The sequence below is a fragment of the Ruegeria sp. YKSF57 genome, assembly GCF_059612585.1.
The window spans coordinates 1-47,193 of sequence record NZ_JBXWQW010000034.1; the positions used below are offsets into that span (position 1 = coordinate 1).

General features: G+C 58.4%; 44 protein-coding genes and 8 pseudogenes. 24 read left to right on the top strand and 28 right to left on the bottom strand.

The window, feature by feature from the left end; all coding sequences use genetic code 11:
• Positions 1 to 283: 283 nt before the first annotated feature.
• A pseudogene (locus AC2FLX_RS14915) lies at positions 284 to 496 on the bottom strand (IS6 family transposase); the annotation flags it as partial.
• A 120-nt stretch (positions 497 to 616) separates the two neighbouring features.
• Between AC2FLX_RS14915 and AC2FLX_RS14920 the strand changes: the two are divergent.
• Together AC2FLX_RS14920 and AC2FLX_RS14925 are read left to right on the top strand one after the other, a co-directional pair.
• Positions 617 to 1,726 (top strand): helix-turn-helix domain-containing protein, encoded by a 1,110-nt coding sequence (locus tag AC2FLX_RS14920; protein WP_496811144.1) that lies wholly within the window; start codon positions 617 to 619, stop codon positions 1,724 to 1,726.
• Positions 1,727 to 1,913: 187 nt separating this feature from the next.
• Positions 1,914 to 2,593, top strand: a pseudogene (locus AC2FLX_RS14925) (IS6 family transposase).
• A gap of 56 nt (positions 2,594 to 2,649) precedes the next feature.
• Here AC2FLX_RS14925 and AC2FLX_RS14930 read toward each other — a convergent pair.
• Positions 2,650 to 3,228, bottom strand: coding sequence for a VOC family protein (locus AC2FLX_RS14930; RefSeq protein WP_496811143.1), 579 nt, complete (start codon positions 3,226 to 3,228; stop codon positions 2,650 to 2,652).
• Positions 3,229 to 3,486: 258 nt separating this feature from the next.
• Here AC2FLX_RS14930 and AC2FLX_RS14935 point away from each other — a divergent pair, with 258 nt between their 5' ends.
• From AC2FLX_RS14935 to AC2FLX_RS14960, 6 genes are read left to right on the top strand one after another with little or no spacing between them, the layout of a single operon-like run.
• Positions 3,487 to 4,173: a DUF1989 domain-containing protein gene (locus AC2FLX_RS14935; RefSeq protein WP_496811142.1), complete on the top strand. Its 687-nt coding sequence runs from the start codon at positions 3,487 to 3,489 to the stop codon at positions 4,171 to 4,173.
• Between the two features lie 6 nt (positions 4,174 to 4,179).
• Complete coding sequence (locus AC2FLX_RS14940; RefSeq protein WP_496811141.1) at positions 4,180 to 5,766, top strand: amidohydrolase family protein; 1,587 nt, start codon at positions 4,180 to 4,182, stop codon at positions 5,764 to 5,766.
• Entirely contained in the window at positions 5,763 to 6,650 is an 888-nt protein-coding gene (locus tag AC2FLX_RS14945) for a polysaccharide deacetylase family protein (protein WP_496748470.1), read from the top strand. Before AC2FLX_RS14940 ends, AC2FLX_RS14945 begins: the two co-directional genes overlap by 4 nt.
• Positions 6,650 to 7,933: an amidase gene (locus AC2FLX_RS14950; protein WP_496811140.1), complete on the top strand. Its 1,284-nt coding sequence runs from the start codon at positions 6,650 to 6,652 to the stop codon at positions 7,931 to 7,933. The genes AC2FLX_RS14945 and AC2FLX_RS14950 overlap by 1 nt, the downstream gene beginning before the upstream one ends.
• Complete coding sequence (locus AC2FLX_RS14955; protein WP_496748468.1) at positions 7,930 to 8,397, top strand: hypothetical protein; 468 nt, start codon at positions 7,930 to 7,932, stop codon at positions 8,395 to 8,397. The genes AC2FLX_RS14950 and AC2FLX_RS14955 overlap by 4 nt, the downstream gene beginning before the upstream one ends.
• 30 nt (positions 8,398 to 8,427) lie before the next feature.
• Positions 8,428 to 9,075, top strand: a complete 648-nt coding sequence (locus AC2FLX_RS14960; RefSeq protein WP_496811139.1) for an FMN-dependent NADH-azoreductase — start codon at positions 8,428 to 8,430, stop codon at positions 9,073 to 9,075.
• 526 nt (positions 9,076 to 9,601) lie between these two features.
• Here AC2FLX_RS14960 and AC2FLX_RS14965 read toward each other — a convergent pair.
• The 6 genes from AC2FLX_RS14965 to AC2FLX_RS14990 all read right to left on the bottom strand — a co-directional run bounded on the left by AC2FLX_RS14965 (position 9,602) and on the right by AC2FLX_RS14990 (position 14,932).
• On the bottom strand, positions 9,602 to 10,279 hold the full coding sequence (locus AC2FLX_RS14965) for an aspartate/glutamate racemase family protein (protein WP_496811138.1): 678 nt from the start codon (positions 10,277 to 10,279) through the stop codon (positions 9,602 to 9,604).
• 7 nt (positions 10,280 to 10,286) lie between these two features.
• Positions 10,287 to 11,009, bottom strand: a complete 723-nt coding sequence (locus AC2FLX_RS14970; RefSeq protein ID WP_496811137.1) for an ABC transporter ATP-binding protein — start codon at positions 11,007 to 11,009, stop codon at positions 10,287 to 10,289.
• Positions 11,010 to 11,012: 3 nt separating this feature from the next.
• Positions 11,013 to 11,795 (bottom strand): ABC transporter ATP-binding protein, encoded by a 783-nt coding sequence (locus AC2FLX_RS14975; RefSeq protein ID WP_480752151.1) that lies wholly within the window; start codon positions 11,793 to 11,795, stop codon positions 11,013 to 11,015.
• Positions 11,792 to 12,754, bottom strand: coding sequence for a branched-chain amino acid ABC transporter permease (locus tag AC2FLX_RS14980; RefSeq protein ID WP_496811148.1), 963 nt, complete (start codon positions 12,752 to 12,754; stop codon positions 11,792 to 11,794). The genes AC2FLX_RS14975 and AC2FLX_RS14980 overlap by 4 nt, the downstream gene beginning before the upstream one ends.
• A gap of 28 nt (positions 12,755 to 12,782) precedes the next feature.
• Positions 12,783 to 13,652, bottom strand: coding sequence for a branched-chain amino acid ABC transporter permease (locus tag AC2FLX_RS14985; protein ID WP_480752153.1), 870 nt, complete (start codon positions 13,650 to 13,652; stop codon positions 12,783 to 12,785).
• Between the two features lie 92 nt (positions 13,653 to 13,744).
• On the bottom strand, positions 13,745 to 14,932 hold the full coding sequence (locus tag AC2FLX_RS14990; protein WP_480752154.1) for an ABC transporter substrate-binding protein: 1,188 nt from the start codon (positions 14,930 to 14,932) through the stop codon (positions 13,745 to 13,747).
• A 230-nt stretch (positions 14,933 to 15,162) separates the two neighbouring features.
• On the opposite strand from AC2FLX_RS14990, the gene AC2FLX_RS14995 reads away from it, so the two are divergent.
• Positions 15,163 to 15,876 carry a GntR family transcriptional regulator gene (locus tag AC2FLX_RS14995; RefSeq protein WP_496811136.1) on the top strand — a complete coding sequence of 238 codons (714 nt, stop codon included), beginning with the start codon at positions 15,163 to 15,165 and terminating at the stop codon, positions 15,874 to 15,876.
• A gap of 92 nt (positions 15,877 to 15,968) precedes the next feature.
• Here AC2FLX_RS14995 and AC2FLX_RS15000 read toward each other — a convergent pair whose 3' ends face one another.
• Positions 15,969 to 16,820, bottom strand: coding sequence for a LysR family transcriptional regulator (locus tag AC2FLX_RS15000; protein WP_496811135.1), 852 nt, complete (start codon positions 16,818 to 16,820; stop codon positions 15,969 to 15,971).
• Positions 16,821 to 16,925: 105 nt separating this feature from the next.
• Between AC2FLX_RS15000 and AC2FLX_RS15005 the strand changes: the two genes are divergently transcribed.
• A complete protein-coding gene (locus tag AC2FLX_RS15005) occupies positions 16,926 to 17,345 on the top strand; it encodes a cupin domain-containing protein (protein ID WP_496747942.1) in 420 nt (139 codons plus the stop codon).
• Positions 17,346 to 17,425: 80 nt separating this feature from the next.
• Here the strand turns inward: AC2FLX_RS15005 and AC2FLX_RS15010 are convergent, their stop codons facing one another.
• The 3 genes from AC2FLX_RS15010 to AC2FLX_RS15020 are packed head-to-tail and all read right to left on the bottom strand — an operon-like array spanning position 17,426 to position 19,119.
• Positions 17,426 to 17,995, bottom strand: coding sequence for an invasion associated locus B family protein (locus AC2FLX_RS15010; protein WP_496747941.1), 570 nt, complete (start codon positions 17,993 to 17,995; stop codon positions 17,426 to 17,428).
• Positions 17,995 to 18,393 carry a hypothetical protein gene (locus tag AC2FLX_RS15015; RefSeq protein WP_496811134.1) on the bottom strand — a complete coding sequence of 133 codons (399 nt, stop codon included), beginning with the start codon at positions 18,391 to 18,393 and terminating at the stop codon, positions 17,995 to 17,997. The genes AC2FLX_RS15010 and AC2FLX_RS15015 overlap by 1 nt, the downstream gene beginning before the upstream one ends.
• Before the next feature lie 27 nt (positions 18,394 to 18,420).
• A complete protein-coding gene (locus AC2FLX_RS15020) occupies positions 18,421 to 19,119 on the bottom strand; it encodes a GDSL-type esterase/lipase family protein (RefSeq protein ID WP_496811133.1) in 699 nt (232 codons plus the stop codon).
• An 82-nt stretch (positions 19,120 to 19,201) separates the two neighbouring features.
• On the opposite strand from AC2FLX_RS15020, the gene AC2FLX_RS15025 reads away from it, so the two are divergent.
• Positions 19,202 to 19,489, top strand: coding sequence for a nuclear transport factor 2 family protein (locus AC2FLX_RS15025; protein WP_496811132.1), 288 nt, complete (start codon positions 19,202 to 19,204; stop codon positions 19,487 to 19,489).
• Between the two features lie 300 nt (positions 19,490 to 19,789).
• Here AC2FLX_RS15025 and AC2FLX_RS15030 read toward each other — a convergent pair whose 3' ends face one another.
• From AC2FLX_RS15030 to AC2FLX_RS15065, 8 genes are all read right to left on the bottom strand, one after another.
• Complete coding sequence (locus tag AC2FLX_RS15030; protein WP_496747935.1) at positions 19,790 to 20,686, bottom strand: LysR substrate-binding domain-containing protein; 897 nt, start codon at positions 20,684 to 20,686, stop codon at positions 19,790 to 19,792.
• Between the two features lie 117 nt (positions 20,687 to 20,803).
• The gene (locus AC2FLX_RS15035) at positions 20,804 to 21,196 is read right to left on the bottom strand and encodes a hypothetical protein (RefSeq protein ID WP_496747933.1); all 393 of its coding nucleotides are present in this window, start codon (positions 21,194 to 21,196) and stop codon (positions 20,804 to 20,806) included.
• Between the two features lie 56 nt (positions 21,197 to 21,252).
• On the bottom strand, positions 21,253 to 21,924 hold the full coding sequence (locus AC2FLX_RS15040; RefSeq protein ID WP_496747931.1) for a GDSL-type esterase/lipase family protein: 672 nt from the start codon (positions 21,922 to 21,924) through the stop codon (positions 21,253 to 21,255).
• Between the two features lie 20 nt (positions 21,925 to 21,944).
• Positions 21,945 to 23,030, bottom strand: coding sequence for an ABC transporter ATP-binding protein (locus AC2FLX_RS15045; protein WP_496747946.1), 1,086 nt, complete (start codon positions 23,028 to 23,030; stop codon positions 21,945 to 21,947).
• 59 nt (positions 23,031 to 23,089) lie between these two features.
• Positions 23,090 to 23,887, bottom strand: a complete 798-nt coding sequence (locus AC2FLX_RS15050; RefSeq protein ID WP_496811178.1) for an ABC transporter permease — start codon at positions 23,885 to 23,887, stop codon at positions 23,090 to 23,092.
• A gap of 3 nt (positions 23,888 to 23,890) precedes the next feature.
• On the bottom strand, positions 23,891 to 24,751 hold the full coding sequence (locus AC2FLX_RS15055) for an ABC transporter permease (protein WP_496811179.1): 861 nt from the start codon (positions 24,749 to 24,751) through the stop codon (positions 23,891 to 23,893).
• Positions 24,752 to 24,872: 121 nt separating this feature from the next.
• Positions 24,873 to 25,985, bottom strand: a complete 1,113-nt coding sequence (locus tag AC2FLX_RS15060) for an ABC transporter substrate-binding protein (RefSeq protein WP_496747928.1) — start codon at positions 25,983 to 25,985, stop codon at positions 24,873 to 24,875.
• A 148-nt stretch (positions 25,986 to 26,133) separates the two neighbouring features.
• Complete coding sequence (locus tag AC2FLX_RS15065; RefSeq protein WP_496811180.1) at positions 26,134 to 27,102, bottom strand: LysR substrate-binding domain-containing protein; 969 nt, start codon at positions 27,100 to 27,102, stop codon at positions 26,134 to 26,136.
• A gap of 343 nt (positions 27,103 to 27,445) precedes the next feature.
• Here AC2FLX_RS15065 and AC2FLX_RS15070 point away from each other — a divergent pair.
• The 4 genes and pseudogenes from AC2FLX_RS15070 to AC2FLX_RS15085 all read left to right on the top strand — a co-directional run.
• A pseudogene (locus AC2FLX_RS15070) lies at positions 27,446 to 27,675 on the top strand (DDE-type integrase/transposase/recombinase); the annotation flags it as partial.
• A gap of 48 nt (positions 27,676 to 27,723) precedes the next feature.
• Positions 27,724 to 27,981, top strand: coding sequence for a type II toxin-antitoxin system ParD family antitoxin (locus AC2FLX_RS15075; protein WP_496811181.1), 258 nt, complete (start codon positions 27,724 to 27,726; stop codon positions 27,979 to 27,981).
• Entirely contained in the window at positions 27,978 to 28,322 is a 345-nt protein-coding gene (locus tag AC2FLX_RS15080; RefSeq protein WP_496747924.1) for a type II toxin-antitoxin system RelE/ParE family toxin, read from the top strand. Before AC2FLX_RS15075 ends, AC2FLX_RS15080 begins: the two co-directional genes overlap by 4 nt.
• A 136-nt stretch (positions 28,323 to 28,458) precedes the next feature.
• Positions 28,459 to 28,539: pseudogene (locus AC2FLX_RS15085) on the top strand (IS6 family transposase); the annotation flags it as partial.
• Here AC2FLX_RS15085 and AC2FLX_RS15090 read toward each other — a convergent pair.
• Both AC2FLX_RS15090 and AC2FLX_RS15095 read right to left on the bottom strand, forming a co-directional pair.
• Positions 28,540 to 28,887 (bottom strand): annotated as a pseudogene (locus tag AC2FLX_RS15090) (IS6 family transposase); the annotation flags it as partial. It abuts the pseudogene before it with no gap.
• A gap of 236 nt (positions 28,888 to 29,123) precedes the next feature.
• The gene (locus tag AC2FLX_RS15095) at positions 29,124 to 29,771 is read right to left on the bottom strand and encodes a TetR family transcriptional regulator C-terminal domain-containing protein (protein WP_480750849.1); all 648 of its coding nucleotides are present in this window, start codon (positions 29,769 to 29,771) and stop codon (positions 29,124 to 29,126) included.
• A gap of 144 nt (positions 29,772 to 29,915) precedes the next feature.
• On the opposite strand from AC2FLX_RS15095, the gene AC2FLX_RS15100 reads away from it, so the two are divergent.
• From AC2FLX_RS15100 to AC2FLX_RS15120, 5 genes are all read left to right on the top strand, one after another.
• A complete protein-coding gene (locus AC2FLX_RS15100) occupies positions 29,916 to 31,553 on the top strand; it encodes a phytoene desaturase family protein (protein ID WP_496811182.1) in 1,638 nt (545 codons plus the stop codon).
• An 11-nt stretch (positions 31,554 to 31,564) separates the two neighbouring features.
• The gene (locus AC2FLX_RS15105) at positions 31,565 to 33,103 is read left to right on the top strand and encodes a phytoene desaturase family protein (protein WP_496811183.1); all 1,539 of its coding nucleotides are present in this window, start codon (positions 31,565 to 31,567) and stop codon (positions 33,101 to 33,103) included.
• A complete protein-coding gene (locus AC2FLX_RS15110; protein ID WP_496811184.1) occupies positions 33,100 to 34,299 on the top strand; it encodes an aminomethyl transferase family protein in 1,200 nt (399 codons plus the stop codon). The genes AC2FLX_RS15105 and AC2FLX_RS15110 overlap by 4 nt, the downstream gene beginning before the upstream one ends.
• A gap of 20 nt (positions 34,300 to 34,319) precedes the next feature.
• Complete coding sequence (locus AC2FLX_RS15115; RefSeq protein WP_496811185.1) at positions 34,320 to 35,714, top strand: aminotransferase; 1,395 nt, start codon at positions 34,320 to 34,322, stop codon at positions 35,712 to 35,714.
• A 162-nt stretch (positions 35,715 to 35,876) separates the two neighbouring features.
• Positions 35,877 to 36,932 (top strand): extracellular solute-binding protein, encoded by a 1,056-nt coding sequence (locus AC2FLX_RS15120; RefSeq protein WP_480750844.1) that lies wholly within the window; start codon positions 35,877 to 35,879, stop codon positions 36,930 to 36,932.
• A 51-nt stretch (positions 36,933 to 36,983) separates the two neighbouring features.
• Here the strand turns inward: AC2FLX_RS15120 and AC2FLX_RS15125 are convergent, their stop codons facing one another.
• The 5 genes from AC2FLX_RS15125 to AC2FLX_RS15145 form a co-directional block, all read right to left on the bottom strand.
• Entirely contained in the window at positions 36,984 to 38,210 is a 1,227-nt protein-coding gene (locus AC2FLX_RS15125) for an aromatic ring-hydroxylating oxygenase subunit alpha (protein ID WP_480750843.1), read from the bottom strand.
• A gap of 44 nt (positions 38,211 to 38,254) precedes the next feature.
• Positions 38,255 to 39,367: an ABC transporter ATP-binding protein gene (locus AC2FLX_RS15130; protein WP_480750842.1), complete on the bottom strand. Its 1,113-nt coding sequence runs from the start codon at positions 39,365 to 39,367 to the stop codon at positions 38,255 to 38,257.
• A gap of 2 nt (positions 39,368 to 39,369) precedes the next feature.
• Positions 39,370 to 40,197, bottom strand: a complete 828-nt coding sequence (locus tag AC2FLX_RS15135; RefSeq protein WP_480750841.1) for an ABC transporter permease — start codon at positions 40,195 to 40,197, stop codon at positions 39,370 to 39,372.
• A gap of 2 nt (positions 40,198 to 40,199) precedes the next feature.
• Positions 40,200 to 40,973 carry an ABC transporter permease gene (locus AC2FLX_RS15140; protein WP_496811186.1) on the bottom strand — a complete coding sequence of 258 codons (774 nt, stop codon included), beginning with the start codon at positions 40,971 to 40,973 and terminating at the stop codon, positions 40,200 to 40,202.
• A 157-nt stretch (positions 40,974 to 41,130) separates the two neighbouring features.
• Complete coding sequence (locus tag AC2FLX_RS15145) at positions 41,131 to 42,363, bottom strand: aromatic ring-hydroxylating oxygenase subunit alpha (RefSeq protein WP_496811187.1); 1,233 nt, start codon at positions 42,361 to 42,363, stop codon at positions 41,131 to 41,133.
• A 131-nt stretch (positions 42,364 to 42,494) separates the two neighbouring features.
• Here AC2FLX_RS15145 and AC2FLX_RS15150 point away from each other — a divergent pair, with 131 nt between their 5' ends.
• From AC2FLX_RS15150 to AC2FLX_RS15165, 4 genes and pseudogenes are all read left to right on the top strand, one after another.
• Entirely contained in the window at positions 42,495 to 43,310 is an 816-nt protein-coding gene (locus tag AC2FLX_RS15150) for a class I SAM-dependent methyltransferase (RefSeq protein ID WP_496811188.1), read from the top strand.
• Between the two features lie 136 nt (positions 43,311 to 43,446).
• On the top strand, positions 43,447 to 44,316 hold the full coding sequence (locus AC2FLX_RS15155) for a site-specific integrase (RefSeq protein ID WP_496811189.1): 870 nt from the start codon (positions 43,447 to 43,449) through the stop codon (positions 44,314 to 44,316).
• An 8-nt stretch (positions 44,317 to 44,324) separates the two neighbouring features.
• Positions 44,325 to 45,432: pseudogene (locus AC2FLX_RS15160) on the top strand (IS91 family transposase).
• A gap of 893 nt (positions 45,433 to 46,325) precedes the next feature.
• A pseudogene (locus AC2FLX_RS15165) lies at positions 46,326 to 46,790 on the top strand (transposase).
• Positions 46,791 to 46,833: 43 nt separating this feature from the next.
• Here AC2FLX_RS15165 and AC2FLX_RS15170 read toward each other — a convergent pair.
• Positions 46,834 to 47,130: pseudogene (locus AC2FLX_RS15170) on the bottom strand (DDE-type integrase/transposase/recombinase); the annotation flags it as partial.
• Positions 47,131 to 47,193: the final 63 nt, after the last annotated feature.

Sequence of the window (47,193 nt, forward strand, 5' to 3'; positions counted from 1 at the left end):
GAAGCTGGCTGGTATCTCGCAAACTAGGTCCGCAGGAGGGTGTGGCGCAGGCTCACGTTGGAGATCTGGCAGAAGGCAGCAGTTCGAATGCGATCCGGTGTGCTTTTGCAGGGACACGAACTGAAGCGTGACCAAACCCTTTCGACTGACACGCCGCGCTGAAGCCAGCATGGCGGAGATTGCTCGATGGACCATCGACAAGTTTGGACCGCATCAGGCCGGCCTTTTTGAACAACAGCTAATAGCGCGCTACCGGGTCATTACAGAGGGCAGGGCGGCCAGTCTTTGATTGCGTTCTCGCTGCGACCATCGGTGAGTATTTCGCAATCCACCTGTTGAGAGTGGCGTGGTCCACCTGCACGCCGCGTTCGGCCACAATCTCTTCCAAGTCCCGATACGATACAGTGTACCGTAGGTAGAAATACACAGCGTACAGAACCGCATCCTTGGGGAAATGGCAGCCTACCGATGAGATCGTGTTGACTCCTGTTCGAATAACATTTGACGGGAACAAACGTCAGATCACGCATGTTCGTCAACTGGGCCTCAGAGTTTGCAGCTCATCCACAGGTCCTCTTTTCGAAATCTCTATGGTAACAAACAAAAAGCTACTATTATGTTTGCCATGAATGAACACCCCAAAGATACCGATGACTTAGAAGATCCGTCAGGATCGATCTATGATGTTGATCCGGCGCCGGAGGAGGATCTGTGGTTCCTGCCGCAGGTGCCGGACCCGGGAGCGGCGCCGACCGATCTGCCATGGCCGGTTGCCGCGCGGGAAGGATCGTTGCAGCCCGAGATCTGGCTTCGGGCCGAGCAGGTTTGTTATCGCGACTTGCTGGCGGCAGTCGAGGCCGTGACCCGGTTCGGGGAACGGTTGAAGCAGATGCGCGATGGAGTCGCAGAGCGGTTTGCCCTGCAGTCAGTCTCTGCAATTCTGCGTGGCGAAGGCATCTGGCTGGGGTCGGAAAAGATCGCGCTCTACCGCGCGTTGCGGTTGGCCGGGGAGGATGAGGCGCGTGCGCTGGCCCGGGCCAGCTGGGCGGTGCGGCGGCTGACAGGGCAGGGTGTGTCGGTTCATGAGGATCTGCGCGCCTTCCTGGGGCGGGCGGAGGTCACCGAGGCCCAGGATCCCGACCCGCATGCAGAGCGTCCGGTGGGCGGGGAACTGGATGCGCTTGGCGATGCCTTGCGTGTCCAACGCAACGAATTGGCCGGGTGCCATGCGATGACGCGGGCAGCTTGCGGTCTGGCCTTCTGGCGTCGCGAAGGGATCACCCCCTGGGACGAGATGCTGGAACCGGCGGTGGCGGCAATGATAACCGGGGCAGGGGGGGCAGGGGCACCGTTCCTTCCGGTGTCGAGCGGCCATCGGTTCGATCGCTACGCGTTGAAGGAGGGGGAGGCTTTCGCCGAAGCGCGGCTGCGGGCGTTCTACACGGCAGCCCAAGCTGGGGCGTTGGCCGCGCTGATGGAACTGGATCGGTTGAAGGCCTGGCTGGAGCGTGCGTGGGCGGAAACTGGGGATCTTTCGGGGCGTACGCCGCCGGCGCTGATCGACGCGCTCGCCCGGTTCCCGATCTTGTCGGCAGATATTGTAGCGCAACAAGCCGGATGTTCACCCATGTCCGCGCGACGCAACCTCAACCTGTTCACTGATCGCGGCCTGGCGCGCGAGATCACCGGACAGGGACGGTATCGGTTTTGGGCGGCGGCGATGTGATGGGATTGCCTCGCAACTATTCTCCCGGCGTGGCAAAGGCTCTGTTGATGGCGTGGATGCCCCAATCTGACGGCATCGCAATGTGCCAATGTGATGTTAATGGGATCTGTTTCAAAGTTTTGACCATTGACCTTTGTGGTGCTAACGCCGGGGTAGCGATCGGCATCACCCAGTTGAAGGTTAGCCTGTGATTTCTTTCAAAGGTGCACAGTATCCGAAAGACGTGACACTGTTCGCGGTGTTCTTTTACGTTCGCTATGGTGTCTCTTATCGAGACCTGGAAGAAATCATGGCCGAGCGCGGTGTTCCAGTGGACCACACCACGCTTAACCGATGGGTAACACGGAATTCCGGTGCAATCGCTGAAGAAGCACGTCGCCGCAAAGGACCATGCGACCGTTCCTGGAGAATGGACGAGACTTACATCAAAGTGAAAGGTGCTTGGGTTTACGTCTTTGGGGCCGTCGGCAAAAACGGCAAGTTCCTTGATTTCACGCTCCCACATCGTCGAAACAAGCCTGCAGCCACAAGGTTCTTCGCCCAGATGTTGGAGACAAATGAATTGCCGAGGAAGATTGTGATCGACAAGATCGGTGCCAACACCGCCGGTATCAGGGCCATCAACAAAATGCTAAAAGCTTTGGCTGCCCGATCCCAATTGAGATGGTGAGGCGGAAATACTTGAACAATATCGTGGAACAGGACCCACGTTCTATCATGCGTCGCACTCGACCGATGCTGGGGTTCAAGGCCTTCGCTACAGCGGCGGCAACGCTCGACGGAATCGAAGTGTAGCACATGATCCGCAAGGGCCAACTCACGCCCGGACTCTGTCCTTTCAAACAATTCGCTGAGCTGGCTGCCTAAGTTCGTTGCAATCGCCAAGACAGTTCGGCGTGTTCAAGAACTTTGCAACAAAGCCGTTACCATGTCACCTCACCTTCTGGTTTGGCCGGGAACCAGCTTTCGGGTTCTGGATAGTCCCAGTCTTCGGGGAAGTGGTAGGTCTCAAACGTAGTGCCGGTGGCGTCCTCCGTTTCAAAGAAGGCAAATGCGTTCTTGCCCTTCCATTTGCCGGATTGCACCATTTTGAACCCACGTTTTTCGAATTCGGCCAGACGCTCTTCCCAGGGCGCGTCGTTGCAATCATAGGCCACGTGATGGAAGGCGGCGCCGTTCTTGTCCAGGAAATCCTTGAAGATCGACGGGCCCCAAAGCGGTTCCATCAGTTCCCAAATCATGTTGCCGGATTTGGCAAAGCACACTTTCAGCGCGAATTCGCAGGGTTCGCCCTTGTAGGTCTGGTCGGTCACGTTTTCCGGCGAAAACTCGTATACTGCCCATGGTCCGATACCGAGACGGCACAGCCCTTCCATGGTTTTCACGTGGTCATCTGTGACGATGGCCAGTTCGACCACATTGCCCAGGAAAGTGTTCGACAGGGTTTCGTCGCTGGTGACCTCGGGCAGTTTCGACAGGATGTCTTGGGGAAGATTTGACATTGGCAATTCCATTATTGTGAACCAAGGCATAGCGGCATTTGCCGCAGTTTTGAACGGCCCGGCTGGTCTTGTCACACGATGAAATGTCATGCTGGACGTGAGAGATTTTCATCTACTCCCACGTGTTAGCCGCTTTTGCCGGTACAAGGGCCGGACAATGCGAATTTCCTTCAGTCTGACCTGAGATTTCCTCAGTTTCCGCCGCCGTCAGGATGGTGTGTCTTTAGAGGCAACAAATTGTTGAGCAAGGATTGCGCCATGAAGGATTCCCCCTTTGACACCGGACAGCCCGATGGCACCAACCAAAGCCTTGATCTGGGTTTGCCCAATGGCGGTACGCCCGAGCTAGGCACCACCTATGAGATCCCGGCCCGCTGCGGCCGTGCGGTGCGTGTCCAAAAGGGGCAGGTGCTGACGATCTTCAACCCCGCCGGGTATCAGGTCTGCGATTTCTGGATCTTCAATGCCGATGACATTCGGGAATACAGCTCGATGGAGCATCTGCACACCTCGATCCTGTCGATCTTTCCCAAAGCGGGCGACGGCATCACCTCGAACCTGCGCCGGGTGCTGATGACGATCACAGAGGATACCTCGCCCGGCATCCACGACACGGTGATCGCCAGCTGTGATCATACCCGGTATCAGCAGCTGGGCTGCGGCACGTATCACGACAATTGCACCGACAATCTGCGCCAGTCGATGATTGCCATCGGGCTGCGCGCTCCGGCGATTCCCGCACCATTCAACCTTTGGATGAATGTTCCGGTTCAACCGGACGGCAGCCTCAGCTTTCAGCCGCCGGTCTCCAAGCCGGGTGACTTCATGTCCTTCCGGGCCGATATGGATGTGATCGCGGTGATGTCTGCCTGCCCGCAGGACGTAACGCCGGTGAATGGCGAGGGCACCTCGCCCGCCGGCTTGACCTTTCGGGTCGACGGGTAACTGGAGATGGCCGATACGCTTCTTTGGGGTAGGTGGGTTGTTGTCTCGGCAGATGACGTGCGCGCGGATGCGGCTGTTTTGCTGCGTGGCGGCCGCGTGGCCGAGATCGGCCTGGCCCCCGAGATGCGTGCCCGCTATGCGGGCCTCCCTGAACATGGTGGCGCTGACTGTGCCATCCTGCCAGGACTGATCAACGCGCATCACCATTGTTACGGGGTCGAGCTTGCCAATCAGAAGGTCGGGGACGACTTTCTGGAGCCCTGGATGTTCTGCGGTCCCTCGATGGTGGGGCTGTCGCCTTACGTCTCCTCGGCCCATTCGGCGCTGCGGTTGCTGAAAACCGGGGTGACGGCCGTGGTCGACATGTGCTCGGCCGGGGTGACGCGGGACAGCGGAGAAGTTCGGCTGCTGGAAAAGGCGCAGGCCTACCGCGATGCGGGTCTGCGTGCAGCCATCGCGCCGGGTGAACGCTGGCAGAACCGGATCGTGCATGGCGCCGGGGAAGAGGCCGGGTTTCTGGCCACTCTGCCGCAAAACCTGCGCGACGATCTGGCCTGCAGCGAAGCCGGGCGCAAGCGCCTGAGCCCCGATGCCTATTTCGATCTGATGAATGCGTTGGTGCCGCAGGGCGGCGGGCTGTGCGAATTCTGGTTTGGCCCGACCGGCCCGCAATGGACGCCGGATGCGGTTCTGGCCCGCATGGCACGGGAGGCTGAGCGGCTGGACACCCGTATCCAGACCCACGCCCTTGAGAGTTTTTACGAGGGTTTGGAAAGCCAGCAAGTCCGCGGCAAGCATCTGATGCAGCATTTTGCGGATCAGGGCATTCTGACCGAACGGCTTTCGCTGGCCCATGCGGTCTGGGCGGGGCCGCGGGATATTGAGGATCTGGCCCGCAGCGGCGTTCAGGTCAGCCATAATCCCGGCTCAAACTTGCGGTTGCGCTCGGGAATAGCGCCGATTGCTGAAATGTGCGGCAATGGCGTGAGTGTTGCGCTTGGGATGGATGACACCACGTTTGGTGGGGCGGAGGATATCTTTGCGGAAATGCGTTTGGCGCTGGCCATGAACACGCCGCCGCACCGTTCGGCCAAAGCACTGAACGCGCGCGATGTGCTGGCGCTGGCGACGCAGGGCGGGGCCACGTTGATGGGCCGTGCCCATGAGTTGGGGCAGTTGCAGCCGGGTTATTGCGCCGATGCCGTGGTGCTGGATCTGTCGCGCCCGATGCAGCCCTGGTGCGCGCCGGATGTGGATCCGGTCGAACTGATTGTGGGTCGGGCAACGGCTGCAGATGTGCGTGACGTTTTCGTCAATGGCGCACAGGTGGTCGATCAGGGCGCGGTCACCGGAGTGACCGAAGACCAGCTGCTGGATGACCTGCGGGCCGAATTGGACCAAAACCCGCCGGATGATACCGCGCTGGCCCTGGCCCGTGACCTGCGCCCCTATCTGCTGGATTGGTACTCCCGTTGGGAGCAGGCCGGGACCGCCCCGGTCGCGAGATATGGCGCGCCCTCAGCCTGGAGTATTGCATCGCCTGTGGGCGAGAAGAAACCTGCACCCTTGGCGGAACTAGGAGAAGCAACATGATCCAGAACCCGATCAAATGGCCCAATGGCGCGCGCTGTGCCTGTGCGATCAGTTTCGATATCGACGCCGACAGCCTGATCCATATCTCGCGTCCCAGGGACGGGCATGACCGGCTTTATCCGATATCCATGGGCCGTTATGGCCCCACAGTGGCGATCCCGCGCATCCTTGAGACCTATCGCAAGTTCGGCCTGAAACAGTCCTTCTTTGTGCCGGGTTGGGTGGTGGAACAATATCCCGACGCGATGGAGAAGATCCTGAAAGACGGCCATGAGATTGGCCATCACGGCTATCTGCACGAAGACCCCACCGCCCATGGCCCAGCGGAACAGCGCGAGTGGTTTGAAAAAACGCTGGAGAGCCACAAACGCGTCATCGGCAACACGCCCAAAGGCTATCGCGCGCCGGTTTATAACGTGAACCAGACGGTGATCGACCTGATGATCGAACACGGGTTCGAATATGAAAGCTCTCTGATGGCCGATGACATCCCCTATCTGATGAATACGGACAAGGGATCGCTGGTAGAGCTGCCGGTGCATTGGGGCACGGATGACTGGCCGCCCTTCGCCCATTATGACGAGATCGGTTACATGATGCCGGTCGCAGGGCCAAGCGCAGGTCTGGAAGGGTTCTGGGAAGAGTTCGAGGCGCAGTACGAGGCCGGAGGCTTCTGGCTGGCCATCTGGCACCCGTTCCTGACCGGCCGTCTGGCGCGCTGGCGTCAAGTCGAGCGTTGGCTCGAGGCTATTCTGGACCGCGGGGATGTCTGGTTCGCACCGATGCATGAAATAGCTGCCCATGTCCGGGCCGAGGCTGCCAGGGATCCGAATGCAGTGCGCGTGGAACAGCTGCCTTATTACACCAGGCCCGTCCTGTTCTGATGTCAGCGCAGGACAATCTTGCCCGCGCGTTGGATCGCGCAGGTCAGCCCCTTGCTGCCAATGTGTTCCTGACCCGAGGGGCGGACGGCGCACGGGATCTGGCACGCCAGCTGGATGCTTTGCCGGAGGCAGGCAAGGGGCTGAATGGTGCCGTTGTCATCCTCAAGGGCAATATTGATATCGAAGGCCTGCCCACCACCGCAGGCACCCGCACCTTTCAGGCCCAACCCTCGCCGGGTTCCGCGCCCTTGGTGCACCGGATCGTTGCAGCAGGTGGTGTTCCGCTGGGGCACGCCAACATGTCGGAATACGCTTATAGCGGATTGGGTCTGAACCCGCATTTCGGGACACCCGCAAACGGCTTGGATTCCAGATTGGTGCCTGGAGGGTCATCCAGCGGATGTGCCTCGGCCATTGCGCTGGGGATCGCGGATCTGGCGGTGGGGTCCGACACGTCGGGATCGACCCGCGTACCTGCGGCGTATCAGGGGATTTATGGCTTTCGTCCGACTATGGGTCGCTATGACAATGTAGGAGTATTGCCGCTCGCACCATCGCTGGACACGACAGGTCCCATGGCGCGGGATATGGCGGGCATTCGCGCTCTGGACGCGGTGATGCGCAAGCTTCCCCCCATTGCCGAGGCAGGACCCACGCACCGGATTCTGATCCCTGACGAGAACAGCTTGGGCCCACTTGCGCCGGAAATCGCTTCGTTGCTGTCCGCTGCGCGAGGCGCCCTGAAAAATGCGGGATATGCGATAGAAACGATCCCCGTACCAGCGTTCCCACAGATACGGGACCTTTTCGCGCGGGAAGGCACTTTGGTCGCAGCCGAGGCCCCGGAGGTGCTGTCCAGGTTCACAGCGCTGGATCACCCGGATCTGGACCCCAATGTGCACCGGCGGATAACACAAGGTCTGCCAGTCGACCCGCGCAAGCTGGTGCGGCTGCAGGCTCTCCGCGTCGGTTTTCAAAGCGCAATGAACGTCCTGCTGGGTGATGCGCTGCTATTGATGCCGACCATTCCGTCGTTGCCGCCCACCCTGACATCGGTTCAGGGCGATGCGGATCGGTTTGCTTCGGAAAACGCCCGCGCGCTCAGCCTGACCATGCTGGGGGCGTATCTGGATCTGCCATCTCTGGCCATGCCGGTTGCGGGGCGCGTGGCAGGACAATCCCTGACGCTTTCCGCCGCAACAGCTCGGGATGACGCGGTGCTGCAAGCCGCCGACGACATCGCCCAGCTCCTCTTGTCCCTGAAACTCGGAGTCTTCGCGTGACCAAACAATACCAGATTGCCCGGGACCGGGTCGAAATAGCTCAGTTGATCAAGCGCCAGTTTCGTGCGCTGTGTTGGGATGAAACGTCCCCGCCTGACTTGCCAGCGCTGAATGCCGCCTATGTCGAGGGTGCCCAGTTGTTTGCCTCGGCCCGCCCGGCCAAGGCCCAGACCGCAGTTGCCTTTGGCGAACGAATGGCGGGCTTGCGCGACGACGGAACCATCCCCGTTTTCGAAGAAAAGGGCGTGGGCCTGCATATCTGGGTCGCGGGCAATGTGGCTGTGGCCATGGCGGGGTGCGAAATGCACGAAAACCGCAGCGAAATCACCGAAGATATCAGCGCCTTTCTGCTGGTCAAAAACCCCGATGGCTGGGCCATCGCATCGCAGGCCTGGGACATCCTGCCTTCGATCGCACAAGCCTTTGCCGCAACCGGCCTAAGCGCGGACCGGTTTGAAATCTGATCCCCCTGACATAAATTGGAGACCCTCGATATGTCGAAAAAACTATTGATCGTGCATTCAAGCGCCCGTGAAAACCGTTCGCTCACCCGTGAGCTGGCACAGATTTTCGAAGACAGTTGGTCCGCGTCCGGTGGTGGCGCAGTGGCCCACCGTGACGTGGGCGTGAACCCGCCCGCCATCATCTCGGAGGCCTGGATCGACGCCTGCTTTACCGCTCCGGCAGAGCGTAGCGACGCCCAGAACGCCGTGCTGGCCGAATCCGATGAACTGGTGGCCGAAATCATCGATGCGGATGTTATCGCGCTCTGCGCACCTATGTATAACTACTCGATGCCCGCGTCGCTCAAGGCCTGGTTCGACCTGATCGCGCGGATCGGGGTGACCTTCAGCTTTGACCTGGCGCGCGGCGATGTGCCGATCGAGCCGATCCTGACCGGCAAGAAGCTGATCGTCCTGTCCTCGCGCGGCGAGTTCGGCTTTGCCGAGGGCGGCGAGCGCGCGCATCTGAACGGGCTGGACCCGGCGATCCGCGCCAGCGCGCATTACCTGGGCGCCGATGCCGCGAACATGGAAACCATCGCCATCGAATATCAGGAATTCGGCGATGCAAGGTTCGACGAGTCCGTCGCCCAGGCCCAGGCCCGGACCAAGGTCGTGGCCGCGCAAGTCGCGGCATAAAGATGCAAGTTTTCCCAATTGTCCAATACTATGCTTGTTGGACAATTGGGAATTATCGACCGCGTTGCACGAATAGTGCCTGGGCCGCATTTGCCCCTTTCCCCGGTTCGCTATGCGACACGTTCATAGGTCGCACGACCCAGGCGGGTCATGCGGTTGAGGGCTTTGACAGCGATCTTGGTTTCGGTTGTCTGGGACTTCGGTTTGCCGAAGCTGCAGGCCGAGCACCACTCGCAAGGCAAGACACATCTCGCGAGTACCGTTGCTGAGCACCGCGCTTGCCTAAGCGTTCGGCAGACCATCCAGACACCATGTCCCCACCAAACCAGACCGTGACATCCCTGCGCTACCGCAGCGCCTCGTTGTACCCGGTACGTTTCGTCACACGGTACTTTGCCTTCGCAAACCTATCCCACCGCGCCGCATTGAAATTGAAAAGTATCCCAGCATCCCGCAGTCAATTCGAAGGACTGGCTACGCATCGGAAACGATTTGTGCAACACGCTCAATGTGAATGGTCCTTACCTTAAGCGTATGAACACAGTTTTGAGGTTGTCAGCTTGGCCCGAACCAACGCTTCGGCAAATGTCACAGCGCAGGCAACGCCGTCGACTATAGGTAGTCCAAATTCCTCGGACAGGTGTGTCATAAGATTTGTCATCCCCGCACACCCCAGAACAATGGCTTCTGCCCTGTCCTCGTCAATTGCGGCGCGGATCTCCGCCCTGATTTTGTCGACTGTTTTGGGATCGTTTTCCTCCAGCTTGAGGACGGGCACATCCGATGCGCGAACACGGACACAGCGGCGGTCCAGTCCATAGCGCAACAGATTGGCCTCCAGACCTGCAAGCGAGCGGGACAAGGTCGTGATGACACTGAATTTCGGGCTGATCATCGACGCAGCGTGATAGGCCGCTTCTCCAACTCCGATCACTGGGGCCGATGTAACGCAGCGCACCGCGTCAACGCCTGTATCGTCGAAACAGGCGACCACAATGGCGTCGACGTCCGGATAACCCGCCACAACGTCCAGCAGGCCCGGCACACAGGTCGTCACATCCAGATATCCCTGGATACTCGGCGGGCCACTTGTCGAATTGGTCGCGATGATTTCGGTGTCGGGATGTGCGGCAGCTCGGGCTCCTGCTTCGATTTTTCGCGTCATCGAGCTTGTGGTGTTAGGATTGACGACAAGAATTTTCACGACACCCTCACACTTCTCCGCCCAGATAGGCAGCCTTGATCCGCGGATCGGTCAAAAGTTCCTTGGAGTTGCCCGAGATAACCACGTTCCCGGTGGTCAGAGCATAGGCGCGATGTGAAATCGACAGCGCCATGCGCGAGTTCTGTTCGACCAATAGGACGGACACACCCTCATCACGGTTGATGGCGACGATGGACCGGGCAATATCCTGCACCAGCTTTGGTGCGATTCCCAATGACGGCTCATCCATCAGTAACAGACGAGGTTTAGCCATCAAAGCGCGTCCAATTACCATCATCTGTTGTTCCCCACCCGACAAGGTACCGGCGGATTGAGAGTAGCGTTCCTTCAATCGCGGAAATCTTTCCAGTACCGAGTCCAGAGTGTTCCGAATTTCGGATTTGTTCGAACGCGTGAACGCCCCCATCAGCAGATTGTCTTTGACCGTCATAAATGGAAAAACACGTCGGCCTTCCGGCACCATCGAGATGCCCCTGGACACAATATCCGCCGGGTTCTTGCCATCAATCGTTTCGCCCTCGAAGGCCACCGAACCGGATTTGATCCGCGCCAGACCGGTTATCGCCCGCAGGATCGAGCTTTTCCCCGCTCCGTTGGCACCGATCAGGGCAACGGTTTCGCCTTGCTCCAAATCGATAGATACGCCTTTGAGCGCATAGACATGATCGTAGTAGAGTTCGACATCCTTGAATTCCAACATCTTGGTCATGGTTCAGATCCCGATCTCATCATCGGCGCTGCCCAGATACGCCTCGATGACCTTTTCGTTATTCTGGATTTCCGCAGGCGTACCTTCGGCGATCATCTCGCCAAAATTCAGAACGACGATCCGGTCGGAGATGTTCATTACCGCGGGCATATCGTGCTCCACCAGCAATACAGTGACCCCCCGATCATCGCGGACCTTTCGCACCAGATTGACCATTTTCATGGTCTCGTCGTGGTTCATGCCTGCGAAGGGTTCGTCCAACAGCAGAACCTGGGGATCGGTGGCAAGACCAATGGCAATACCCAGCGCCCGCAAGTTACCTTGCGGCAGGTTCGAAGCCTGTTCATTGGCAATCTCGGTCATGCCAAGGAATTCGATCAGATCATCGGCATACTGCCCGAAGCTTTCTACGTCTTCATGAGCTGTCCTGGTACCCCAGAAATACCCCGCCAAGGACGCGCGTGATCGCAGATGCTGGGCGACAACGATACTTTCGCGAACCGTCATCGATTTGAAGATGGTGGTCTCCTGAAAGGTGCGAACGACACCCTTTCGCGCCACCACATGCGGCTTCAGGTTCGATATGCGCTCGCCCCTGAACAACACCTCGCCCGAGGTCGTGGGCAGGAAGGACGAAATCATCTTGAACAAGGTACTCTTGCCCGCTCCGTTCGGCCCGATCACCGACAGGATTTCATTTTCATTGACGTTGAACGAGACATCGCTGTTTGCAGTCAAACCGCCGAATTTCTTGGTGACATGGCGGACTTCCAGAAGATGGCTCATTTGTCCGCTCCTTTCCTGCCGGGTAGTCGCAGGCTGAGCAGCCCGTTAGGCAGAACCAGCATCAGAAAGATCAACAGGCTGGAATAAGCCAGCAATTGGAAGCGACCGAGTTCAAACAGCAGGTCCCACCCAAAATACAACACCAGCGTGCCTAACATCGGCCCGAAGACGTATCCAAGACCGCCGAGGAAACAGTTCAGCATGAAGTTCACACTATCGGCGACCTGAAAGCTGGAGGGATAGACCGACTGAGCGATCGAGCCGAACATCGCCCCGCCAATGCCTCCAAGAAAAGAGGATATGGCGAACACGATGACCCGGATATAGGAGATGTTGACTCCGATCGAACTGGCCAGTTCTTCATTCTGTTGCATCGATCGGCACAGATGACCAAGCCGCGAATTCACCAACCGGTACATGGCGGCGAAGGTAAGAACCATCAGTACGCAGGCGGAATAATAAAACGCCAGCCTGGGGTTCTCGAGCGTTGAAAAGTCCGGGACTAATGTCAGGCCAAGGATTGATACGCCTCCCGGCAGCGGGATCGAGGTAATCCCTTTGGCACCGTTGGTGATGGGAAGCGCCAGCGCGGTCAGCGTTACCACCTGTGTCAGCACCAGAGAGATCATTGCAAAATAGACACCGCGCAAACGCAGGATTGGAACGCCGATTACGACCGCCACTGCGGCTGCAAACAGCCCCGCCAGGGGTAGCGATAGCCAAAAGGATATACCTGCTTTTGTTACCAGTATGGCCGAGACATACGCCCCGATCAGGGCAAAAGCACCCTGACCGATATTGATGCGGCCAATATAGAACGTCAGCCAGACACCGGCACTGGCGATGGACAAGAGCGCCACCGAGGTCAGTGTGTAGTAGAAATCCGATCGACCCGAGACCGCTATGAAAGTCGGCACCGCGACAAAGATCGCCAGAAGGAAAACAACCCCTGCGACCATCTGGGTTATGTTCAGTTTTGACACGGTCTCATCCCCACGGCTTGCCCATCAGCCCTTGCGGACGAATGGCCAGGAAAATCATCAGGGACACGAAGATAAGCAAATAGGTGATGTCTCCGTATTGCGAGAGAACGGCCAAACCGATGGCCTCGAGAAACCCAAGAATAATGCCTCCGGCGATGGCGCCGGAAATCACCCCTGCGCCGCCGATCATCACCATCATGAAGGCCTTGATCGAGGTTGGCCCGCCCATGCCGAGGTTAACCCCGGTAATGGTTACCAACAGCCCACCAACCAGGCCTGCCAGCATTGCGCCAAGAGCGAAGCCGATCATCGAGTAACGAGCAACATTGACACCCATCAATTGTGCTGCTGTGCGGTCCTGAGCCAAAGCCCGCAAGGCTCGCCCGGTTTTGGAATATTGCATGAACAGGATGAAGCTAATGATCGACAGGATGGCCAGAACGCAAATCAGAATGCGATCGTATGGCATGATGATCCTGAAATCCCAATTCAGCACACCGTTGACGATCTTGGGCACCCCACGCTGCTTTTCGCCAAAGACCAGAAGAATAACGGCATCGAACAGAAATGCCAGGCCGGCGGCCAAAAGCATGGTGCTTTCTTCGCGAGCAGACCTCCGAATGACCGGCGCAAACAGAAATTTTTCAATCAGAGCGCCAAGAACGGCAAGAGTGATGCAGGAGACCAGCAGCGCAAGTACGAACGGCCATCCGAGTTGACCATAAAATGTGTATGTCACGAATCCGCCTAGGACATACATTTGACCGTGGGCAAAATTCAACACGTTCATCAGGGCGAAAATCAGCGTCAGACCCAAGGCTATCATCGCATATTGCGCGCCCAGATAGATGCCATTTGCTATGATCTGTTCCATGTGAATCCAGAATAAGGTTCGGTTTCCCCGAGCCTTTGACAGGCTCGGGGTGTGAGTGGCTCGAAGGTTTGTTGCGTGACGGTGAGAATGCCTCAGTCGACTTCGGCGACGAAAAGCGTTTCAAATTCGCCGTCCTGATAGACATTCACCACAAGCGGCACCGCGATCTGTCGTTTTTGCCCGAAAGACGTTGTCCCCACATACCGCATCGTGGCATCACCCTTCATGAAGGGGTTTGGTGCTTCGAACGTATCCATCGTGGTCTGAAACGCCTTGACGTCGTCAATGCCGGCCGGATTGGCGTTCAATGTCGCCAGAATGTATTCGAGCGCGTAAACCTTGGTGTTCGACTCGTCGTTATATTCTCCGAACATGTCGGTATAGCGCTTAACGAACTCCTTCATGTCGTCAGAAGCAATCTCGGGCGTCGACGCGCCACCGACGGAAATGAACCCGTTGGCCAGTTCCCCAGCTCCTTCGCGCAGCACAGTGGCATCCTGCGCCGTTTCGGTGGAGATGATACCTTGAAAGCCAAGCTCTCTTGCCGATCGGATCAGTTGCGGCGCATTTGCAGGCGAAACGCCGGAAAGAACCAGCAAATCGGGTTGGGTACGCATGACGGGTGTCAGCACCGGCGTGAAGTCTGTGGTGTCGACCTGATAGGTCACGTTGTCCGAAACAACCTCAAGCCCGAGGGCTTTGGCAGCTTCGACGCCACCGTCCCGCTGGCTCAGCGGGTCGGACTCATTCGCGGCCACGAAAGCGACGGATTTCACACCCTTCTCATCCCGCAAATACTTGTAGATCGCGGGGCCTGATTGATAGTTGGCGACCATGCCCAATACCGCGTTCGATGCGGGCGCGGAGTAAAGCTCCTTTGGAAATGCATAAGGGAAATACATGATCCCCTGCGATTCCGCGACAGGGCGAACTGCGGCGGCGCCATCATCCACGTTGGGGCCGACAACATAGTGTATGCCTTCCTGCGCCATCTTCTCCATTCCGGCAATGGCGCGCTTGGGATCCTTTTGATCATCGAAGGATACGATTTCGATGTCATAGGTGGTATCACCGATCTTGTAGCCACCGCTCTCATTGATCCAAGCGGCCCGCGCTTCCATCGAGCGTTGGTTCGAGATTCCCCACGCCGCGGCAGGCCCCGAGGTCACTCCGACAAAGCCGATTTTCAGAACCGGGTTTTCCGCCCAGGCTGCCGAGCCAAGCATGGATGCTGCCAAAGCCAAAGCAGCCGATGATTTCATCAGATTTCTGCGTTTCATTAGTTCCTCCCTAGTGAGGTCTCGGCGCCTCTTTCGGGCGCTTTGGTATAAAAGATGCATCACGGGTCGAATCCCGGCCAGCGCTTCAAGTTCTGCATTGTTAACAATCAGTGTCAACAGTTTTTGATGACAATGCCGTTGATATCGTCAACACAAAGTTAGTATATTGTGAGAAGATAACTTGGCAGTTATTCACAATTTTCAGACCGTTTCTGCCGGAATGGAGTGAAATGACGAGCGACGCGGAACAGAAAATCGACACTGTGCAAACCGATCCTGACGAGCAGATGATCGTAGATCGGATCTATTCCGCAGTGATGGAACGAAAGCTTGCCCCAAAGACAAAGCTTAGCGAACTGGCTTTGTGCGAAACCTTTGGTGTGGGCCGGATGCGGGTGCGCCGCGCGTTGCTTTTGCTCAGTAGTCAAGGCATCGTTGATCTGCATTCAAATCGAGGGGCCTATGTCGCATGCCCAAGCGCCGACGAAGCCCGAGAGGTTTTCGTAGCCCGGCTGTTGATAGAAACCGGGATCGTGCGGGAACTAGCGCGTGGAATAAACGACACCGGCGTTAAGATATTGCGCGCACACGTAAGAAAGGAAGAAGAAGCCAGGCAAAGTGGCGACCGGTCCGAAATCATCCGGCTATCCGGAGCGTTTCACGTTGAATTGGCCAAGTGTCACGGAAACTCGGTTTTGACACGTGTGGTGCGTGAACTGGTTACCCGAACGTCGCTGATCGTTGCTCTGTTCGGCACGAACCGCGCCTCCACATGCCCGGAAAATGAACATGCGTCGATTATCGACGCCATGATTGAAGGGAACCCGGACGCTGCCGAAAATTCGATCCGCCACCATATCCTGCATGTTCAGAACGGCTTGGATCTGAACCAATCCCAAAAGGTCGAACCGGATCTGGCAAAAATCCTTACCGGCCGCTTATAGGAGTTGCGTGAAAACGTAACCGGGCTGGCGACGCCAAAAGCTTCTGATGATTGGCGAAATCGACAGCCAATGTGGGGAATGGCGGAAACCACTCAGATCAAAATACGTTTCATGAAGCTGTTGAACGCCTGTATCAGAGGATTGCCTTTGTTGCTGGGATGGTACAGGCACCAGATTTCGGAGAACTCGTCGATGTCAATTCCTTCCAACCTGACAAGCCCATCGGTCAAAACGGGTAGATCGGGAAGCAGAGACACTCCCAGGTTCATTCGCACAGCGTCAATCAAAAGGCTCATCGAATCGAAACTGGTAGTCGACGCGCTTTCAGTAATATTTCTGGAAATCCACTTTCTGATTGGGTGCTGTGCCAGACCGCTGCCTGGAACCAGCCAGTCAACATGAGGCCAGGTGTCACTACATGCGCTTGAATATCCGCCGCCACAGACTGCAACATAGTCCAAGCGTTTCAGAAATTGCCCAATCAGTTGATCAGGTGGGTTTGCGGAGGGACGCACCGCGACATCGAAACCACGCTCCCACAGTTTTGCGAACTGGTTGCTGGTGCTGAAATCAATGTCGATGTTGGGATACCCGCGGCGGAAATCCGACAGATTGGGCAAGATAAAATACTCCAGCAGGACGTCGGTCGTGGTGATCCTCAGACGTCCGCTCAACTGATCGTCGAGCGTGGAACAAATAATATCCGCAGTTGACAATGCACCATGAATCTCACGTCCTTTTTCCGCAAGCTCATTTGCCACGGGAAAAGGATGAAATCCGGATTTTGAACGTTCAAACAGTGGCGTACCGATCTTGGCTTCAATCCGTTTGATTGCCCGGAATATCGACGAAACATCCTTGTCCAGAAACCGGCCCGCTCGTTCAAGCGTCTGCTCGCGGCACAGTGCGAGAATAACCAGGAGATCCTCACTGTTCAGCTTCATCGGCGGCTCCGAAACGGGTGATTGCAGCGGTGCATATTTTGCTTTTGCACAGGTCGAATAAGTTCTGAACCATCACGTCTGACAACACAAAAGGAAATCTTCAAGATGGGTATACTCAAGTTTGCTGCCGCCGCTGCCGTTTCGCTTACCGCCGCAACCGCCGCTGTCGCCGACACGGGTTTGATGACCAAATTCGATGACATTCAATGGACGCCGATCGAAGGCACCCCCATGTCGCTGGCCATTCTCTGGGGCGACCGCGACACCGGTCCTTACGCGATGTATCTGAAAATGCCGGGTGGTTTCGAAGTACCCGAACACGCGCACACCTTTGCCTACGAAGGTATCACCATCCAGGGTGAATGGAAGCACAGCTTTGCCGGAGAGACCAAGGTTCTTCCAGTCGGCGCGCACGTTGTTCAGCCCGGCAATGCCTTCCACGGTGATGCCTGCGTCAGCGAAGAAGACTGTGTCCTTTTCGTTTTCCAGGATGGAAAAGGCGATGCTATCTTCCACAGCAACTAAGCCTTCAGCTTGATCCAACGCATACTGGTCGCCTTGAAGAAGGCGGCCATTTCATTGCTGCTTTGGAATGCGCGCAACAACTATTGTCGTTCCGCCCACAGTTTTTCGTAGGTTTCAAAAGCTTCGGGAAACCCGTCCAGAGGCCATTCCAGCCGGAACCGCCGGTTGTTTCTGTCCACGAAATCGAACTCTACGATATCACCCGCCAACATAGCCTTAAGGGCTGCGGATGACTGCACTTGAGAAAACGTGCAATCCGACCACAGCAGGCATCTGCGGTCCTCCATTTTCCATATCTCATCCTCCCCTTGCATGATCCGAAATCCATCAGACAAAAATGCCGTTCCAAGCTCGGGGCCGAACATCACATCGTGTTTCCCGCGTGAGCCATCTTTGCTTGGCGTAATAAAGGTGAACAAGGCACCAAACTGCGGAGCCTCGGCATAGACGTCCACCCAACGAATATAGCATCGCTGCTTTAGGGCACCCCTCTCTTCACGTTCATCGCAAATGGTGTTCCAGATGCCATGCGAGGAATGGTGCGTCACCCGCCAGTTTCCCGCCGTATCGCGCCCCTGCAAATCCTGCGCGCCAGCAGCGCCAGCCAGCAACAGGAAAACACCGCCGAAAAAAGCAGGCAAAGCTTTCATCAGGCTTGATCATTCAGATGCCGTGCGTTCTCCAAGGCAGCGCGCCAGTCATGCCCGTGGACCGAGACGATCTTACCACCTTGAGATACAAAGAAAATCGGCGGATAGACCAGTTCGAGTTGCGGAGCGGCCAAGCGCAAAATTGGATCCCGATCCCCATAGACTCCGAGGTTCGGTACGTCCCGCGTCTTTGCGATAATGTTGTCTTCCACTGCGAAACCCAAGGAACGGCCTTCGGCTTGCACATCGGCCAGATGGTTACGCTTGAAGGCCATGCAGGGAGGGCAGTCTTCAGCTCCGTAAAAGTGAAACGTCACTTGTTCCGCTGTTCCTGCATGCCCTGTGGATGCCATGGCCAGAGCGGCAAGCGATGTAGTGTAGAATACACGTCTGTTCATCAACGTCTGTCTCCTGTTTTCTGTATTTCATTTAGCCGAATGTTCGACGAATATTAGGTCGCGCACAACAAGTGCCATGGCCCGACCCAACTTGCGTTGCGCCTGAGCCGTCAAGTGCACGCCGTCTGCGCCATCTGCCCGAGTTACAGTTCCGGCATCGAACACCGGAATGCCTGTTTGCCGGGACAGGTGCCCGTACGTGTCGGCGAGATGTTCGGACAGCCCCTGTGCGTTTCCGAACAATCCTGCCAGACTTCCATTTTCGGGGTTGTTCAAAGGTGGCGGAACCACAACCAACACCTGGCCAACTCCCCCAATCAGCAGGATTCGGGCAAGCGAAAAGACCGAGCGTGCAACTTGTTCCGCATTCCGCCCTTGCCCGGATTGCAGATCGTTCGTTCCCAGCATCACAATTGCCATGTCCAACGGCAGATGCTGCTCGACGAAGGGAGGAAGTGGTGTCGTTATCGCCTGTCCTATATTGTCGAGAGCTTCTCCCTTCCCCAGATCGGTACGTCGGCCGATGCGACCCTCCTCGATCACCACGGCATTCGGCAGAGCTGCATCCAAAACCCGACCCCAGCGCACATCATCGCCGTGCCTTGGACCCGATGCATTGGCCCCCCATGTGTTGCTGTCACCAAGCACCAGGATTCGCAGCTCGGCCCGACCCGGTAAAGGCAGGACAAACAAAAGGAGAACGGAGATCGCAAAAGGGCGCAGCACCTGGAAGGTCCAATTGTTGTCAGATTGACGGCGAGTTTACCTTGCCGCGCGACCAACCCGAATAAGGCACCTTTTGGTAACCATGGATTTCAGGTCACGTTCGGGTGAAAACGCTGCAATCAGGGTAATTACCCCGGGTCCGTTTTCCGAAAATCAACCATGGTGGCGTCTGTCTGCACCGACCTGCGGGGCGCATCAAGCCTCACTTACGGACAGGGAGTTCCATGACCAGATCCGCCTGCTCATCAACGCCTATAATTTTTCGCTCGACAGTGGCGATCTGGATGATCATGCCAACCTTTTCGCGCGTGGAGAATGGGTATTCGACGTCGGGACACCGCTGAGAAGTGCGCAGGAGATCCGGGATTAATTCCTTTCGCGGGTCATCCTGTTTGGCGACGGCACCCCCGCAACCGGCACCTGTCCACGAACGAGGATCTTATGGGGACGAAATGCGGAAAGCGCCCGATGCCGGCGCAATGTCATGGTCATTCAACAGAACCAGCGTCTCCTTTTGCAGGTGATCTATTCGGGTGAATGTCAGGACGAGTTCGCGCGCGACGAAAACGGTGTCTGGCACTTTGTGCGGATTTCGATCAGCCGCCCATTCTATGGAGACCTGAGCCACCACATCCGGTCGGCTCAGGCCTGGAACCGCGACCCAAGAGTTTCAGTCCACGGCAGTTTCCGCCAGCCATTCGACAAACTGCCGAGCCGCGCGCTTACGCATACCGGCCGGCGATCGAATCACGCGGTAATGATAGCCAGGCAGTTGCGGTCCCTCGAGTTCGGCAAACCCGTCACCGAACTCGGCAGAGCGCACGATGGTCCGGCTCAACAACGCCGCACCGTGACCGCGCTTCAGCGCGTCGAAGGCCAGGTTGTAGGCGTCAAAACTCATCCGGCGATAGCTGCCCAGATTATCTAGCCCCGCCGCTTCGAACCAGGATTTCCAGGTCGGCCCGGTCAGGGACGAGTTTTCCCAGCGCACATCGATCAGCCGCCGCTTTGTCAGGAATTCGATACGGGCGGCCCGGCCGGGCGTCAGCAGCTCGCGGCTGACGGCGCCCACGTAATACTCCTGATACAAGGCGATTTCGCCGCTGTTGTCGGCAGGCTTCTTGCCATATCGCACCGCCACATCGATCTCGCTACCGCTCATGTCCACGGCGTTTTCGCTGGCAAATACGTTCAACGTCAACTGCGGAAATGCGTCATAGAAGGCATCCAGCCGCGGTTGCAGCCAATATCGTGCAAACTCCCGCGTGGTCGATATGGTCACGGTATTGGTGTCCAGATTGCCATAGGTTTCGGCAAAGGCTGCCGCCAAACTATCCATACCCCGCGTGATATCCGGTAGCATCCGCGACCCCTGATCTGTCAGCGAAATGTTCCGACCAGAACGTTCGAACAGCTTGATATCCAACAGATTTTCCAGATGCCGGATCTGATGGCTGACTGCGGTCGGCGTCACCGAAAGCTCATCCGCGGCATCGGAAATGCTTTCCAGCCGGGCAGCCGCTTCAAAGGCGCGGATCGCGTTCAGTGGTGGCAGGCGTCGTTTCATCTTGTCCTTTCATGACACGGACGGACAGAACACACAAAGTTGAAAAATCCGCATGAAAGAGATTGAAACGAAAAATAGTCAGGCCGCCCAACCTGTGCGCGGCCTGTCCCCACCCGGTCAGTGGATGTCAGAATATGTGATGGTCACGGTATCCGCGTTCACCAGATCCAGGAACGGTTTGTTCACCGGATCTTTCACGAACTTGTCCAAAGCCGCACGGCCAGCTTCTTCGCTTTCCCAATAAACAACTTCGATCCAGACGCCATCGGCCTGCAGGGCGACGTGACGATCCACAAACCCGTCATACGTTTCGTGCATATTCGCGTTGATCTTGCCGCCCGCCGCAACTTCGGCCATCTGTTCGACCGTTACACCGTCTTTGGCCTGGAAGGTGACGTATTCAATCGTTCCGGCTTTGCTCAGATCTGTGGCCATTGCTGCACCTGTGGTTCCGATGGCCAATGCGGTCGCCAGTGCGGCGGTTTTCAGGCCTGTTGCTAGTTTCATCATGGAAAACTCCTCCTGTTGCATGATGGGGATGGGTGTGAGTGGTAGTGGTCTGAAAATCACAAAGCCTTGACTCGTTCCGCAATAGCCCGACCCAGCTGGGCGTGTTGATCCTTGCTCATATGCAGACCATCGGCGCCCTGCACATTTCCGGTCACGGCACCAGCGTCAAAGCTTGCGATGCCCGCTGCGTCGGCTGCGGATTTGAGAGCAGCTCCAAGCGCTTCAGACTTGGCTTTGCCGCCTTCGAACATGCCCGCGAAATCTGGGTGTGGCATGTCGTTGAGCGGCGCTGGCGAGACGACCATCACCTGTGGCGCATCATAATGATAGGCAACGCCACCGCTGCAGGCCTGCGCCACTTTTGCGACATCAATAATGGCATTTGCGATGTCCTCGGCAGAGCGGTTGGTTTCGGCCTTCAGGTCGTTGGTCCCCAATGCGATGATCAGCAGGTCTACGGGCATTTCCCGAGCAATTGCGGCCGGCAAAGTCTTGGCGCCGTTGAACATATCCGCCTTGATGGCATTCCAATCCATCGAATCGTCCAGGTTGGTGGCGCGCACGGTCAGACCATCGACGGCGACCTGATAATCGTTGCCCAGCTCGGCTGCCATGACACCGGCCCAACGTTCGTCATCGCCATAGCGGGTTGAGGGGAAAGCCTCTTCTACACCGATCCAGCCCCAAGTGTTGCTGTCGCCGTAAACAAGGATATTCTTCTTGGCCATCATTGGCTCCTTTTCTCGTGTTATCCGTTGATGATGTGGCCGTCTTCGGGGTGCCAGCTGGCGGTCACTCCGGCACCGACTTCGATGTCCAGCGACTGCATGTCGCGCTGTTGCAATTGCACGGTGATGGACGTTCCAGCAGCCGTTTCAAGCCGTAGATTGACGAGGGCTCCGATGAACTCCTCACCTACGACCCGCGCAGCAACTTCGTTCTCAGCCCAGCCCGCTTGCGGGGTGACCGAAATCTGGTCCGCCCTGACAATCAGGCTAACCTTTTCGTTTTCGTCCAGATCAACGAGTTCGGAGGCTGGGCACTTGAAGCTGCCATCTGGGCTTTCCAGAACCATCTCTCCGGATTTCAGTCGGCGGGTCTTGCATTCAAAGATCGAGGAGCCGCCCAGGAACCTTGCCACGAACGGTGTGGCCGGGCGCAGATAGATGTCTTCGGGGCTGCCCGCCTGTTCAATCCGACCCTGGTTCATGATCACTACGGTATCGGCCATCGAGAAAGCCTCGGAGTGACTATGGGTGACGTAGACGAAGGTAATCCCAAGTTCGCGTTGCAAGCGTTTCAACTCACCCTGCATCTGCACCGAAAGATGCGCATCCAGCGCCGACAACGGTTCATCCAGTAACAAGACGGATGGTTCGGTTACGAGGCATCGCGCCAAAGCCACACGTTGTCTCTGTCCGCCTGACAACTGATCAATGCCCCGGTCGGCATATCCCTCCAGTCCCAGCTTGTTCAACCAGTCCAGCGCGCGACTCTTGCGTTCCTTTTTGGGCATGCCTTTCATGCGCAGACCAAATTCGACGTTTTCCTGCACAGTCAGGAATGGAAACAATGCCAACGACTGCCAGACCATCGGCATGTCGCGTTCCCAGATTGACAGATCGTTTATCCGTCGCCCTTCTCGCAGGATGTCACCGCCGGTCACGTCTTCCAACCCTGCCAGCATCCGCAGCATGGTCGATTTCCCGCAACCTGATGGCCCCATGATGGCAACGAACTTGCCCTCTGCGATATCAAGGTCAAGGTTCTCGACCGCCACCGCCTCGCCATAGGTTTTGCGGATATTTCTCAGCGAGATGTGCGCGTGTGACATCATGCGCTCCAGTTCTTTTGGCGCGACGCCGCGCTCGGGATTGATCTTGTTCAGGCTGTTCATTTTTCCCCCCGGGTGAGGCGGCGCAGCAAAAGCACCTGCGCGCCCAAGATTAGAGTGATCGAGGTAATGAAGGTGATGGAGCCGATGGCATTGATCCGGGGGCTGACTGCCGATTGCAGGAAGCTGAGGATGCGAACCGAACTGGTCTCCTCAAGTCCTCCAACGAACCAGGTTACCGCGTATTCATCGAAGCTGACCGCCATACAGAGAAGGAACGCAGCCAGGATCGAGGTCTTGGTTGAAGGAACGATCACTTCCCAGAACGCACGCCAGTTGCTGGCGCCAATATTCTGGGCCGCGAATTCCAGATCGCCGTCGATCTGTGAAAACCGCAACCGGATAATGGCCATGGCGAACGGGGAGGTGAGAACGATATGACTGACCACGATGGCGGATAAAGTGCCAGACAGGCCAATGCGGGACAGGTAGGCCAGCATTGCCAGTCCAATGACAACCAAGGGAATCAACGGCGGCATCAGGGCGAAGACAAGTACCAGTTTCTTACCAACAAAGTTGAAGCGATAGTCGGCATAGGCCGCTGCAAATCCCATCGCGGTCGCGATGGGGGCGACGATCAGGGCAACTTTGATTGTGTTCGCAAAAGCGGCGATCACCAAATCATCGGCCAGGATCAGGCGATACCAATCCAGCGTGAATCCGCCCAGCGGGATAGTCGGGAACCGGTCCGAGTTCAGCGAGAAGACAAAGTTTGTCAGGATTGGCGCATAGAGAAAGGCCAGAGCCAAGCCCATGAAGATTACGCAAAGCCGGCGGGTCAACAGGGAAACACGCATGTCTCAGGTTCTCCGATAGGCGTAAGTGATTGAGGCCAGCGCGGTGATCAGCAGTGTAGCGATCATCACAAGCGCGACCACTGCAGCGCGAGGCCATTGCTGGCCGGATTTGACGGTATCCGCGATCAGGATAGACAGCGTGGTGAACTTGCCGCCGCCCAGATAGGTCGCCGTAACAAAATCTCCGAAGCTGAAGATGAAAGCAAACAGCGCCCCAAGCACGATACCCGGTCTAACCGCCGGCAATACGGTAGCAAAAAGCACCCGGCGCGGGCCGCAACCAAGGTTGTATGCCGCGTCGATCAGCGTGCGATCCAAGGACAGCATCGAAATTGACTGGATCACGATCACCAATGGCAAGGTCAGCGTCACCAATCCCACCATCAGAGAAAACGGCGTATTCAGTAGGCTGCCACTGTCGATCCCGATTGCCGCCAACAGTTTCATCACGATGCCGTTTTCTGTCAGATAGATCTGCCAGGAGTAGACACGCACGAGGTAGGATGTGAAAAACGGCACCACGAACAGCGCGAGAACCGTCATTCTGGCTCGTGTGCTGAGAAAGAAGCTGATCGCCAATGAACATGGCAATGCAATCAGGCTGGCCAGTACTGCGGCGCTGAGCGCAATCACGAAGGTGCGCAGGTAAGCAGCCCAGAAGAACGGAGCCGTCAGCATCTTGTGCCAGTTCTCCAATTGAAAATCGGGCGTCAGTAAAAAGTTTTTGACGTCCCAGAAACTCAGCCAGATCAGTAAGATCATCGGCCCAAGAAAAAACCCGGCCAACCACACAGGCAACGGCAGGCTCCATAAGCCTTCATAGGCGAGGCGGGACAGGCGCGGGATGGAAATCGAAGAAGTCATGTTTTAACCCGTCTGACCCTTCAGGATGGGCCGGCGTTTTTCAGTGACGTTTGACAGTGCCCCCCGCCATCGGGGAGAAGGGAGAATGGCGGGGGGCATAAGCACCGGAAGCTTTTAGGCGTCAGGTGCTTTTGTATGCCGACCAGAAGTCGTTCCAGTCACCCACGTCCTGCTGCACAGGCAGCTGGCGGATATGGATGCGGCCCTTGCGGATCAGGTCGATAGCGTTGCCGTCGCCCTGAAACATGCCCAGATGGCGTGCATCTTCCGGTTTTTCGGCAATCATTCGTTCCCACCCGGATTTCGACGGGATAATTGCCGGGAACACGTTCAGGTTCGCCAGGTTGTACTGACCGGCAGGGCTGGAGGCATGCTGGATGAACTTGCGCGCCAGTTCGGCCTTGCGCGACCCACGTCCGATCGAGAAGCTTTCAGTGAACTGAATGCCGCCCTGTTCCGGTATCGTAGTGGTAACATTCGCACCGTCGCGGCGCAGCACGCCAGTGATCCATTCACCTATGCCTGGCATCACGGTCACTTCACCGGACTTCAACGAGGACAGCACGCCACCATAGTCATAGAAGCCCCGCACCTGAGGTTTCAGGCTTAGCGTGGTGTCCTGCAGCTTGGCCCATGCGTTGCTGTCGATATCATAGGGCGCAGCGTTGCCATCGCGCAGGCTGAGAACGCCCAGGTTCGGCAGGTGCCAGTCGAAGTGACCCACCTTGTCCTTGTTCTTCTCGTTCCACAGCATGTCATACGACATCGCTTCCTTTACTGGCACCGCATCCAGATTGTGTGAGATGCCAAGAAAGCCAAACCGGCTGATGACTGCATAAAGTTCGTCATTGTGCCAATGGCCCGGAAACTTGTGGAATTCGGGGAAAAAATCGTCGAACGGATAGTCTGCCGGATCCAGTTTCTCAACGAAATTCGCCAGCACCAGCTGCTGAACATACTCAGCATCCGCGTGGATCAGGTCGTAGGTGCCCGCCGGAGATTGTGCCAACAGAGCCAGCATCTGCTCGCCGCCGACATAGTATTTCGGGGTGATCTTGACGTTGTGCAGTTCTTCAAATTCTGCAACTGCGTCCGGTTCAGCCTGACCATACCAAGCCAGCATTGTCATCTCGGTCACGGACTGAGCGCGGGTGATCGACGGCATGGCAAGTGCGCCTGCAGCCATCGCACTTGACTTGAGCAAAGCGCGTCTCGTGAGTGTGGTTTTGGCCATTTTCGGCTCCTCCCTTAATGGATGGGATGAGTATTCGGAACCGCAGCCTTGCCGACAATCGAGCAGATTTCAGTCATCACAAAGTATTTCTCAGCTTTCTGTTTGGCCGAATTGGCATGTCACAGAGGCGTAACACGCGGGCCTACTCCTATTCAGACCAACTCGCATCAGGTTGTTCATAACGATTGGCATCCTGCGGAATGAACTTCATGCCGTATGGGCTGTCGCGAAACAGGTCAGCCTCGTTCAACAACCAATCCTGAAATGCGCGCATCTTGGCAGAATTCGCGCGCTCCATAGGGCAGATAAGATAGTAGCTCCGGTCGCGCAGAACCCTTGGTATAGGCGCCGCGATTCGCCCTCGCTCAATCTCGCGCGAAGCAGCAATCACACTGACCAGAGCAGCCGCGCGATTGTCTATCGCCGCTTCGATACACATGATCTCATCACTGAAATGTGCGATCGGACGAATATTGGAAGCGTCGATACCGACCGAGTTGAACCAGGTGCGCCAATTCGGATCACCGTCCTGAAAGCCCAGCCACTCGTATTCGACCAGATCCCGGCTCAACAGGTCCTCGGGGTCGCGGATCTTGCTCTCCATTCGCCTCGAGCAAATAGGCGTGACATAGTCATCCAGCACCCAGGCCGCATGCTCCGCCGGATCCGGGGTGTCCGTATATCTTATGGAGACATCCACACTGAAACGTGCAAAATCCAGCACTGTATCCGAGGCGATAACCTTCACTTCAAGCTCGGGGTACAGCCGGCTGAATTTCGGCAATCGAGGGCTCAGCCAACTCCAGGCAAAGGATCGCGTGGTGGTTACCACCAGCTCGCCCTCGATTTCGTCGGTGCTCAGTTGCGCGATGCCCTGTTTCAGGTTGCAGAAGGCATCGGCGATGAAAGGGCGCAGGGTCTCTCCTTCGGTTGTCAATCTAAGCGACCGGGTCAGTCGGTGAAACAGTTGCACATCCAGCTGTGTCTCGAGGGTTTTGAGGCGATGGCTAATCGCTGTCGGTGTCAGTAAAAGTTCTTCGGCGGCCAGTTTGATGCTCATGTGTCGCGACACGGCCTCGAAGGCTTGCAGGCTCGTCAGCGGCGGTAATTTTTTCACTGTCGAACCTCTTCCTCATAAGGCTCGACCCTCCACAGGCGGAAGGGTCGCAGTGCTTTCACTCTGCGATCATCTTCGCCCGGCGCGCAAGACGCCCAAACCGGAGACCACAATCCAGGCGATAGTTTTTTTATCTAACTCAACCCAATTGGCGCATTCGTCAGAATCAACCCGTTTGACGACATGCCAGAGGCCAGACCTCCCGAGTGCCACTCGCAGCATGGATCCCTTTCCACCGGGAAACGGAATCCCGCCCAGCAGAACCGCAGTCAGAACGCTGAGTTGATGCGCGAGATGCTAATCAGCGCGACGACGGCCAGTGTCAGCAATTCCGCGCCGGGGATACCGAGCGGTTCAAAGCTCAGACCGGCACCAACACCGCAAGACCCTTGATTTCATGCTACTCAAACGGCGGAACAAAGCTGCGGCGACAAAATTCTTCGCTCGTGCCCTCGAAGTAAACGGATTGCCCCGCAAAATCGTTATCGCAAAAGCGGCGCCAATACGGCTGGTATCAAAGCCATCTACAAAATGCTGAAAGGCTTTGGTTGCCCGCTCCCAATCGCGATCGTTGAACCAGCCATCTAGTTGGCATATATTGCCAACGAGGAGGCTTAAGCCATGGTAACCCGCAATGTCGTACTTACAGAATCGCAGGATCAGCTGGTGCAGGATCTGGTCGCATCCGGTCGCTATCAGAACGCCAGCGAAGCGTTGCGAGCGGGCCTTCGGCTTCTGGAACAAGAAGAAGCCGGGCTGGAGTCTCTTAAACAAGGTCTGCAGAAGGGTTTGGCGCAGGCTCAGGCTGGAGATCTGGCAGAAGGCAGCGGTTCGAATGCGATCCATCGTGCTTTTGCTAGGGCCCGAGCCAAAACGTGACCAAACCATTTCGGCTGACACGCCGCGCCGAAGGCAGCCTGGTTGAAATTGCCCGATGGACCATCGACAAGTTTGGGCCGCATCAAGCCGATCTCTATGAACAAGAACTGATAGCGCGCTGCCAGGCCATCACCGAGGGCAAGGTGGCCAGCCGCAGTTGTTCTATATTGGTCGAAGAGGCAGCAGACCTCAGATATGTACGCGCGGGAGAGCATTTCCTGGTTTACCTGGACCAGCCGGATACGGTGATCATAGTAGATATCCTGCATTCCCGTTGCGATCTGCCGCGACATGTTTCCGCGCTGGCCACACTATCTGATGGGGCAGGGGACAATACATAGGTATCGCATTCAACTGGGATTTCTTTAAACAATCGGTAGGTGTTCACCCCAGCAGGTCTGTAGCGGGGTTCTCTGCGATATCGACATCGGGTATTGCCAAGTTGTGCGCCCGGCTTGACCGGATTTTCTGCGGGCCATGAACATTCCGACAAGAATGCCGCGCCTGAAGGGGTTCCGCTTTCCTCGTGAGATCATCGCTTACGCAGTCTGGGCGTGGTTTTGTCGCCGCAGCTTTGTTCCGCCGTTTGAATAGCATGAAATCAAGGGTCTTACCGTGTTTGTCGACTGCACGATACAAGTAGACCCATTCACCTTTGACGCGCACATAGATTTCGTCCATTCGCCAGGATCGATCGAAGCAACGCTTCTTACGACGCGCCTGGTCGGCGACCAGAGGTGCGTATTTGACGATCCAACGGTTCAGAGACGCGTGATCAACCGAAACGCGTCGTTCAGCCAGAATTTCTTCCAGATCTCGGTAGGACACTGATTAACGAAGATAGAAGAACACTGCGTGTCGTATCACGTCCCTTGGAAAACGAGCGCCTTTGAATGAGATTGTCACGGCCTGCCCCTGTCTGTTTTGGGCACCCGTGTATCAAAACTTCAGTCGACCTAACAGGTACGTGCAGAGTTTGCGACAAAGCCCCCCGGAGGTGTTCGCCGCAGACCTCCGGTGTGCCCCAATGGCTGACGGGCTTTCACGCCCGGCAGCCGAGCGGCAATGCGGCTTTGCGCCTGTACAAAATGGTCAATCCTCCCCTGAGACCTGGTACAAAACGGTCAAAACGCCGGTTTGCCTCAGCCCGCGAAGGTGGTCTTGTGCTCTGGAAAGACCATGCGCAGATGTGCCATGGTCAGGCGCAACCCTTCCTCGATCGAGAAGCTTTCCGGGGTCAGGTACAGCCTCTGCCAGAACCCGTCGGTCAGTGAATCGATAGAGAACGCAACGTCGCGCGCCTCGGTCTCGGAGGTATGCGGCAGCAGGTCGCGGCACAATTCATAGAGCGCCGCGCCCCTCTGGACATCGAAATCCCGGGCGCTGTCGGCATAGCGCGGGCGGAAACTCGCCTCGCCCCAGAACGAGAACCAGACCGCCAGCGCCTCGCGGTTGCAGACCACTGGCGAGAAGTCGGCCCGGATCAGCGCCGCCAGCCGATCCGCCGGGTCGGTCCCGGCCACGGCCACCGCGTTGCGCCAGGTGTCGGCATAGATCGAATACTGGTATTCCAGCGCCGCGGCCAAAAGCATATCTTTGCTTTTAAAGTAGAAAACCGCGACCCCCTGGGACAGCCCGGCCGCATTCGCAACCGTTGCCAGAGTGGTGCGGGACAACCCGTTCTCAACAACCGAGCGCAGGGTTGCTTCGATCAGCTGCTTACGGCGGCGGTCGGCATTGTCCTTGCGTTCCTTGCGTTGCCGGGGCGGCGGCGGGGCTTTGGTGGTCATCCTGGCGGCTCCGGGTTTTCCATGTCGCATCTCTATCCTGTCCGCTCACATGAATAAAGTAGCCTAAAATTTATTTGAGCGCTCAAAAAACTTTACGAAGTTTGCGCGCCGGGGTATTCCTTGATCAACAAGAGGGAGCACGCGATGGGGCGTCACGACCGATATGATGCAATAATCGCCGGGGCGGGCCACAATGGCCTGACCACGGCCTGCTATCTGGCCAAGGCCGGGCTCAAGGTTCTGGTGGTCGAGAAGAACGACTGGATCGGCGGTGCCGCAGTCAGTCGCTCGCTGCACCCCGGCTGGACCTATTCGAACTGTTCCTATGTCTGTTCTCTGCTGCGGCGTGAGATCGTGCGCGACCTTGAATTGCCGCGCTTCGGGCTTCAGGTCATCCCTTACGAGGGCGGCGCGACCTTTACCCCCGATGGCGACTATTTCGCCTATTATTCGGATCACGACGACCTGCGGCGCGAGATCGCCCGGCACGAGCCACGCGATGTCGATGCCTATGGCCGGTTCAGCCAGACGGTGATGCGGCAATGCCGGTTCATCCGGCCGTTCCTGCTCAGAACTGCGCCCGATCCGGTGCGGATGCGTCCGCGCGATATCTCGGAACTGGCCTATCTGGTGCGCAAGGTGCACGGGCTGGGCGCGCGCGAGATCGGCGAGACGCTGCGGTTCTGGACCATGTCCATCGGCGACTTCCTGGACGAGCATTTCGAGAATGACCTGATCAAGGCGCATCTGGCCGGATCGGGTATCATCGGAACCGGGCTGGGCGTCTATTCGCCCGGGTCCGCCTATGTGCTGCTGCATCACTACATGGGGGATGTCGACGGAACCATCGGCGCCTGGGGGTTTGCCCGGGGTGGCATGGGGTCGATCAGCCGCGCGCTGGGACTGGCGTTTGAAGAGGCGGGGGGCACAATCGTGACCGGCTCAGGTATCGACAAGTTCCTGACCAGGGGTGGCAAGGTGACCGGCGTGGCGCTGGAAAACGGCGATACCTACGAGGCGCCTGTTGTCGCCTCGAACATGGATGTCAAACGGACCTTCCTGAAACACACCGACCGCGATGACCTGCCGGGCGATTTCCTGCGCGCGGTCGAGCGGTTCAAGATCCGGGGGTCGTCAGGCAAGCTGAATATCGCGCTGGATCGCCTGCCCGAGTTTCCGGCCGCACCCGCCGGGGCGCCATTCCTGCGCGGAGACATGCACTGTTCGACCTCGCTGGCCGAGCTTGAGCGTGCATATGACGACTGGAAGGACGGCCGCTGGTCGCAAAGCCCCTATTTCGACATGCTGATCCCCAGCCAGATCGACCCGACCATGGCGCCGCCGGGCAGCCATATGATGACCGTCTTTGTACAATACGCGCCCTATGATCTTGAGGTCGACGGCGTGCGCGACGCCGCCAACTGGACCGAGGAGCGTCGCCGCGCCTTTGCCGATTGCGTGTTGGACAAGATGTCGGCTGCCTGTCCGGATATCAAAGAGCGTGTGCAGCACGTGGAAATCCGCTCGCCGCTGGAACTTGAGACCGAGGTCGGGCTGACCGAGGGCAATATCTTTCAGGGCGAGTTGACCTTTGACCAACTGCTCTTCAACCGGCCGGTGCCGGGCTATGCCGACTATCGCTCGCCGATCCGGGGCCTCTATCTGGTGGGATCGTCCGCGCATCCCGGCGGTGGGGTCATGGCCGCACCCGGGGCGAATGCCGCGCGCGAAATCCTGATCGACCTGGGCCGCCGCAGCGGGCTGCCGGCCGAGGCCGCGTGAGGAGACGGGCAATGGAACAGTTCGATGCGATTGTGATCGGGGCGGGGCATAATGGCCTGACGGCAGCGGCGGTTCTGGCGGGCAAGGGTAAAAAGGTCCTTGTGCTGGAGCGCAGCACGTCGCTGGGCGGCATGATGGCGACAGGAACGCTGAACGGAGTTCAGCTGCCCCGTCTGGCCCATCTTCTTTACAACCTGAATCCGGCCGTGGTCAGGGATCTGGGTTTGAAGCTGGATACCAGACAGGTGCCTACAGTTGCCTTGTCCGAGGATGGTCGGCACGTGGTGATGGATGGGGCAGAGGCGCGGTTCGCCGATGGCACGGCACATCCCGATGCAGCGGCCTTTGCGACCTTGTACCAAAGGCTTGTGCGGTTTGGTACGTTGCTGGGTCAGCTTGCACAGGCAGCGCCGCCGGACCTGTCCGGGTCGCTGAGTCTGGCACAGGCGGGAGAACTGGGCGCGCTGGCGCGTCTTGGTTTGCGGCTGCGCCTTATGGGCAAGGCCGAGATGCGCGAATTCCTGCGGATCGTCCTGTCCAACGCTCAGGACCTTATACTCGACGAATTGACCGACGGGCCGTTGGCCGGTGCGCTGGCGGCGGACGCGGTGCGCGGTGCCTGGGCGGGCCCGTCGGCACCTGGCACGGTATTCTCGTTGATCTACCGGCTGGCACAGGGCGGCGGCGCCGCCCTGCCCTCGGGCGGGATGGACGCGGTGGTGTCCGCGTTTGCCAAGGCGGCAGAGGCCCGCGGCGCCACGATCCGGACCGGCGCCGCCGCACGGCGGATCGTCATCGAAGGTGACCGGGTCACGGGCGTCGAGCTGGCCGATGGCACACAGGTATCGGCGGAGATGGTGTTGTCTACGGCGGGTGCGGCGCAAAGCATGATGCTGGCCGGTCACGAGAGCTATGATATCGAGGCGGTCCGCAGGTTGCGGAATTTCCGCGCCAAGGGGACGGCTGCCAAGGTGAACATGGTTCTGAGTGGTGCGCCCGAGTTCAGTGGACTCTCGCGTGAACAGGCATCCGGGCGCCTGTTGATCGCACCGTCCGTGCGCGCGGTTGAAAAGGCCTTTAATCCGGTAAAATACGGTGGGGCTTCCGATGCGCCGATCATCGAGGCGGTGGCGCCGACGCTGACCGATCCGGACACCTCTGGAAAGCATGTGATCTCGGCGGTTGTTCAATATGTTCCCTATGCCCCCGACGGTGGCTGGACCGACACCGCACGCCAGACTGTGATCGACCAAGTTATCGCCGCCCTGGACCGATTCGCGCCGGGACTGACCGCTATGGTCACGGCCAGCGAACTGCTGACTCCTGCCGATATCGAGTCTGAGACCGGTGCGCCGGGCGGGCATTGGCATCATGGAGAGATGAGTTTCGATCAGCTCCTGTCGGTGCGCCCCGCCAATGGGCTGGCCCATTACCGCTTTGGCCCGGCGGGACTGTACCTTGCCGGGGCCGCCGCGCATCCGGGCGGCGATGTCACAGGCGCGCCGGGCAGGAATGCTGCGCTGAAGGCGCTGAAGGAGATGGCCGCATGAAGGATACGCGCCACGATCTGCCCCCCGAACATGTCCCGCTGGGCCTGATCCCGACACCGTTCCAGACCCGGCTGGAGCCGTTGAGCCGGACCAAGGACTGGATGAATTGGGCGGGCTACATCTCGCCCGCCGTACTGGATACGATGGAGTTCGAGTATTTCGCGATTCGCAACCAGGCGACGCTGTTCGATATTTCGCCCATGCACAAATATCGGATCTCCGGTCCCGAGGCGTTGGCGATGTTGAACCGGCTTGTCACCCGCGATGTGCGGAAACTGGCACCGGGGCGCGTCGCCTACGTGATGTGGTGCGACGAGGATGGCATGGTGATCGACGATGGAACGCTGTTCCGCCTGTCGGAAACCGAGTTCCGCCTGTGCTGCCAGGAACCACAGTTCTCGTGGCTACTGGATGCGGCCTGGGGCTATGATGTTCGGGTAGAGGACGAGTCTCACAGTGTTGCCGGACTGTCGTTGCAGGGGCCAACCTCGGCTTCGGTGTTACGCGGCGCAGGGTTCGAGATCGACCATCTCCGCCCGTTTGACCTGGCCGAGGTCGAGCCGGGGTTAGTGATTTCTCGAACCGGTTTCACTGGCGATCTGGGATATGAATTGTGGATCACACCGAACCGGGCGCTGACGCTTTGGGACCGGTTGTGGGACGCAGGGCAGACCTGGGGCATTCGCGCAATCGGCTATCACGCCTTGAACATGGCCAGGATCGAAGCCGGGTTCATTGCCGCCGGTGTCGAGTTCCAGCCGATCCATCACACCTTGCGGCTGCATCGCGGGCGAACGCCCTTGGAACTGGGTTTTGCTTGGCTGGTCGATTTCCAAAAGGGACATTTCAACGGTCGTCGCGCGCTGTTGGCCCACGTTGAACGCCGCTCACGTTCGATGATCGTCAAGCTCGACATCGGCGGGTTCAAACCGGCTGCGGACGCGCTGATCTATCACCGAAAGAAACGCGAAGTCGGGCATGTTACCTCGGCCATGTGGTCGCCGACGCTCAAGCGCAATATCGCGCTGGCCGAGATCCGCGCGCCCTTTGGCACCAACCAAACCAACGACCTCTGGGTCGAAATCTATCTCAATCAGGAAGGCGTCTGGCAGCGCCGCATGGCGCGCGCGACCGTCTTGTCGCAGCCGTTCTTCCGCAACCCCCGCGCCCGGGCGACGCCGCCGGCCGCATTTTGAAGAAGCAAGAAGAGCAAATCATGTCTGGAGCTCATTTGAAACCCATCAGCAACAGCCCCTCTGTAGAAGAGCTGCACGAGTGGGACCGCTTGCACAACCTCAAGCCCTGGTCGATGATGAACGCCTGGCGCGAGGAAGACGGGCAGATCATCGACCGGGGGGATGGCATCTATATGTGGGACAGCCACGGCCGCCGGATGATCGACGGACCGGGCGGCATGTGGTGCGTACAGATCGGCCATGGCAGGCGCGAAATGGCGGATGCCACCGCCGACCAGGTGATGAAACTGGCCTATTCGTCGCCCTTTTCGACGGGGACCGAGCCCGCCGCGATTCTGGCGCGCAAGCTGGCCGAATTCGCGCCGGGCGATCTGAACACCGTGTTCTTCACCACCGGCGGGTCGACGGCGGTCGATACCGCGCTGCGTGCGATGCATTTCCTGAACAACCGGCGTGGCATGCCGGGCAAGAAGATCGTGATCTCGCGCGAGCGTGCCTATCACGGATCGACCTATCTGTCGGCGACCGTATCCGGCAAGGAGCGCAATCGCACCTGGTTCGACAAGGAAAACCGGCTGGTGCATTTCCTGCCCGATGTCGATCCGTATCACCGCCCCGAGGGCATGAGCGTCGAGGCCTTCTGTGACCAGAAGGTCGAAGATCTGGAACAGGCGATCCTGGAGCTTGGCGCCGAAAACGTGGGCGCCTTTATCGCCGAACCGATCCTGTGTTCCGGCGGCGTGATCGTGCCGCCACCGGGGTATCACAAGCGCACGCTGGAGGTCTGCCGCAAGCATGACGTGCTTTACATCTCGGACGAGGTGGTGACCGGTTTTGGCCGCCTGGGGCACTGGTTCGCCTCGGAACCCGTATTTGACATCGTGCCCGACATGATCACCTGCGCAAAAGGGCTGACCTCCGGCTACCTGCCGCTTGGGGCCTGCATCATTTCGGACCGGATAATGGAGCAGATGACCGGACCCGAGGAGGTTTTGTTCTCGAACGGGTATACCTATTCGGCGCATCCGGTCAGTTGCGCTGCCGCGTTGAAGAACATCGAGATCATGGAGCGCGAGAACATCCTGGGCCATGTGTGCGAGGTCACGCCCTATTTTCAGGAGCGACTGCGCAGTTTCGCGAAGTTCCCGATTGTCGGCGACCTGCGCGGGATGGGGCTGTTGGGATGCATCGAGGGCAAGGTGACCGAGGGCCGGGCTTCGCTGGCCGAGGACAGCGATTTCGGGGCCCGGCTTGACATGATCTGTGAAGAAAACGGTTTGCTGCTGCGCCCGCTGATCAACATGGCTGTTTTCTCGCCACCATTGATCATCTCGAAAACGCAGATCGACATCATGTTCGACATCATCGAAGGCGCCTTGGAACAGGTTTCACGCGAAATGGGGATTGATGGCTGACCGCTTGGGATTTCGCTGTTGTACGGGCTGCGCAAAACGCTTGTCGGGGCGCGGTGCTGCGCCGTTAAATCGGGGCGGCGAACCCTTGGCATACGATTCGGGGGATATTCGAACCAGGCTGTAGAGAAGAAAATCCAAAGAACCAAAACAGGGAGTAAACTGATGAAACACCTCAGAAATGCGTTGCTGGTCTCGACCAGTATGGTGGCAGGTGCCGCTTTTGCCGGAGACGCCGAACTCGTCGTGTTCGACTGGGCCGGATACGAGGATCCCGAGTTCTATGTCAACTTCACCGAGAAACACGGTGATGCTCCGACTTTTGCCTTTTTCTCGGACGAGGAAGAAGCCTTTCAGAAACTGCGGGCGGGGTTCAAGGCGGATGCGGCACATCCCTGTTCCCAGTCGGTACCAAAATGGATGGACGCCGGATTGCTGGCACCCATCGACCCCTCGAAGATCACTGAATGGGACAACCTGGAACCCGGGTTCCGCGATATCAAGGCATATTGGAAGGACGGAAATCCCTATTTTGTACCGGTCGATTGGGGCAACACCGCAACGACGTATAACACGGAACTCCTGAAACCCGAGGATGTGCAATCGTTGAAGGCCTTTGCCGATCCCAAACATGCGGGCCGCGTGTCCATCGGCGATAGCGTCGACGATGCCTATGCCCTCGCATTTTTGGCAACCGGTGTGCACGACTGGACCAACGTTACCGACGCACAGATCGACGCCGCGTCGGATTTTCTGCGTCAGGTTCACCAGAACCTTCGGGCCTATTGGACCAGCGGATCGGAACTGGCGCAGATGATGCAGAGCGGCGAGGTCTACCTTGCCTGGGCCTGGAACGAGACCTTTGCGACCATGAGTGCCGAGGGCCATCCGGTCGCGATGAAGCGGGACACGGACGAAGGGTCGTCGAGCTGGGTTTGTGGATACTCGAAACTGGCCGATGCGCCGGGCAGCGAAGACAAGTTCTATGACTTCGTGAACGCCTGGCTGGCGCCACGGACGGCCGACTATATTGTGTCTGTCTGGGGATACGGGCATTCCAACGCCAAGGCGATGGGCAAGATGAATGCCGAGGATCTGGCCGCTGTGGGTCTGGAAACCTCGGACAATCTGCGGGCTGGCACCTTGTGGCAGGCGCCGACCAGCGCGGAAGTGCGTGAACGGCTGATTGCCGATTTCGAGAAGATTAAGGCCGGCTTCTGATCGGTTCAAATTGGAACAGGGCCGTCCGGAACCTGTCCGGGCGGCCTTTTGTCATGCGATGTTCCGAAGGTAGGTTTCGATAAACCACTGGGTGTAGCTTTCCATCGGGGCAAAGGGACCGGGTTCGTAGAACCGCGAATTCACCCCTTGCTGGTTCTTTTCGATGATCAGTTTGTCGCTTTCGGTGGTCACGTCCCAGAGCCAGGTCAGGCGGGCCTTGTCATAGTCGCGGCCCTCGATTGCGCCCTCGTGGACCAGCCAGATGATCTCTTGGATCGAGTTGTCCTTGTCCACCGGAATGAAGCGGTAAAGGACCGCGTGATCCGCATAGACCAGCATCGGGTTCAGGATACCGACATAGATGTCGGATGCCGCATCATCCCACCCGGTGAGATCGCCCAGCAAGGGGGCCAGCGGCTTGCCGTCTTCACTGCCGGTCCGGTACCCGTCGAACAGGGCGTAACGGCGATAGTAAGTGTCTATCGACCCTTGAGGCTTGTTCCGGCCGGTCGCGTCGAGCAGATCGGCCGGGGCGCCAGTTTCCGCCGCTCTTGCGCCGACCTCGGCATTCAGGGGTTCGTGCAAACGGTCGGGCAAATGGATCACGTGGCTACGCGAGAACTCGGGATGGGCCGATGTGCAGTGGTAGCATTCGTTGTAGTTCTCGACGAGCAGTTTCCAGTTGGCGGCCACCGGATAGGAGGCTCGCGCGGCTATCTTGGTGCGGGCAAGTCCAAAGGGCGCAACCATCGGTTCCAGCAAGGTCCGGGCGGTTGAGAAATCTTCGGGCGTATCCGACAGCGACACGTAGATGAGCCCGTGGAACACTTCGACCGAGAACCTTTTCAGCCCCAGATTGGCCTTGTTGGTCTCGGCCCCCATCAGGCGCGCGGAAAACAGGCTGCCATCCAGGTTGTAGACCCAGGCGTGATAGGGGCAGGAAAAACGGCTGACATTGCCACGGGGTTCCAGGCAGACACGTGACCCACGGTGCCGACACACGTTCGCAAGGGCGTGAAACGCGCCTTCGCGGTCGCGGACGACGATCACGCTCTCGCCCAGAAGATCGAACAACAGATAGTCGCCCGGATGCGGCAATTCACTGATGTGGCCAGCAAGATGCCATTCCCGCAGGAAGACGCGGTCGATATCGCGCTGAAACACGGCGTCAGAGGTATAGAACGGTTGTTCCAGGGCGTAGCCGGGCTTGTAACCCGCGATCAGATCGGTGACCTCATCCTGCCACGGAGTAGGATGCAGTGTGGGTTTTCCAGTCATGCTGACCCTCCTTTGAAGCGGGGCGTTGGAAATCTGTCGTCGTGTCAGCGAAAGACGATGATGGAATCGGTGGCGAAGCCGACGCGCGCGGTTCCACCGGGGCGCAGGACCGCACGGCCTGCTGTGTTGCGCATGGAGATTGTGACCGGCGCCTCCAGGCCGTTCAGCCGAACCGAGTAGTAGGTCATGTCGCCATAGTAGGATGTCTCGACAACTTCGCCCTCGACGATGCGCTCGGCGCTTGGGGCGCCGTCAATCAGAATGGTCATCATCTCGGGCCGCACGCCAACGCGATGGATCTCTTCCGGTTTCATGCCGTTAGGCAGGTCCGCGCGCGAAATGGCGATCTGTCCCAGCGCCTGAACGTCGAGCGAAACATGTGTTTCAGTCGATTCCGTGGCCCGCGCTTCGAGAAAATTCATCACGCCAATAAAGGATGCGACCCTTTGGTTGACGGGTCGGCGATAGAGGTCTTCGGGTGTGGCCAGTTGTTCGATCCGCCCGTCAAACATCACGGCGATACGGTCGGACATGATGAGCGCTTCTTCCTGGTCATGGGTCACCAGGATGAACGTGATGCCGACCGAGCGCTGCAACTGGCGCAGTTCCAGCTGCATCTGATCGCGCAATTTCTTGTCGAGCGCAGACAGAGGCTCGTCCAGCAGAACAACCTTGGGTTTCATGATCAGCGCGCGGGCCAGCGCGACCCGCTGGCGTTGACCGCCCGAAAGCGTATGGGCCGCGCGCGGGCCGTATCCGCCAAGATCGACCATCTCGAGCGCCTGTTCCACCTCACGCTTGTACTCGGTCTTGGGCAGGCGGCGTTTCTTCAACCCATAGCCGACATTGTCGGCCACGCTGAGATGCGGAAAGATCGCATAGCTCTGGAACACCATATTGGTGGGCCGGTGGTTCGCCGCGATCCCGGCCATGGCCTTGTCGTCTATGGTGATGGTTCCTGTCGTGGGATCATCGAACCCCGCGATCATGCGCAGTAGGGTTGTCTTGCCACAGCCAGAAGGACCCAGAAGCGAAAAGAATTCGCCTTCGCGAATGTTCGCCGTGATCCCCTTGAGCGCCTGGACAGCACCGAAGGTCTTGGTGACGCCGTCCAGTTCGATGATCGTGCGCGCGTGCGGTTTTTCAGTGTCGAGCATGGTCAGATCAGCCCTTCGGTTGTCGAGGCGTCAAGGCCGCGGCGCGTGGCCGAACGGCGACGGAAGAATTCAGCGAGTATGAGCAGGGTCACGGTAAGGACCAGCAATATGGTCCCCAGCGCCATGATGCTGGGCAGCTTTGTCGGAAAGCGCATCTGGCTCCAGATGTATACCGGCAGGGTGACCTCGGTGCCGGTCAGGAAGAACGCGATGATGAACTCGTCCAGCGAGATCGTGAAGGTGATCAGCAGGCTGGAGATCACACCGGGCATGACCAGCGGAAAGGTCACGCGGCGAAAGGTGCCCCAGTGGGTTTCGCCCAAATCGAAAGACGCTTCTTCCACGCTGGGATCGAGGCCGCGAAAGGCGGAACTGAGAACCGCGATCGAAAACGGGGTGCAGACCAGCACATGCCCGAGAACGACCGTCCACAAGGACAGGCTGAGCCCAAGCTGGATCAGAACGATTAGCAGGGCGACGGCTATGATGATTTCCGGCAGCACCAAGGGAAGCATGACCAGACCCATGATCCCCCGTTGAAAGGGGAAGGTATATCGGGCCACGGCGCGGGCGGCGAAAAGCCCCAGGGCCGTGCTGATGATCGCGGTCGAGACCGACACCAGCATACTGTTCCAGACCGCGTCGTGCAGCGCCTGGGTCGTCCAAAGGACCCCGAACCACTCGGTTGTGAATCCGCTGAGCGGAAAAGCGATGATGGTGGCGCTGTTGAAGGCGAAGATCGGCAGCAGAATGACCGGTGCATAGAGAAACACCATGTAGACGATCGCGTAAACGTTCAGCCAGCTCAGGTTTTTCCGACGGTTCGACATGGTCAGTCTGCGCCTCCGCGCCCGATTTTGCGTGTCGCGAAGAAGATCAGCAGGCTGATACCACCGACGATGAACATCGATGACACCGCAAGCGCCGCACCGAGCGGGGCGTTGTTCGCCTTGCCGAACTGTACCTGGATCATGTTCGAGATCATCAGCCCTTCGGTTCCACCGACCAGGCGCGGGGTGATGTAATCGCCTACTGTCGGGATCAGAACGATGATCGTGGCGGCCACGACACCCGGCATGGCCAGAGGCAAAGTGATGCGGAAGAAGCTGCGCACCGGCCCGTCGCCAAGATCCTTGGCCGCTTCGAGCAGCGAACGGTCGATCCGCTCCAATGCGACAAAGATTGGCAGGATCGCGAACGGGGCCCAGGCATGGGCCAGCGTGATCACCACGGCGTTGGCGTTGTAGAGGATGAACGAAAGCGGTTCGTCGATCAGGCCAAGCCCAAGCAGCGCCGAATTCAGAACTCCGTTATATCCCAGGATCACCTTCCACAGGAATACCCGCAGCAGGTAGCTTGTCCAGAACGGCACCGTGATCAGGAACAGCCAGAGCGACTTGCGTTGATGTACGTGAAACGAAACGTAGTAGGCGATGGGAAAGGCCAGAAGCACGGTCGCCACGGTGACAACCAGCGAAATCCTGAGCGAGCGCAGCGTGAGTTCGCGATATAGCGGGTCGGTCCAGGCCTCGCGGTAATTGGCGAGGGTGAATGTCGTGTCCAGATCAAGATAGTTCTGGGTCCAGAAGCTGAACGTCACCACCATCGCCAACGGAGCGGCGAGAAGGAGGAGAGCATAGGCGAATGGTGGGCCGACGAGTATCAGGCCTTGCCTTCGGTCACGGTCGATCAGTTGCGCAACTCCCTGCTTGTCGGTCCGGGCCTGTTCTGCTGGCGTGGTTCCGACAGATTATCCTTTTTCCCTACGTCGGCAATTCCCAGGATTGCCCGGCCTTCTGCCGCAAAAAGTCATTTCGTTCCTTCAGGGTTCCCGGTTCTGGCTCTGCCTCGGCCAGCACGGGGAAGACATCTCGCAACTGGTCATGATAGCTCATGACACCAACTTCGAGATCCGACAATAGAACGCCGTCATACGCCGATGAAAACGCCGCCTCCCAGGTCCATTTCGTCAGCATCTCGTCCTCGCGCGATGTGATGCGGTCGATCCGGCCAGAGAGATATCTTGCCGCGCGCATGCGGCGGTCTTCGTCCGGGTGACGGTACACCGCGCCGCGCTGGATGGTTCGGCCAACCTCGACCGGGATTTCCTGATAAAAATAGATCGAGTCGGGGTAGAGCCCGAAGACGAAGTTCGGGAACACGCCGATGTAAAGCCAGGCTTGCTTGTGATCGGCATCCAGTTCCGGGACATGCGGCAGGATCTTCTTGTAGTTCCGCACGCTCCAGAGACGGCCATCGCCCGCCCGAAAGCGCGAAAAGGAGCGGGATGTCCCGTCACGAAAGGGCTCGTCGAAATAGTTTTTCCCGAACAGGTCATCCAGCCCCGGATGCGCCATCGGGACGTGATAGCCCTCGTTGTCGACATCGCGAATGCATTTCCAGTTCACCTCGACCTCGGTTGACCAGACCCCGTTTCCGTCGGGCACCATCCGGTCCATTCTGTATTGGGCCAGTTCCGGAGCCCATCGGCCAAGCAGTTCCGCCACCGAGGGTTGTGGCCCGGGTTGAAATCGAACAAAGACGAACCCATTCCAGATTTCCGACTCAAGAGGCTTCAGTCCCCATTCGACCGGATCAAGGTCCGGCAGGCTGTCGGGTTGAGCGGGGCTTCTGAGGGTGCCGTCCAGATTGTAGACCCAACCGTGAAATGGACAGATGATCGAGTTGCGGCAGTTGCCACGTTCGTCTCCCAGCACCCGGCTGCCGCGATGGCGGCAAAGATTGTGGAAGGCGCGGACTGTACCATTGGAATCGCGCACGACCAGCGCGCGATCGCCCGCGATGTCGCAGGTAAAGAAATCGCCTGGATTGGGTATGTGGTTGACATGGCAGATCACCTGCCAATGACGGCGGAACAGATCTTCTTTTTCCTGCTCCAGCAAGTCCTGGCTGAAGTATCCCCAGGCTGGCAAGCCGCTACGATCCCGAGCGGCCTCGGTGCCTTGTGGCGGATTTTGAGTGCGCTCCGTTGTCATGTCCCTGTCCAATATTTTTTTGAGCGGTTAAATAAATTTTAGTCTAGACTTGCCGTGCAGGCAAGATGAAAGCTGGTGCCAAGTGGTGAGCAACGGCTAGTATTGCCGCAGATCAGCAAGGGATCAGAAACATGGCGCAGACGGCGAAAGATGTCGAAAACCCGGATTACGACGAACATGCGATTGCCTTTCTTGAGCTTTTGTGGGGCAAAGGTCATCTGTCGCCGGGCGGCACAGATGAGGTGGATCGTATCGTCGCCGATATAGATTTTGCCGGTCTGCGGGTGCTGGATATCGGATGCGGATCAGGTGGCAACGCCTTGCATCTGGCGCAAACAAGGTCTTTGAAACACATCACCGGCTTCGATGTTGAAGGTCCGGTGGTTGAAGTTGCGACGCGCCGCGCGGCAGAAGAGGGGCTTGTCGATCGCGCGAGTTTTGTCCGGGCCGATCCCGGACCTTTGCCTTTCGATGATGGCGCTTTCGATCTGGTGTTTTCCAAGGATTCGCTGCTGCACGTTCCCGACAAGGATGCGCTTGCCGCCGAGATCCATCGCGTTCTGACCCCGGGTGGGCAGGTGGCTGTCGGGGACTGGATGATCGGTCATGACGGGCCCATGTCAGCAGAAATGGCAGCCTATGTCGCGGCTGAGGATCTGGGTTTCGCGATGGGGTCGCCGGACCGCTACCGCACTGCCATGGAAGGTGCGGGGTTCACCGAGGTTCGGGTCGTTTCCCGCAACCCGTGGTATCTGGAGCGCGCAAGGGTTGAGTTAAGAGAGCTGAAGGATACCCGCTACGCGGAATTCTGCGCTGCTTGCGGCGAGGATTACATCGAACATCAGATCACCACCTGGACATTGATGATCAGGGTTCTTGAAACGGGCGAGCATTGTCCGTCGCATCTGTTTGCAAGGAAACCAGGTATTGCCAAGTTGTTGACCTAAGACGTTTCGGGGAAAACCTGAATTGGGGTATTGAACGAACCCGCTGACGCGGGAGGGGGGCGTAGCTATTGGCGGGAATGGCCCCCTGGCGGGAAGGTTTGGTTGCTGAGGCCAACCTTTATCAGGAGACCATCCCATGGCTGATGCCACATCAGCGGTAAACCTGCTGCGCCGCCGTATGATCGACGACATGACGCTTCGCAACCTGCAGCCGGCCACGCAACGATCCTATCTTCATGCCGTTGCGAAGTTCAGCCGGTATTTCGACTGTTCGCCGGATCGACTGGGGCTGGAGGATGTCCGTGCCTTTCAGGCCTACCCTGTATCGCAGGGTATTTCCTGGCCAGCTTTGAATCAGACGGTCTGCGCCTTGCGCCTCTTCTACGGTGTGACGCCGAACCGGGCAGAGATCCCGGAACGGATCGCCTATGCGCGCACGCCACGCAAACTGCCAACGATCCTGAGCGCCGACGAGGTTGTGCGTTTTCTTGAGGCGGTGCCGTCGCTGAAGGCACGCGCTGCCCTGGCGACGGCCTATGCCGCGGGCCTGCGTGCCTCCGAGGTGGTCAGTTTGAAGGTCACGGATATCGACAGCGATCGCATGCAGATCCAGGTCCGTCATGGCAAAGGAGCCGGGGACCGGACCGTCATGCTCTCGCCGCAGCTTCTCGGCATGTTGCGGACATACTGGCGCCTGGCGCATCCGAATGACTGGCTGTTTCCCGGCCGTGGCGACAAACCGATTGATGTGCAGGTGCTGCATTCCGCCTGCCGGTCCGCAACCAAAGCGGCGGGACTGACCAAGAAGGTCAGCGTGCACACGCTGCGACACAGCTTCGCCACCCATATGCTGGAGAACGGTGTCGATATCCGCGTCATCCAGGTGCTGCTCGGGCCCGCCAACCTGTCGACAACTGCGCGCTACACGCAGGTTGCCGCGACGACGATCGCGAAGACACAAAGCCCGTTCGATCGCCTGAACCTTGAGGTGGTGCCGCCCGACTGAGACGCGCCATGCGCCCGGCCCTGGAGGTGGCGGATATCTTCCGTCGCCATGGCTCTGCCTATGTTCAGGCTCACGACGGCCATCTCGACCGCGTAGAGCGCCGCGTGATGTCCGCGATTGAACTGTGCCGCACCTCTGCTCTTGGCGGCCATGTCGAGGGCTGCCAGACCTGCGGAACGGTGCGCGTAGCCTACAATTCTTGCCGCAACCGGCATTGCCCCAAATGCCAGGGGGCGGCGGCGCGTGACTGGCTGGAGGCGCGGGCGGGCGATCTGCTGCCGGTCCCCTATTTCCACGTGGTCTTCACTCTGCCTGCCGAGATTGCAACCATTGCCTTCCAGAACAAGAAGATCGCTTACGACATCCTGTTCAAGTCCGCCGCCGAGACCCTGCGCATCATTGCGGCTGACCCAAGGCATCTCGGCGCCGAGATCGGCCTCATCGCGGTACTGCACAGCTGGGGCCAGACCCTGAGTTACCATCCCCATCTTCATTGCATCGTGCCAGGCGGCGGTCCGTCGCCGGACGGCAGCTGCTGGATCGCCTGCCGCCTTCGAGGCCGGGCAGTTGCAGTTCTTCGGCGAGATTGAAGGATTGGCCGACCTGCCAGCCTTTGCCCGGATGCTGACTTCGGCAAGCCGCCGCGACTGTGTTGTTAATGCCAAACCACCCTTTGGCGGGCCAGAACAGGTGCTGGCCTATCTCAGCCGCTATACGCATCGCGTCGCCATCTCCATTTCCCGCCTGATCAGCATAGAGGATAGCAGGGTAACCTTCCGCTGGCGCGACTATCGTCGTGGCCGCCGACCCGGACGGATGACCCTCGACGCCGGTGAGTTCATCCGGCGGTTCCTTCTGCGCACCTTGCCGGATGGCGTTCACCGCATCCGCCATTACGGCTTTCTCGCAAACGGGCAGCGCACCGCCCGTCTCACAGCCTGCCGGGTACTGCTGGCCGCCGGGACACTAGAGGCAGCCGACCGCGTCCGACCCAAAACAAGCCCGGCACCCGTTCCGCGCCCTTGCCCCTGCTGCGGTCGACCGATGGTCATTCTCGCCGTCCGGCATCACGGCCAGGCACCACCCGTCGGACCGTTCTGGAATGACAGCTCATGAGCACTCGGGGCAAACCATCGCCACGCGATCTGCAGCCGGTCTGCACGAGGACTGGCCAGATGGCCTGCCGGCAGGCGACCCGGTTGTGCCGGTGCCGGTCGTCGCGAGAAATGATCCGCCACCAGACCAGCCCGCTGCGACGGTCCCAGGATGCTGATGTCAGCCACGGCAGAACCCCGACCGGGGCGCATAACCATCGCATCCGCCGTCGCGCCCAATACCCCAGGCTAGCACCAAGCCCAAATCGCCATAGCGCCAAACCAGCCCCCAAGTTCGTTCAATCCGGCCTCAATGAGTGCGCGCACAGCGCTGGGACGCACGAGACCCGCCGCGCGACCTCACAGAACCCTCCAGATTCACATGCAGGTCAGTTTGTGTTTCATCCCGTTTGGGAGGATAGATCATGCCAGCACCTTTGCCATCAGCGCTTCGGGCGCGGTTTCAGAGATACATTGAAGAAGGTTTAAGTGGGCGCGCGGCGGCGCTTCGCCTGAAGCTGTCACCAGCTACGGGAACTCGCTGGGCGCGGCAGGTCAAGACCTGAGGTCGCGCGGCTCCTGCGCCTAAGGGTCGCCCCGTGATACTGGCAAACTGGGCCCACATCGGGCCTTCTTTGAAGAGCTGGTGACGCAAGACCCGGACATCACGCTCTTTGAACCGAGGGATGCCTTGGCCGACGCTGAAGGGGTGCAGGTGCATCATTCCTCCATCGCTGATCTTCTGTCCCGCCTGGGGTTCACGTACAAAAAAGTCGCTGGTCGCCACCGAACGCCGCCGTGCCAAGGTAAGACAGCAAAGAGCCGATTGGCTCACGAATCGCGCACCAGCCATAGCGGCGCTACCTGAACGCGTTGTCTTCATTGACGAAACTGCTATGAAAACCAACCTCGCGCCTGCGCGGTTGGGCCACCTGCGGCGAACGGCTGATGATGGACGCTCCTTTTGGAAGCTGGGGGACGCAAACCCTGATCGCGGGGTTGGCCCAAGACGCTTTAATCGCTCCATGGGTCATCAAGGGTGCAATGGACGGCCCCGCCTTCGCTGCATACATCCGCCACGTACTGATCCTCGAGATCGCACCCGGCACCGTAATCATCCTCGACAATCTCGCCACTCACCGGAACAAGGGGGCTGCCCAAGCCCTGCGCGAACACGGCTGCTAGTTCCTTTACCTTCCACCGTACACACCCGATCTCAATCCTATCGAACAGGCCTTCTCAAAGGTCAAGGCTCACCTCCGACGGATCGGCGCGAGGACCTTCACCGAAGTATTCGATGCCATCGCGGAAATCTGCGATCTCTACGAACCCACCGAGTGCCAAAACTACTTCAAGGCTGCCGGGTATGCATCAAGTTAATCCCGAAACGCTTTAAGCATGTAAGGTATTGGCGAAGGCAGGTTCAGGCTGTCATTTCCGCAGTGCAATCGTTCCAGAGGTTGAAGGCGTCGGAACGAGCGTGGCGGTATGAGTTTGCGTTGAGTTGATATCGGCGGGGACGGAAGATCAGGTTGATTTGGTCATGCGCGGACAGAAATCTCTGAGCCTGCAGGTGAAACTTGAACTTGCCGAATAGCTTCTCTCTTTTGCGGGTTGCTCAGTGCGAGACTTCGATCGCGTTGTTGAGACCTTTGTGGGTGCGATGGTCAGTGTCCGGTGCCAGTGTTTTGATCGGTTTGACATAGCTGCGCAGTTTGTCCATCGCCCGGCAGTGCATTGCGAATGCAATGTCACGAGAGGGGGGATAACGACCCTGGGTTCG

Excerpts from the sequence above, each read along its gene's own strand:
- AC2FLX_RS15050 (WP_496811178.1), bottom strand. The coding sequence starts at position 23,887 with ATGCGTGTTTCCCTGTTGACCCGCCGGCTTTGCGTAATCTTCATGGGC.
- AC2FLX_RS14960 (WP_496811139.1), top strand. The coding sequence starts at position 8,428 with ATGTCGAAAAAACTATTGATCGTGCATTCAAGCGCCCGTGAAAACCGT.
- AC2FLX_RS14980 (WP_496811148.1), bottom strand. The coding sequence starts at position 12,754 with ATGGTCGCAGGGGTTGTTTTCCTTCTGGCGATCTTTGTCGCGGTGCCG.
- AC2FLX_RS14970 (WP_496811137.1), bottom strand. The coding sequence starts at position 11,009 with ATGACCAAGATGTTGGAATTCAAGGATGTCGAACTCTACTACGATCAT.
- AC2FLX_RS15010 (WP_496747941.1), bottom strand. The coding sequence starts at position 17,995 with ATGAAAGCTTTGCCTGCTTTTTTCGGCGGTGTTTTCCTGTTGCTGGCT.
- AC2FLX_RS14940 (WP_496811141.1), top strand. The coding sequence starts at position 4,180 with ATGGCCGATACGCTTCTTTGGGGTAGGTGGGTTGTTGTCTCGGCAGAT.
- AC2FLX_RS15015 (WP_496811134.1), bottom strand. The coding sequence starts at position 18,393 with ATGAACAGACGTGTATTCTACACTACATCGCTTGCCGCTCTGGCCATG.
- AC2FLX_RS14930 (WP_496811143.1), bottom strand. The coding sequence starts at position 3,228 with ATGTCAAATCTTCCCCAAGACATCCTGTCGAAACTGCCCGAGGTCACC.
- AC2FLX_RS14920 (WP_496811144.1), top strand. The coding sequence starts at position 617 with ATGTTTGCCATGAATGAACACCCCAAAGATACCGATGACTTAGAAGAT.
- AC2FLX_RS15025 (WP_496811132.1), top strand. The coding sequence starts at position 19,202 with ATGGATTTCAGGTCACGTTCGGGTGAAAACGCTGCAATCAGGGTAATT.
- AC2FLX_RS15005 (WP_496747942.1), top strand. The coding sequence starts at position 16,926 with ATGGGTATACTCAAGTTTGCTGCCGCCGCTGCCGTTTCGCTTACCGCC.
- AC2FLX_RS15150 (WP_496811188.1), top strand. The coding sequence starts at position 42,495 with ATGGCGCAGACGGCGAAAGATGTCGAAAACCCGGATTACGACGAACAT.
- AC2FLX_RS15100 (WP_496811182.1), top strand. The coding sequence starts at position 29,916 with ATGGGGCGTCACGACCGATATGATGCAATAATCGCCGGGGCGGGCCAC.
- AC2FLX_RS15000 (WP_496811135.1), bottom strand. The coding sequence starts at position 16,820 with ATGAAGCTGAACAGTGAGGATCTCCTGGTTATTCTCGCACTGTGCCGC.
- AC2FLX_RS15030 (WP_496747935.1), bottom strand. The coding sequence starts at position 20,686 with ATGAAACGACGCCTGCCACCACTGAACGCGATCCGCGCCTTTGAAGCG.
- AC2FLX_RS15140 (WP_496811186.1), bottom strand. The coding sequence starts at position 40,973 with ATGGTGGTGACGTTCAGCTTCTGGACCCAGAACTATCTTGATCTGGAC.
- AC2FLX_RS15035 (WP_496747933.1), bottom strand. The coding sequence starts at position 21,196 with ATGATGAAACTAGCAACAGGCCTGAAAACCGCCGCACTGGCGACCGCA.
- AC2FLX_RS14995 (WP_496811136.1), top strand. The coding sequence starts at position 15,163 with ATGACGAGCGACGCGGAACAGAAAATCGACACTGTGCAAACCGATCCT.
- AC2FLX_RS15075 (WP_496811181.1), top strand. The coding sequence starts at position 27,724 with ATGGTAACCCGCAATGTCGTACTTACAGAATCGCAGGATCAGCTGGTG.
- AC2FLX_RS15040 (WP_496747931.1), bottom strand. The coding sequence starts at position 21,924 with ATGGCCAAGAAGAATATCCTTGTTTACGGCGACAGCAACACTTGGGGC.
- AC2FLX_RS15055 (WP_496811179.1), bottom strand. The coding sequence starts at position 24,751 with ATGACTTCTTCGATTTCCATCCCGCGCCTGTCCCGCCTCGCCTATGAA.
- AC2FLX_RS15060 (WP_496747928.1), bottom strand. The coding sequence starts at position 25,985 with ATGGCCAAAACCACACTCACGAGACGCGCTTTGCTCAAGTCAAGTGCG.
- AC2FLX_RS15120 (WP_480750844.1), top strand. The coding sequence starts at position 35,877 with ATGAAACACCTCAGAAATGCGTTGCTGGTCTCGACCAGTATGGTGGCA.
- AC2FLX_RS15105 (WP_496811183.1), top strand. The coding sequence starts at position 31,565 with ATGGAACAGTTCGATGCGATTGTGATCGGGGCGGGGCATAATGGCCTG.
- AC2FLX_RS15110 (WP_496811184.1), top strand. The coding sequence starts at position 33,100 with ATGAAGGATACGCGCCACGATCTGCCCCCCGAACATGTCCCGCTGGGC.
- AC2FLX_RS15130 (WP_480750842.1), bottom strand. The coding sequence starts at position 39,367 with ATGCTCGACACTGAAAAACCGCACGCGCGCACGATCATCGAACTGGAC.
- AC2FLX_RS14950 (WP_496811140.1), top strand. The coding sequence starts at position 6,650 with ATGTCAGCGCAGGACAATCTTGCCCGCGCGTTGGATCGCGCAGGTCAG.
- AC2FLX_RS14985 (WP_480752153.1), bottom strand. The coding sequence starts at position 13,652 with ATGGAACAGATCATAGCAAATGGCATCTATCTGGGCGCGCAATATGCG.
- AC2FLX_RS15135 (WP_480750841.1), bottom strand. The coding sequence starts at position 40,197 with ATGTCGAACCGTCGGAAAAACCTGAGCTGGCTGAACGTTTACGCGATC.
- AC2FLX_RS15095 (WP_480750849.1), bottom strand. The coding sequence starts at position 29,771 with ATGACCACCAAAGCCCCGCCGCCGCCCCGGCAACGCAAGGAACGCAAG.
- AC2FLX_RS15125 (WP_480750843.1), bottom strand. The coding sequence starts at position 38,210 with ATGACTGGAAAACCCACACTGCATCCTACTCCGTGGCAGGATGAGGTC.
- AC2FLX_RS14990 (WP_480752154.1), bottom strand. The coding sequence starts at position 14,932 with ATGAAACGCAGAAATCTGATGAAATCATCGGCTGCTTTGGCTTTGGCA.
- AC2FLX_RS14935 (WP_496811142.1), top strand. The coding sequence starts at position 3,487 with ATGAAGGATTCCCCCTTTGACACCGGACAGCCCGATGGCACCAACCAA.
- AC2FLX_RS15115 (WP_496811185.1), top strand. The coding sequence starts at position 34,320 with ATGTCTGGAGCTCATTTGAAACCCATCAGCAACAGCCCCTCTGTAGAA.
- AC2FLX_RS15155 (WP_496811189.1), top strand. The coding sequence starts at position 43,447 with ATGGCTGATGCCACATCAGCGGTAAACCTGCTGCGCCGCCGTATGATC.
- AC2FLX_RS15145 (WP_496811187.1), bottom strand. The coding sequence starts at position 42,363 with ATGACAACGGAGCGCACTCAAAATCCGCCACAAGGCACCGAGGCCGCT.
- AC2FLX_RS14945 (WP_496748470.1), top strand. The coding sequence starts at position 5,763 with ATGATCCAGAACCCGATCAAATGGCCCAATGGCGCGCGCTGTGCCTGT.
- AC2FLX_RS15045 (WP_496747946.1), bottom strand. The coding sequence starts at position 23,030 with ATGTCACACGCGCACATCTCGCTGAGAAATATCCGCAAAACCTATGGC.
- AC2FLX_RS14975 (WP_480752151.1), bottom strand. The coding sequence starts at position 11,795 with ATGAGCCATCTTCTGGAAGTCCGCCATGTCACCAAGAAATTCGGCGGT.